Genomic DNA, 57671 nt, shown 5'->3' with positions numbered 1-57671 from the left:
CACGGCGACTTCTACCTCGACGACCCGATCGCGTCGTTCGCGTGGCCGCTGATCATCCAGGCCGGTGGGCTCGCCACGATCGAGAGCGGGCGCCTGCGGCTGACCCCAAAGGGCCGTACCGCCCTGCGTCGGCCGACGGCCGAGGCCATCTCCCCACTGTGGCGGCGCTGGCTCACCCACGCGGTGATCGACGAGTTCAGCCGAATCGAACAGATCAAGGGTCAGCGCGCACACAACGTCCTCACCTCCGCCCGGACCCGCCGGCAGACCGTCGCTGCGGCTTTGGCAAGCTGCCCACCTGGAGAGTGGATCGGGATGGATTCACTGTTCACGGCAATGCGACGGAAAGGCATGAGCCCCAACGTCGCACGCAGCGAGCGCGCGCTGTGGAAGCTCTATCTCGTCGACCCGCAGTACGGCAGTCTGGGCTACGACGGTTACCACCGGTGAGAGATCCTCGAGGGCCGCTACACGATGGCGGTGCTGTTCGAGTACGCCGGCACGCTGGGCCTGCTCGACCTCGACCACCTCCACCCCACCGGCGCACGGTCGGACTTCCACGCCAACTGGGGCGGTGACGACCTGGACGCGCTGAGCAGGTATGACGGACTGCAGGCGATCCGGCTCACCGCCCTGAGCTGCCCGGCACGCTGCGGACCGTCATCGACGACGTCACCCGCCGAGCCACCCAGCTCACCGACCACGGCCACGCCCGGGTGATCGAATGCACCGATGCCGCACCCGCTGCGCTCATCACCCGCGACCGCGCACTCACCTCGCGGTCCCCGTCGAACACGAACCGAAGTTCCGCAGGGCCCTACACAAACTCGGCTACGCCCTGCGCGGGCCGAACACCCCCTGACCGAGGGCGTCAACGCCGCGACGAACTGGACCGCGCGCGGCCAAATCCGCTGGTAGTCAGATCCAGTCGATGTGGACGGAGTCGATGTGGTCGAAGTGGAATCCGAACTGCTCGCTGTACGTGTCGAAGCCCTTGTTCTCTGGGTAGCAGAGGGTGGCGTGCCGTTCGAGCAGTGCAACGACCCGGGCGTGATCATCGCCCACCAGAGCGGCGGCGAGTTCGCGGGATTCGTCGCAGCTGAACGGTGTATCGGAGTTCGCAAAATCTAGGGTGCGGACCCGGTAGTCGTATCCCTCGTCGGCACCGTTGCGGACCGTGACCCCGCCCTTGACCCGGATGATCGCCCTCTTCGGTGTTCCGTCCGGGCGCAATACGCCGGCGCGCTTCATGATGTCCTGGGCCTTGATGTTCTCGAGTTTCTTGCCGGCATCGGCACGCAACTCCTTTGTTTCCCCGGACCGGTATCGGGAGACGGCGGAGCGGGACCGCCCGATCCTGGCGGCAACGGCATCGATGCCACCGAGGCGTTCGATCGCCGCACGCCGTTGCGCACGCTCGACGACGTCGGCGTGCGGGATGCGGCCAATTTGAGCCCACCGGCGCAACGTGCCGTCCGACGGCGGTGTGCGGTCGGCATCGATCGCCGCCTGGCGCAGGCCCTCATTGCCGAGCTCCGCGCACAGTTGCTGGACGGAGACCTTGCTGGTCAGTCCTGCCAGTCCCCCATGCTCGACATGCTTCGACTTCTCCACACCTCTGGTCGCCGCAGTCGCGACCGAGACCACGAGACCGTCGAAAGCGACCACCTCCTGCGGCAACTTCGTGGTACGCGGCTTCGGAAGATGCTGAGCCATCAGTCGTCCTCATCCTCTTCTTCGGCTACAGCCGCCTTGATCACCAGATTCACCTCATGCACACCGGTGGCCGTGGCCAGGCCCGGACAGCAGCGAGTCTGTGAGGAGTGTGTCCTAATCCACCGACATCTTTCCGGACCTGTCCCTGCGATAGAAACCTTCTCCCCCGACCGTCAACTGGGTAGAGCCCGCCAATTCCGATTCGGGTATTGCCCCGCCTCGTGCCTCCAGTTACAATCGAACATATAATCGAATTACCTTGGGGGAGGTTGATTGTGGGGGCAATGCTTCTCGAGGAATTGCGCGCATTCACGGCGCGACTGCAATGCGCCGAAGCGGCGAGTGGGGATCCGGGATTGGGCATCGACCTGCTCGATGCGATCGAGACATTGAAATCGGTCGGGTGTGCGGTGCAGGCGGTGATCACCGACGATGTCGCGACGAGTATCCGTGCGGACCGCAGGGCTCGGAAACTTCCGCAATCCGAGTGGGGTCGCGGTATCGCATCACAGATTGCGTTGGCGCGCAGGGAGTCTCCAAACCGCGGCGGGCGACATCTGGGGTTCGCGCAGGCGCTGGTGCACGAGATGCCGCATACGTTGGCCATGCTGCAGACCGGGCGGCTGAACGAGTGGCGCGCCACCCTACTCGTGCGGGAAACAGCGTGCCTGTCCGCGAACGATCGGGCTGTCGTGGATCGCCGGTTGTGTTCGGACCCAGCCACACTCGACGGAGTCGGCGACCGCGGCCTGATCGCACGGGCCAAAGCCCTGGCGGTCGAACTCGACGCCGCCTCGGTCGTCCGGCGGCATCGCAAGGCCGTGTCCGAGCGACGGGTCACGACCCGTCCGGCCCCGGATTCGATGGCCTATCTGAGTGTGCTGATGCCGGTGGAGCAGGCGGTCTGCTTGCAGGCCACGCTGGGTCGGGATGCGGACAATCTCATCGCGACCGGCGAGAGTGGTGGCCGCACCCGCAGTCAGCTGATGGCGGACCTGTTGTTCGACCGCGGTACCGGGGCCTCGGTGGTGGCGTCAGGGGTGCCGGTGGCGGTGAACCTGGTGCTCTCGGACGAGACGCTGCTGGCAGGCGGTCACGAGGCGGCGCAGCTTCAGGGGTTCGGGCCGGTGCCGGCAGGGATCGCGCGACAGCTGGTGGCGGACGCCCTCGACCGTGACACCGAGGCGTCGTTGCAGCGCGTGTATTCGTGCCCGCAGTCGGGGTCGTTGACGGCGATGGAATCGCAATCTCGAACATTCCCGAAAAGCCTGCGAAAGCTGATCGATCTGCGGGATCAGACGTGCCGCACCCCGTGGTGTGATGCGCCGATCCGACATCACGATCACATCCGCTCACGGCGGAGGTCTGGTGAGACCAGTGTGCGCAACGGGTCCGGGCTCTGTGAGGCCTGTAACTACGCGAAAGAAGGCGACGGTTGGACGGCCCGCCCGATATGCCGCCCCGGCCGCACCCACCTCGTCGACCTCGGCACCCCGACCGGGCACCACTACCGCTCGGCGGCACCACCACTCCCGACCGCCGGGACTTGCCGAATCAGCTTCGTGAACGCTTCACAAGTGCCACGCTTGAGACCATGGACAGCATCAATTCGATGAGTGATCGGTAATGGCCCGGCCGGTACGCGTCGTCGTGCTCGGCGCCGGTTCGTGGGGAACGACGGTGGCCGGTCTCGCCGCCCGCAACACACCGACGCTGCTGTGGGCGCGGAATTCGGATACCGCGGACGAGATCAATACCGAGCATCGCAACTCCCGCTATCTCGGCGAGCGGGCGCTCCCCGACTCCATGCGCTCGACGGCCGACCTGGTGGAAGCGGCGCACGAAGCCGACGTTCTCGTGGTCGGGGTGCCGTCGCATGCGGTCCGCAGCACGCTTACTCAGATCGCCAACGAGGTGCGGGCGTGGGTGCCGGTGCTGTCGCTGGCGAAGGGGCTGGAGCCGGGAACACGGTTGCGGCCCACCGAGGTGATCGCCGAGTGCCTGCCGGGGCATCCGGTCGGGCTTCTCGCCGGTCCCAATATTGCGCGGGAGATCGTCGACGGACTTGCGGCGGCGTCGGTCGTCGCCACCCAGGACGTCCGGGTGGCGACCGCGTTGCAGCCGTTGTTCGCGTCGGCGGTGTTCCGCGTGTACCGGAACACCGATGTGCTGGGCTGCGAACTCGGTGGTGTGCTGAAGAACATCGTGGCCATTGCGTCGGGGATGGCCGACGGGCTGGACGTCGGCGACAACACGCGCGCGATGGTCCTCGCACGCGGGCTGGCCGAGATGACCCGGCTGGGTGAGGCGATGGGTGCGAACCCGCGGACGTTCGCCGGGCTCACCGGCGTCGGAGACCTGATCGCCACGTGTATGGCCCCGACTTCCCGCAACCGGCGGGTGGGCGAATTCATTGCCCGCGGCATGACCGTCGAAGAGGCCGTCGCCAAGCTGGGGCAGGTGGCCGAGGGCGTCAAGACTGCGCCCACCGTGATGGAGTTGGCCCGCGACTACAACGTGGACATGCCCATCGCCGCGGAGGTCGAGGCGGTCGTCGCGGGGCGGCAGACGCCGGAGGGCGCCTACCGTGGCCTGCGGAAAGTCGCTGCGGGCGGTGAGGACGAGGTGGCGTGATCGCTCAACTGCAACCGGAAGTAGCAGTATCTAGACGTTCCTAAGAAGTCAGCGATGAGTTCACCGACCCCGATTGGTCCCGGAGACTCGCCGGCGCGCGCCTATCCGCTGTCGCCCGCACAGATGGGGATGTGGCTCGCGCAGCGCGTCGACCCTGCGGTTCCCGTGTCGGTCGCCCAGTACGTCGATATCCGCGGCGCGTTGAACCGTGGCGCTCTCGCGTCGGCGTGTGCTCGCGCCGCCGCCGAGTTCGAGTCGTTCTTCCTGCAGATCACGGAGGTCGACGGGCAACCGCAGCAGTGGGTGGATCCGAGTCTCGAGGCGACCGTCGGCTACGTCGACTTCCGGGACGCTCCGGAACCCGAAACGTCGGCGCATGCGTGGATGCGCGCCGAGTCCGCCGATCCGATCGACGTCCGGCGCGACCGTCTGACGGTCTCGTTCGTTCTTCACGTCGGACGCGACCATTACTTCTGGTATTCGCGCGCCCACCACGTCGCGCTGGACGGTTTCGGGTCCATCACCATGGTCTATCGGATCGCCGCGCTCTACACGGCCGCGGTGCACGGACTGCCGCCGCCCGCGAGCAGAACACTCGGCCTGCGACGCATTCACGACCTCGAGATCGACTACCGTGACTCGACCCGCCGCGACGCCGACCGGGCGTACTGGACCTCCACGATGCGTGGCGTCACCCGCCCGAGCACCCTCGCGCGCGACTCCGCGCCTGCGGCCGCCGGTTCCCGGGACGTCAGCGGAACGTTGTCCACCGAACTGGTCGATCGGCTGGAGAAATGCGCGGCCGCGCACGGGGTCAATCCTGCGACACTCACGGTCTGCGCGGTCGCCGGCTACCTGGCGCGCATGACCGGCCAGGACGACGTCACGCTCAGCCTGCCGGTGTCGGCTCGCACGACGGCGGCGCTGCGCCGGTCCGGCGGGATGGTGTCCAATATTGTGCCGCTGCGGATCCCGGGTGCGGGGACGGCCACCGTCGGTGATCTGGTGGCCCGCACGCGTCTCGTGATGTCGGGTGCCCTGCGGCATCAGCGGTACCGGCACGAGGATATCCGCGCCGATGTGGGAGACGCGCTGTCCGGGCCGCGACTGTTCGGCCCCGCCGTGAACATCATGCTGTTTCCGGAGGAACTCGAACTCGGTTCCCTGCGGAGTCACTTGCATGTGCTGTCTTCGGGTCCGATCGAGGACCTGCTGGTGAACCTGTACCGCTCCGGACCCCACGGACGCGTGCACCTGGACTTCAAGGCGAATCCGCGCCTGTATTCGCAGGAAGAGCTGGACGGTCACCACACGAGATTCCTGCGGTACTTCCAGCGCTTCCTCGACGCCGAGACCGCGCACCCGATCGGTACTCTCCCCGTCCTCACGGAGAACGAAACGGCGGCGCTGGTCCCCTGCCCCGGACCGCCGGACAGTGTGCCGGTCACTCTCGCCGACGTGTTCCGCGCTGCTGCCGCCCGGGACCCGGACGCGACGGCCGTCGTCTGCGCCGGCCGGAAGGTCACCTACCGGGAGCTCGACGAGCGGTCGGATCGGATCGCGGCGACGCTGGCACGGTTCGGCGTCGGGCTCGGCGACGTCGTGGCGCTGGCGTTCCCCCGGTCCTTCGACTATCTCTGCGCGGTCTGGGCCGTCGCGAAGACGGGAGCTGGATTCCTGCCGGTGGACCCGACGTACCCGGCGCCGCGTATTCGGCACATGCTCGACGACTCCCGCGCGACGATCGGGTTGACCTCCGCGGAGTTCGCCTCGACGTTGCCGGACGGCACCGAATGGCTGCTGCTCGGCGAGGGTGCCCGCTCCGGAGGACCCGGTTTCCGCACGCCGGCAACACGACTCGACGACGCCGCGTATCTCATCTACACGTCCGGATCGACCGGCACCCCCAAGGGGGTGGTGGTCACGCACCGCGGGATCGCGAATCTGGTCTCCACGCAGCGTATCCGACTCGACCTCGACCGGTCGGCGAGGGTTCTGCACGTCGCGTCGCCGAGTTTCGACGCCTCGGTCTTCGAGATGCTGATGGCCTTCGGTTCCGGTGCCGCACTGGTCGTCGCTCCGCCCGCGGCATCCGGCGGATCCCCTCTGGCGCAGCTGATGACCACCGAAACAGTCACCCACGCGGTGCTCACCCCGTCGGTGCTGGCATCGATGGAGCCCGCCGACGTCGAAGGTCTGCGCACCCTGGTCGTCGCCGGGGAGGCGTGCCCACCGGAACTGGTGTCGCGGTGGGCGTCCCGATGCCGGATGATCGACGCCTACGGCCCGGCGGAGACGACCGTCATGGCGACCGTCAGCGACCCGCTCCACGGCTCCGCACCGGTCACCATCGGCCGGCCGATCGACGGCACCAGGGTGGTGGTCCTCGACCACCGGCTCCGCCCGGTCCCGGTCGGCGTGGCGGGTGAACTGTACGTCGCGGGGGCCGCCCTTGCCCGCGGGTATCACCGCAAGGCCCGGCAGACATCGGAACGGTTCGTCGCCGATCCGTACGGACCGCCGGGCACCCGCATGTACCGCACCGGCGACACGGTCCGCTGGACCCGCGACCACGAACTCGAGTACCTCGGCCGCAGCGACGAGCAGGTGAACCTCCGGGGCCTGCGCGTCGAGCCCGGGGAGATCGACGCCACGCTCCGCCGGCATCCGGCGGTTCGGTTCGCCGTCACCGTGATTCGCTCACAGGCCACCGGTGATCGGCTCGTGTCGTACGTGAGCGCCGACACTGCGACGGAGCGGGAGTTGCTGTCGTTCCTCACCGCCGAACTGCCCCCGCATCTCGTGTCTGCCGAGGTCGTCGTGCTCCCCCACCTTCCGCTGACCCCGTCCGGCAAGCTGGACCGCGCGGCACTCCCCGAGCCGCACGCCCGGCCGTCGATCAGGGTTGCTCCCGAGGGCGACCGGGAACGGACGCTCCATGCCCTCTACGCCGACGTCCTCGGGACGTCCGATTTCGGTGTGGACGAGTCGTTCTTCGCGCTCGGCGGCGACAGCATCATGGCGATCCAACTGTCCTCCCGCGCAAGGAGCGCCGGAATCTCGTTCACCCCCCGCGACGTGTTCGAGCAGCGGACCATCTCCCGGCTCAGCGTCGTCGCCCGCGACGACCGAAGCGGACCGACCCTCGAGGAGCTTCCCGGCGGCGGGATCGGCGAGATGCCGCTCACCCCGGCGGCCCGGTTCCTCCTCGACCGCGTCGGGGTGGTCGACCGGTATGCCCAGGCCGTGGTGGTGGAATTGCCACGGGGTGTGGACGCGCAGAAACTGCACACGGTGATCGGCGCCGTCGTCGATCGGCACGACGCGCTGCGGGCGCGCCTCGGACGCCACACCGACGGGACGGCGTTCCTCACGGTGAGCCCGGCCGGCACACCGCTGCCGGACGACACGATCACGCGGGTCGCGCTCCCCGTCGACACCGACCCCGCGCAGCGGACGCGGGACGAGCACGAGACCGCGGTCCGGCGGCTGAATCCAGTTGCGGGCGTGATGATGCAGTGCATCTGGCTCGATCCCGGAGCGGCTGATACCACCCGTCGTGGGCGGCTGCTCTTCGTCGCGCATCACCTGGTGATCGACGGAGTCTCGTGGCGAATCCTGATCGGCGACCTCGCCGACGTGTGGGCGCAACTCGAATCGGGAGCGTCGCCCGGCCTTCCCCCTGTCGGCACGTCGCTGCGCCGGTGGTCGCACGGACTGGCCGAGGAGGCGCAGCGCCCCGGCCGCAGGTCCGAACTGCCCTTCTGGCGCGCCATGACCGCGGCGGAGGATCCGCCGCTCGGCACCCGGCCACTCGACCCACGACGTGACGTGAATTCGACGGTGGACCGGATCCACACGAGAACCTCCGCAATGCACTCGGTCCTCATCGACCTTCCGGCCGCCTTCCGCTGTGAGGTCAACGACGCCCTGCTCACCGCCCTCGCCCTCGCGCTCGCGCAGTGGCAACGTCGCCGCGGTCGACCGGCCACGGCGCCGACGATCCGGCTCGAGGGCCACGGCCGCGAGGAGGCGGTACTGCCCGGCGCCGATCTGTCCCGCACCGTCGGGTGGTTCACCAGTATTTTTCCGATCCGCCTCGATCTGGAGGGCCTCGACCTGGACGACGCCGGCACCGCCGTCACGGTGGTGAAGGAACAGTTGCGGGCGGTGCCCGACAAGGGCGTCGGCTACGGCCTGCTGCGGCGTCCGGGGGACGAGACCGGCCAGATCGCGTTCAATTATCTCGGACGACTCGACAACGCTGAGTCCGAACGTGATTGGCGGCCGGTGCGGGACGGCACCGCCGTGTTCTCCTCGGCCGAACCGTCGATGCCGGTCACCGCGCTGATCGACATCACCGCGTTCAGCAGTCAGGGCGTCCTCGACGCCACGTTCGCGTTCCCGACGGGTGCGATTGCGGCCGAGGACGTACGGGCTCTGGCCGATCTGTGGGAGCAGGCGCTGACGGCCCTCGCCGCGGTGGCGCGTTCTCGGCACAGAAGTGGGCTCACTCCGTCAGATCTGCCGCTGGTCGCGGTGGGCCGCGAGGACATCGAGGAATGGGAACGCGACCGTCCGGGCCTGCTCGACGTGTGGCCGCTGACGCCGTTGCAGTCGGGGCTGCTGTTCCACGCGGCGCTCGCAGGTGCGGAGGGCGATCCGTACGCGATGCAGGTGGTCCTGAGCCTGTCCGGGCACCTCGACCGGGACCGGCTCCGAAACGCGTGCAGCGCCGTCCTCGCGGGGCACGCGAATCTGCGCACCGCGTTCGTGCGCGACGGTCGCGGCGTCCCGGTGCAACTCGTACTCGGCGACGTTCCGCCGCGGTGGCGGCACGTCGACGTCACCGACCGCGACGCCGAGGAGATCCTGCTCGACGACCGCACCACCCGATTCGACCTGTCGACCCCACCGCTGGTTCGCTTCACGCTGCTGTCGCAGGGGCCGGACCGTGCCGAATTGGCGATCACCGCCCACCACATCGTGCTGGACGGCTGGTCCATGCCGCTGTTGGTGCGTGAACTCTTCACCGCCTACCGACGCGGTGACTCCCGCACCGAGCGGCCGGATTCGAGCCCGTATCGCGATTTCCTGGAGTGGCTCGCGGCGAGGGACACCGACGCCTCGGCGCGGGCGTGGGCCGCTGCGCTCGACGGCATCACCGAGCGGGCCGCCCCGGCGGACGACGCCCCCACCCCGTCCGAGTCGGTGCTGGAGATGAGCGAGGAGGACACCCGGACGCTGACGGCCCGCGCGAGCGAACTCGGAGTCACGCTGAGCACCATCGTGAAGGCGGCCTGGGGGATCGTCCTCGGGCAGGCGACCGGACGCGACGACGTCGTGATCGGGGAGGCCGTCTCCGGCAGGCCCCCGGAACTCGCCGGCGTGGAGAGCGCGGTGGGATTGTTCGTCAACACCGTCCCCGTGCGGATCCCACTCGATCCCGGCGTCGACGTGGCCACCCTGCTCACCCGGCTGCAGGCCGAGCACGTTCGCCTCCTCGAACACCACTGGCTGGGCCTCGCAGACATTCAGCGGGCGGCCGGGGTGACGCCCCTGTTCGACACGCTGGTCGCGTTCGAGTCGTACCCCGTGGATCGCACCGCGCTGCCGGAACCTCTGGACGGTCTGATCCTGGACGGCGTTCGCGCACACGATGCCTCGCACTACGCCGTGACGCTCGCGGTGACCGCGGCCCCGACCCTGCGGCTGACGGCGAAATGCAGGTCACACCGATACGACGGCGAGGCCCTGCTCGCGCGGGTCGGCCGCGTGCTCGACGGCATCTGCCGGGATCCGCACGTCGGAATCGGCGACCTCGATCTTCTCGGTGCGGCGGAGCGGGAGCGGGTGCTGCGCACCTGGAACGCGACGGACGCACCGGTGCCCTCGGCCACCCTGGTGGACCTGTTCGACGCGCAGGTCCAGCGTTCGCCCGGTGCCGTGGCGGTGGTGTTCGGCGCGGATCGGTTGACGTACAAGGAGTTCGACGCACGGGTGAACCGGCTGGCCCGGTATCTCGCGGCGAGGGGCGTGGGACCGGAAAGCGTCGTCGGGGTGGCGGTTCCCCGTTCGATTCGGCTGCTCGTCGCGCTGCACGCGGTGCTGAAGGCCGGCGGCGCGTACCTGCCCGTGGACCTCGAGCATCCGCTCGGACGCACCACCCTCGTACTCGACTCGGCAGCACTGGTCCTCACGTCCGGTACCGGGAACGGCACGGTGCCGGACGGAGTCGCAGTCGTGGATCTCGACCGGCTGGACGTCGCGGGATACGACCCCCGCCCGGTCGAGGATGCCGAGAGACGCGCACCGCTGCGCCCGGCGAACGCGGCGTACGTGATCTACACGTCCGGTTCCACGGGACGACCCAAGGGCGTGACGGTGACCCACGCGATGATGGTCAACCAGTTCCGGTGGGCGCAGACGCTGACGCCGCTCGACGGTACCGATGCGGTGCTGCACAAGACGCCGCTCACGTTCGACATCTCCGCATGGGAACTGTTCTGGCCCTTACACACCGGCGCACGGGTGGTGATCGCCGAGCCCGGCGGACACCAGGACCCCGGCTATCTCGCGCGGACCGTAGCGCAGCAATCGATCACGACGCTCCACGTCGTTCCGTCGATGCTCGAGGCCTTCCTCGAGCACTGCGGGTCGCAGGTGCCCCCGACTGTGCGTCGCGTGTATTCGGCGGGCGAGTCGCTGCCCGCTGCCACGGCAGCACGGTTCGCGGAACGCAGTGCCGCTGCGCTCTACAACTGGTACGGCCCGTGCGAGGCGGCGGCCGCCACGTCCGAGTCGGTCGACGGCAACGAGATCGGCGCGACGGTCTCCCTCGGCGGCCCCGTCCACAACGTACGTACGTATGTGCTCGACCGCCGGCTGCGACCGGTGCCGGTCGGGACGAGCGGCGAGTTGTACCTTGCCGGTGCGTACCTGGCGCGCGGTTACGCCGGACGCCCCGACCTGACCGCCGAACGTTTCGTCGCCGAACCGTTCGGTGGAACGGGCGGACGGATGTATCGCACCGGCGACGTGGTGCGGTGGAACGAGGCGGGCAGGCTCGAGTACCTCGGGCGCAGCGACTTCCAGATCAAACTCCGCGGCCAGCGCATCGAACCCGGCGAGATCGAAACCGCGTTGACGTCCGACCCGGCGGTGACCCGAGCGGCGGTCACCGTGCATCGCGACCGGGACGCCGGAGACCGGCTGATCGCGTACGTCGTAACCGCGGACGGTGCACCGCCGGACGAGCGGCGGATCACCGGCCGTCTCGCCGGACTGCTCCCGGCCTACATGATCCCCTCCGCCGTCGTCCCGCTTCCCGAACTGCCCGTCACGTCCAGCGGAAAGCTGGATCGCGCCGCCCTGCCGGAACCGGCGCCCGCGAGGCCTGCGTCCGATCCGCCCGCCACCCCCACCGAGGACGTGATCGCGTTCGTGTTCGCGGAGGTGACCGGCACCGCGTCCGTGGGACGGGGCGACAACTTCTTCGCCGCCGGAGGAAACTCGCTGACCGCGGCGCAGGCCGCCGCCCGCGTCGGAGCGGCGCTGGGAACCACCGTCGACCTCCGCGCACTGTTCGACCACCCCACGGTCGCGCAACTGTCGGCGTATCTCGCGGACCGCGCACACGAGACCGCGCAGGCGCCCCTGGTCGCCCGTGCCCCGGCCGCCCACGTGCCGCTGTCCCTCGCCCAGCAGCGCCTGTGGTTCCTGAACCGGCTCGACGGACGCTCGGCCACCGACAGCATTCCCGTCGTGCTCCGCCTCACCGGCTCCGTCGACGAAACGGCCTTGTGTGCGGCCGTGCACGATGTGATCGACCGCCACGAACCCCTGCGCACCGTCTATCCCGAGCACGACGGGATCCCGTGCCAGCATGTTCTCCCCGCGACCGCCGTGCCGCCGTGCACGGTGCGGAAGACGGCGGACCCCGCCGGCCGGGTGGGGGAAATGCTGGCGGCGGGATTCGACCTCACCGCCGACCCCCCGGTACGCGCCGAACTTCTCGCGGTCGGCACCGGCGAGTGGGTGCTCGCCCTCGTCGTCCACCACATCAGTGCCGACGGGTTCTCACTGGGACTGCTCGCCCGGGACGTGATGACGGCGTACCGCGCGCGGGCGCAGGGTGGCACACCGACGTGGACGCCACTGCCGGTCCGCTACGCCGACTACGCCCTCTGGCAGCGTGAATTGCGGGACCGGCAACCGGGTCTGGCGTACTGGACACAGACCCTGTCCGGGATGCCCGAACTGCTCACCCTGCCGTTCGACCGTCCCCGCCCGCCGGTTGCGACGCACCGCGGCGCCGATGTCGCGTTCACCCTCGACGCGCAGACGCACCGGCGGATTCGTGCCCTCGCGCGCACCCACGACGCCACCCCGTTCATGGTGATGCACGCGGCGCTGGCCGTTCTCGCGGCCAGGCTCGGCGGTGCGGACGTCGTGATCGGCACTCCGATCGCGGGGCGCGGGCCGCGCGCACTCGACGACCTCGTCGGGATGTTCGTCAACACGCTGGTGTTGCGGACGAACCTCGCACTCCACGACTCGTTCGCCGGCGCCCTCGCCTGCGTGCGGGACGTCGACCTCGCCGCCTACTCGCACTCGGACGTCTCGTTCGAGGAGATCGTGGAGGCGGTTGCGCCGGAGCGGTCGCGTGGTCGCAATCCGCTGTTCCAGTTGGCGCTCGCCTATCACAACACCGCACCGGTCGTGGTCGATCTGCCGGAGGTGTCCGCGTCCGTGGTCGAGATCGACACGCGCACGGCGAAATTCGACCTCCAGCTCACCGTCACCGAATCGCTGGACGATCAGGGCGGCCCCGGACCCCTCTCCTGCGTCTTCACCTACGCCACCGATCTGTTCGACGAGGCCACCGTTTCCGAATTCGCGGACAGGTTCCGGCGGGTGCTCCACACCGCACTCGCCCATCCGACAGTCGTGATCGGCGACATCGACATCCGGGGCGGCGAGGAGAAACAGGCACGGCACGAAGGCCCGGCGTCATTGCCGCAACGGACACTTCCCGACCTGCTCTCCGCGGCCGTCGCATCCAATCCGGACGGTCCGGCGCTGACGGCAGACGGCCGAACCATGACGTACCGCGAACTGGATGCCGCGTCGAATCGTCTCGCCCGCGCGCTGATGCGGCGCGGGGCCGGACCCGAGACGATCGTCGCTCTCACGCTGCCGCGCTCGGCGCTGTCCGTCGTCTCGGTGTGGGCCGTCGCGAAGACCGGTGCCGCGTTCGTGCCCGTGGACCCGCGCTACCCCGCCGCGCGGATCGAGTACCTGCTGGGCGACTCCGGGGCCGCGCTCGGGCTGACCACCGTCACGGACCGCGAGGCCCTGCCGGACGGGACGGACTGGCTGCTGCTCGACTCCCCTCACTTCCGAACGGAGTGTCGCGGCTGCTCGCCGGCCGCGATCGCGGACTCCGAACGTTCTCGGCCGCTGGAGGTGCGACATCCGGCGTACGTGATCTACACGTCCGGTTCGACGGGAAAACCCAAGGGTGTGACGGTGACTCACACGGGTCTCGCCGATTTCACGGCGGAACAGCGGGACCGCTACGCGGTGACGGCGGCCTCGCGCACGCTGCACGCGTCGTCCCCCGGATTCGACGGCGCGGTGCTGGAGATCCTGCTCGCTCTCGGTGCGGGCGCGTGCATGGTGCTCACACCTCCGACGGTGCAGGGCGACGATCCGCTCACAGAAGTGCTGGCCGGGGAGCGGGTCAGCCACGTGTTCACCACTCCGACGGTCCTGGCGACGGTCGATCCCCACGACCTGCACGACCTGCGGGTGGTCGTGGTGGGCGGCGAACCCTGCCCGCCGGAACTCGTGAAAGTCTGGTCGCCACAGAAACATGTGTCGCTGTTCAACGGATACGGTCCGACCGAGACGACGGTGATGACGACGATCAGCGACCCGTTGGTGGCCGATCAGCCGGTCACCATCGGCCACCCGGTCCGCGGCGCCGCGGTGGTCCTGCTGGATGCGCGCCTGCACCCGGTTCCGACGGGGGTGGCCGGCGAACTCTACCTCTGCGGTCCGGGCGTCGCGCGCGGCTACCATCGCAGGCCCGCGCTCACCGCCGCACGGTTCGTCGCCTGCCCGTTCGGCGTTGCCGGGGAACGGATGTACCGGACCGGCGACGTCGGCCGGTGGCGCCGGGACGGGTCGATCGAGTACCTGTACCGCAATGATGCGCAGGTCGAATTGCGGGGTGTGCGGATCGAACTCGGCGAGATCGACGCGACCCTCCTCACCCACCCGGGCGTGCGGTTCGCGGCGACGGATGTGCGCGAACTGCGCGACGGTGTCGACGCACTCGTGTCGTACGTGCTCCCGGAGCGGGGCGAGACGGTCGATCCGGATCAGCTGATCCGCTGTGCGTCGACGCGCCTGCCCGCACCGCTGGTACCCGCGATCGTCGTCGTGGTGGACGCCGTGCCGCTCACCGTCAACGGGAAACTGGACCGCTCGGCGCTGCCCGACCCCGTTCCGGCGGCAACCGACTTCGAGGCCCCACACACACCTGCCGAACGGGTGGTGGCGGCAGTGTTCGCCGAGATCCTCGGGCTCGACCTCGTGGGGCGCGACGAGAATTTCTTCGCCCTCGGCGGCACGTCGCTGTCCGCGACGCGCGCGGTGTCCCGGATCGGTGCCGCGCTGGAGACGTCGGTGCCGGTGCGCGCGGTGTTCGACACCCCGACCGTCTCCGCACTCGCGGCGGCCGTCACCGAGCAGACCGACGGCGCGACGCACGTGCCCCTGACCGTGCGCCCGCGCCCGCCCCGCGTGCCGCTGTCGCCTGCGCAGCAACGACTGTGGTTCCTCGCCCGCCTCGCACCCGGCTCCCCCGACTACAACATCCCGATGGTGCTGCGGCTCGACGGAACACTCGACATCGCCGCCCTCACCGCGGCCGTGGCGGATGTGGTCGGCAGGCACGAACCGCTGCGCACCCTGTACCCGGACAGTGACGGCGTCGCGTACCAGCAGGTGATCCCGGTTGCGCGGGCCACCCCGTCCCTCCGGCCGATACCCGTGGCCCGGGGCGACGTCGCCGCACGAGTCGCGACGTTCGCGTCGCGGGGTTTCACGCTGGGCGCCGAACCGCCGATCCGCGCCCGGCTGTTCGCCGTCGCCGCCGACGAGTGGGTGCTCGCCGTCATGGTCCATCACATCAGCGCGGACGGGTTCTCGGTGCCGCTGCTCGTCCGCGACCTGATGACCGCCTACGAGGCGCGGGTCGCGGGCGACGCGCCGCGGTGGGCCCCACTGCCCGTCCAGTACACGGACTACACCCTGTGGCAGCACGAACTGCTGGGCGAGAGCGACGATCCGCAGTCCGTCGCGGCGCGGGAACTGTCGTACTGGAAGGACACGTTGTCCGGTGCACCGGAACAGTTGTCGCTGCCCACCGACCGGCCGCATCCGGCCATCGCGTCGCACCGCGGCGGCACCGTCGACTTCGCGCTCGACGACGCCCTCTATCGCGCCGTCGAGCACACCGCGTCGACGTGCGCCGTCACCCCGTTCATGGTGGTGCACACCGTGTTCGCCGTGCTGCTCGCGAAGCTGAGCGGGTCCACGGACATCGTGATCGGCACCCCCGTCGCCGGACGCGGAGATCAGGCGCTCGACGAACTGGTGGGCATGTTCGTCAACAACCTGGTCCTGCGCACGGAGGTGAGTCCGGCGGAAAGCTTCGCGGACCTGCTCGGCCGGGTACGGGAAGACGACCTCGACGCGTTCGCGCACTCCACCGTCCCGTTCGAGACCGTGGTCGAGGCGCTCGATCCCACCCGGTCACGCGCCCGCAATCCCCTGTTCCAGGTGGCCCTGGCGTTCCAGAACCTCGACCACACCCCGCTCACCCTGCCCGGGCTGCGGGTGTCGGCGACGACTCCCCCTCCCGGGTCGGCCCGATTCGACCTGCAACTCACCGTGACCGCCGATCCCGGCCCGTCGACGGAACGCACCCGGCGCACGGCCGTGTTCACCTACGCCACCGATCTGTTCGACCATCACACGGTCGTGGATCTCGGGGAACGTTTCCTCCGGACGTTGAGCGAGGCTGTCGCGCACCCGCATCGGGCTGTCGGCGACCTCGCCCTCGTCGATCCGGACCCGGATGTCCCCGTCGCAGTGCCGTCCTCCGGTGAGACCCTCGTCGATCTGTTCGAGCGGCACGTCGCCACGTCGCCGGACGCGGATGCCGTCGTCGCCGGCGACCGCGTCCTCACCTACTGTGAACTCGACCGGCAGATCAATCGGCTGGCCCGCCACCTCATCGCCGCGCGTGTCGGCCCGGAGTCTCTGGTGGGTGTGGCGATTCGCCGCTCCGCCGACCTCCTCGTCGCAATGTACGCGGTCGCGAAAACCGGCGCGGCGTACGTGCCGATCGACCCCGACCAGCCCGCGCAGCGCAACGCCCAGATCATCCGGGCGTCGAACGCGCGGGTCGTCCTCACCACCGAACGCGATCGGTTCGACCTCGCCGACGTCCTGCCCGCGGACACACGGCTCGTCGTCGTCGACCGGGTGGACCTGTCCGGGGTCGATCCGTCGCCGATTTCCGACCGCGACCGCACCGCTCCCCTGAGAGCACAGAACCCCGCGTACGTGATCCACACGTCGGGATCGACGGGCACCCCCAAGGGGGTCGTCGTGACCCATGCGGCTGTGGTGAGCTTCCTGACCTGGCGGCAGGACACCGACCCGCTCGGCGCCGGCGACACGGTGATACTCAAGCTGCAGTATACATTCGACGCCTCAGTCCGCGAATTCTGGTGGCCGCTGATCGCCGGTGCACGGCTGGTGATCGCCCGACCGGAGGGCCACCGCGACCCCCGGCATCTCGCCGAGCTGATCGGACGGCACCGGGTGACCGCCGGATACTTCCTTCCGCTGATGCTGGCCGAGATCCTCGCGATCCCCGACGCGGATCTCACGTCACTGCGGCAGGTGTCCTGCGGCGGCGAGGTTCTGCCTGCGGACACCGCGCACAGTTTCCACACCCGGTGCCCGGGCACCGTGCTCTACAACGAGTACGGCCCTACCGAAACGGCCGTCGCCGTGACCCGCACGGTCGTCGGTCCTGTCGCTGCGACCGTCCCGATCGGTGTGCCGCAGAACGGTGTCGGTGCGCTCGTGCTGGATTCGCGGCTGCACCCGGTGCCTGTCGGCGTCCCGGGTGAGCTCTATCTGTCGGGCGCGCAGTTGGCCCGCGGGTATCTCGGGCAGCCGGGAACGACGGCCTCCCGGTTCCCGGCCAATCCGTGGGGGCCGCCCGGTCAGCGGATGTACCGGACCGGCGACGTGGTCCGTCGCCTGCGCGACGGCACGATCGACTACCTCGGCCGGCGGGACCTCCAGGTGAAGATCCGGGGTCAGCGCGTCGAACTCGAGGAGATCGAGACGGCACTGCGCCGCAACACCGCCGTCGCGCAGTCCGCGGCGGCCGTCTACGAATCCCCTGCCACGGGATCCCGGCTGGTCGGCTACGTCGTGCCGCGTCCGGGTGCGGACGTGGACACCCGTGCCGTGTCGGCGGAACTGGCGCAGCGACTGCCCCGGTACATGGTGCCCAACCAGATCGTGGTGCTGGAGGCACTGCCGTCGACACCCCACGGCAAACTGGATCGGCGCGCGCTCCCCGATCCGGGTGTGCCACGGGCGCAGCGGTTCCGTCCCCCGACGACCCGCACCGAGAAATTGGTCACCGCGGTGTTCGCGGACGTGCTGGGCACCGGACTGGTGGGGCTGGACGACAATTTCTTCGAGCTGGGCGGCAACTCGTTGTCCGCGACGAGGGCGGCGTCGCGGCTGCACACATCGACGAACGTCGAGGTCCGCCTCGACTGGTTCTTCACCGACGCGACCGCGGAGAGCATCGCCGCGCGGATCTCGTCGAGTTTCGCCGCGGCCTCCGACGTCTCCGCGGCGCTCGAGGTGCTGCTGCCGCTGCGGGCGGACGGCGAGCGGGAGCCGCTGTTCTGCATCCACCCGGCCGTCGGGTTGGCCTGGTGCTATTCGGGATTGACCGTGCATCTGCGCCCCGGCCGCGCGGTCTGGGGTGTGCAATCCCCCGCCGTGACCGAAGGCGGCGACCGGTTCACGACGATCACGGACCGCGCGGCACGCTACGTGCAGGAGATCCGCCGCGTGCAGCCGCGGGGGCCGTACCACCTGCTCGGGTACTCCGTGGGCGGCGTGATCGCGCACGCAATGGCGGTCGAGTTGCGGTCGTGCGGCGAGGACGTGCGTGTGCTGGCGATGATCGACAGCTACGCGTCGGCGGAGCGCGGCGCCCCGGTACCGACACTGCCGGAATTGCTCGCGGAGTTCGGGGGCGACGCAGCGGAACAGCTGGGTCCGGAACAGTTGGCCCGGTTGTACGAGGACTACGTCGACGTCATCGACGCCGCCGCCGACTTCGCGCCCGGGCACTTCGACGGCAGCCTGCTGTTCTTCGCCGCGGCCGGGGACGGCTCCCAACCCGTGGCCGCGTGCGCGACGTGGCGGCCGTGGATCGGCGGGGAGGTGATCGCCCACACCGTCGACCGCCCGCACGCGCAGATGACCGGCCCGGAGGCGCTGGCCGTCATCGGACCGATCCTGGCCGGCTACCTCGACGGCGCCTCAGCCGCCGACGGGGCGGAGAATCCACCAGCCACCCAGCGCGAGACAGCTCAGCGTGACGAGTAGGGACAATCCCACCCACACGATGCCGGGAACGTGGGTGAGCCGCGCCAACTGATCCGCGTCCGACTCCGGGGCCGCGCCGCGGGCGCGTTGACGCTGCAGTTCCAGGACCGGCCGCGGGGCGGCGACGAGCATGAACAGCGTGATCAGATAGGCCGCGGCCACCTGCTGGTCCTGCGTGCCGAACCATACGAGCCCGAACAGCAGCGCCCCGACCACTGTGAGGGAGAACAATCCGTACAGGTTCCGGACGAGTATCAGCATGGCCGCGAGAGCCACGACACCGATCCACAGCACCGCGACCGCGTGCTGGGTGCCCAGCACCCAGGCCGCGCCGAGCCCCAGAACGGCGGGACCCACGTAGCCGGCGAACGTCATGAGGACCACGCCGAGCCCGGTCGGTTTCCCGGACGAGATGGCCACACCCGACGTGTCCGAGTGCAACCGCACCCCCTTCAACGTGCGGCCGAACAGCAGGGCGACCACCAGGTGCGCACCCTCGTGCACGATGGTCACGACATTGCGGGTGATTCGCCAGGCGTGCGGTTCGAGGACGAGGATCACCGCCACCACCGCCGTGACCTGAACGATCCAGGGAGCCGGCGCGGGGCTGACGGCGCTCATGCGCTCCCACAACGAGTGAATTCCATTCATCGGCGCCGAGTGTACGGCGACCGGCTGATCACTCCCTGCGAGCCAGCTGGGGAATCAATCCGCCCGCGAGCACGTCGTCGATCTGACGTGGCGAGAGCCGATGACGCACCGGGATCTCCACGTCACGGGTCGCGTCGAGCAGGGTCAGACGGGGGCCGGAACGTATGGCCTCCCGCACTCCGTCGAGGACCAGCACGTCGTCCTGCCGGATCGTGTCGTAATCGTCCGGATTTTCGAACTCGAGCGCGAGCACACCGAAGTTGGCGAGGTTCTGCCAGTGGATACGGGCGAACGAGGTGGCGATCACCGCATGCAATCCGAGGTACCGCGGGGTGATCGCGGCATGCTCACGGGAGGACCCCTGCCCGTAGTTGTCGCCGCCGACGATGAAATGCCCGGTGGTCTTCGCCGTCTCCTCCGCGCGCGCCGGATAGGTCTCGTCGACCTGGGTGAACGTGAACCGGGACAACTTGGGAATGTTGGAGCGGAACGGCAGGGCCCGTGCCCCGGCCGGAGAGATCTCGTCGGTGGAGATGTTGTCACCGACCTTCAGGAGTACCGGAGCCTCGATGCGCTCGGGCAGGGGTGGAAACTCGGGCAGGGACGAGATGTTGGGTCCCTTCACGAGTTCGACGTGCCGAGCCTCTTCCTCCGGCAGCGGAGCCACCAGCATGGCCGTGTTGACGGTAGCGTGGTCCGGAAGTGTGATCTCCGGGTAGGGCATGCCCTCTTTCTCCGCCCAGTCCCGCGGGTCGGTGATCACCCCGGTGAGAGCCGACGCGGCCGCGGTCTCCGGTGAACACAGCCACACGGAATCCTCGCGGGTGCCCGAACGCCCCGGGAAATTGCGGGGCATCGTCCGGAGAGAATTTCGCCCGGTCGCCGGCGCCTGGCCCATGCCGATACAGCCCATGCACCCGGATTGGTGAATTCGCGCGCCTGCTACGACGAGTTCGAGCGTGGCGCCCATCTTGGTCAGATCGGCCAGGATCTCGCGCGAACTCGGATTGACGTCGAAGCTCACGCTCGGATCGGTCTGCCTACCCGACACCATGGCCGCAGCGATCGCGAAGTCGCGCAGTCCCGGATTGGCGGACGACCCGATCACCACCTGGCTGACGTCCTCACCGGCGACCTCCCGGACGGGCACCACGTTTCCCGGCGAAGACGGTTTCGCGATCAGCGGCACGATCGTCGACAGGTCGAGGTGTTCGTGTACGTCGTACTCCGCGCCTGCATCGGCGAGCAGTTCCACGAAGTCGTCCTCCCTGCTCTCGGAGCGGAGGAAATCGCGGACGGCGTCGTCCGCCGGAAAGATGGACGTCGTGGCGCCCAGTTCGGCGCCCATGTTCGCGATGACGTGACGATCCATCGCCGTCAACGTCGCAAGCCCCTCCCCGTGGTATTCGATGATCCTGTTCAGCCCACCCTTCACCCCGTGGCGGCGGAGCATCTCGAGGATGACGTCTTTCGCCGAACTCCAGTCGGGGAGCCTGCCGGTCAACTCCACACCCCAGATCTGAGGCATCCGCAGGTGCAGGGGCTGACCCGCGATCGCCATGGCGACCTCGAGCCCACCGACGCCGATCGCGAGCATGCCCAGCGATCCGGCTGCCGGGGTGTGCGAGTCGGAACCGATCATCGTCTTGCCGGGAACACCGAAGCGCTGCATATGGGTCGGATGCGAGACGCCGTTGCCCGGCTTCGAGAACCACAGCCCGTACCGCAGGGCGGCGATGCGGAGGAACTCGTGGTCCTCGGCGTTCTTCTCGTCGGCCTGCAGCAGATTGTGGTCGACGTACTGCGCGCTCAACTCGGTCTTGATGCGATCGAGGTGGAGCGCCTCGAGTTCCTGCATCACCAGGGTTCCGGTGGCGTCCTGGGTGAGGGTCTGGTCGATCCGGATCGAGATCTCCTCTCCCGGTTCCATCCGGCCGTCGAGGAGGTGTGCACCGATGACCTTGCGGGCGACAGTGTCCGACATCGCTGATCCCTTCGTCGTCCCTCCAGCATGCGCCGGAGCCACGGCGAGGGCCAGCGCCCGAACCACACGTCCGGGACTCGACAGGACAATCTTCGGTTCTCTATGAAATTTCGTAGAGAAACCTAGATTCCGCTAGTCGCTCTGCGCCCGCAGGTACTTCCCGAAGTGCGGGACGGTGAATCCGATCGACCCGCGCTCGGCCGAATAGATCAGGCCCTTCTTGATCAGCCCGTCCCGCGCGGGTGACAGCGACGCCGGTTTGCGGCCCAGTTCGGACGCGATCGCCGCCGTCGCGACCGGGCCGTCGTCCCCGGAGAGATCGGCCATCGCGCGCATGTACTCCCGCTCGGCCGGCGTCGCGCGCTCGTATCGCGAACCGAAGAACCCGACCGCCAGTTCCTCCTCCGCGGTCGGCGCCGCCACCCGCACGTCCTCCTCCGTGATCGGCGTCGCCGCGGCCACGTCCCACGTCGCCTTGCCGTACGCCTGAACGAAATAGGGGTAACCGTCGGCCGCCGCGTACAACGCGTCGAGCGCCTCGTCGGTGAACTTCACGTCCTCGCGCTCGGCGGGCGCGATCAGCGCCCGGTCCGCGGACACCCGGTCCAGCCGGTCGATGCGGTGGTAGCTGAACAACCGCTCCGAGTAACTCTTGGACGCCGACAGCACCGCGGGCAGGTGCGGCAGTCCGGCGCCGACCACGATCAGCGGGGCCGCGTCCTGGCTGAGTTCGTGGCAGGCCCCGCACACCGCGGAGACGTCCGCGGCGCCGAGGTCCTGCATCTCGTCGATGAACAGTGCGATCCCGACGCCGACGTCGCGGGCCAGGGACGACGCGTCGAGCAGCAGTTCCACCAGGTCGATCTCGATGTCCCCGGAATCGGCGCGACCCTTCACCGCGGGCGCGTCGATCCCCGGCTGCCACCGCTCGCGCATGCCCTTGTCGGCTGTCGCACGCAGGGCGAACGACTTCAGGACCCCGAGGAACTCCTCCACCCGGTCGGGGTCGCGGTGCGAGCCCGCGATCTCCCGAATCGCCATGTGCAATGCCGAGGACAGCGGCCGCCGCAGATCCTGATCGGGGCGGGCCTCGATCTTGCCGGTCCCCCACCGCCGGGAGATGGCCGCCGACCGCAGGTGGTTCAGCAGGACCGTCTTCCCGACCCCGCGCAGACCCGTCAGCATCACACTGCGCTCCGGGCGGCCGCGCGCGATCCGCTCGAGCACCACGTCGAACGCGTCGAGCTGCCGGGTTCGGCCCGCGAGCTCCGGCGGGCGTTGCCCCGCGCCGGGTGCGTAGGGGTTACGGACAGGGTCCATGGCCACGAAGGTAACAACCTCTGTTGCCGAATCTGCGCTCATCTAGCGCGTGTCCTAGATCCCGCTATGAAGTCGTAGCCGGGGTGGTGACTTCCGCACCCTGCGGTGCCTATCGACGATCGCGTGTTCCCCCGAGGCTGGATGCAGCCGCAGGAACAGGGAGAACACCATGATCGAATTGGACGCCAGAGCCGAGTTGGAACGACTCGCGCCGTACGCAGCGGCGGGCGACGAAGACGCCGTCGAAGAGGTTCTCCGCATTGCGCACCCGCTCGTGCACCGCTACTGCACCACCCGGCTCGAGTCGGTGGATCATCCGCACACGAGCGCCGACGACGTCACCCAGGACGTGTGCCTCGCGTTGATGAGCGCCCTGCGGACGTACCGGAACCAGGGAAAGTCGTTGCTGTCGTTCATCTTCGGCATCGCCGCACACAAGGTGTCCGACGCGCGGCGACGCGCCACCCGGTTGTCCGTACCGCCGACCGCGCGCGCCGCCGCGGCACATCACGTGGTGGACGTCGAGGACGGCCCCGAGCATCACGTCCTGCGCGACGAACTGCGCGGCGAGATGGGACTGCTCGTCGAGACCCTCCCGGTCCGGCACCAGCAGATCCTCTTCATGCGCGTCATCGTGGGAATGTCGGCCGAACAGACCGCACGAGTCCTGGACACCACACCGGGCGCCGTCCGCGTCGCGCAGCACCGGGCGCTGAGCCACCTGCGGGCGCGGATCGGGCACGGGCCTGCCCGCTGAGGTTCCCGCCCGGTCGTTGCCATCCGGCGGGCCGAGTGGTCCGATGGAGTCATGAGCGCAGCCGACACCGTCCTGCTCGCGATCGGAACGAAGAAGGGCCTGTGGCTCGCCACCAGCCGCGACCGCACCACCTGGTCGATGTCGGGCCCGCATTTCCTGATGAACGAGATTCCGAGCATCGGAATCGACACCCGTAGTGGACGCACCCGCATCCTGGTCGGGGTCCGGTCCGAACACTGGGGTCCGACCGTCGCGCATTCCGACGATCTGGGTGCCAGGTGGACCGAACCGGACCACGGCGCCATCCGCTTCGGCGACGGTGACGGCGCCGCACTCGAGCGGGTATGGCAGATCCGGCCCGACACGGACGACCGTCCCGGCGTCGTGTGGGCGGGGTGTGAGCCCATCTCGGTGTGGCGGTCGGTCGACGGCGGCGAGCATTTCGACCTCGAACGCGGGCTGTGGGACCATCCGCACCGGCCCGAATGGGGAGCCGGATACGGTGGTGCCGCAGCACATTCCGTCGTCCCGCATCCGCAGGACGAGAACACCGTGCACGTCGCGATGAGCACCGGAGGCGTGTACCGCACCACGGACGGGGGTGCGTCCTGGGAGCCGCGCAACACCGGGATCACCGCCTACTTCCTCCCGGACCCCAACCCCGAGTTCGGCCAGTGCGTCCACAAGATCGCCCGCGACGGCGTCGTCCCCGACCGGTTGTACGCCCAGAACCATCACGGGGTCTACCGATCCGACGACAGCGGCGACACCTGGAAGTCGATCGCGGACGGGCTGCCGACGGACTTCGGGTTCGTGATGCTCACCCATCCCCGCCGCGAGGGAACAGTGTGGGTGGTTCCGATCAAGGCGGACGGTGAACGCATCCCGCCCGACGGCCGGCCGGCCGTCTACCGGAGCGACGACGCCGGGAACAGCTGGACGCGCCTCGACAGCGGGTTGCCGGACCGCGACTACAACGTGGTGCTCCGCGACGCCGCCGCCGTGGACACCGCCGACCCGGTCGGGGTGTATTTCGGCACGCGTGGCGGCGAGGTCTACGGGAGCGCCGACGAGGGTGCAACCTTCCGCACGGTCGCTGCGCACCTGCCCGACGTCCTGTGTGTGCGGGCCGCGGTGATCGAATCATGAGCGAGGGCGTCACCGTTCGGGTTCCGCGGGCTCTGGCGTCGATCGTCGGCGGAGAGCGTTCCGTGCACGTGCCCCTCGACTCCGCGTCGACGGTCTCGCACGTGCTCGACGTCCTGGCGGGAGAGTTCCCGATTCTCGGCCGCCGGATTCGGGACGAGACCGGCGCCCTGCGGCGGTACGTCAACGTCTACGTCGACGGCGAGGACGTCCGGCTCCTCGGCGGCGTCGGCACCGCGGTGACCCCCGGGCAGGAATTGCAGATCCTGCAGTCCGTCGCCGGTGGTTGAGCACGCTAGTCGGCCAGGTGCATCGCCACCGCCCGGGTGGGGGCTCCGTCGCCGGCCTCGAGGGAGATCGGCAGGAGGCTGACGAGCGGGTCGGGGAAGTCGATCCGGTCGAGCCGGCACAGGTTCTCGCCGATCACTCCGCCGGCGTCGGCGATCAGATGGTGAACCGGATATCCGGCATCGGTGTGCTCGTCGGCCGGTGTCTCGTCGACGCTCGGGGCGTCGAGGCAGAACGTCCGCACTCCCCGCTCCAGCAGCAGTGCGCACAGCGCGGGGTCGAGGAACGGATGCGTGTAATAGGCGTCCGCTCCGTAGAACCGAGACCACCCGGTATGGAACACGGCGATGTCGCCGGGCCGGACGTCGTCCGCGCGGGATCCGATCACGTCCGGGGTGATCCGCTGCCGGGCACCGAGCCCGCGCACGTCGAACACGACGCCGCGGCCGACGAACAACTCCGGCGCCAGCCGGTCGATGGTCGCCGCCCCCGCCTTCAGGTGCGCCGGGGCGTCGACGTGCGTCCCGGACTGCGAACCGATCCGGACGTCCAGCACGTTGTAGCCGTCGCGCTCGAGGGTGCAGTGCCGGATCAGGGTCGGCACCGGGTCGCCGGGATACACCTGCATCCCCGGCCCGATGGTGTGGGACAGGTCCACGACTTTCCGCACGTGTGGCATCGCTCGATTGTCCGGCCTCGGCGTCACCCCTGCCGCGATATGCTCGATGGCGAGCGAAGAGGTGGTGGCATGACCGATTTCGACCCGCTCGCCACCCAGCGTGAGTCGGTGTCTGCGACCTTCACGGCCGAGCTGTCCGCGGTCGGGCTGGAGGACGCCAAGGAGATCGGGCACGGTGGGTTCGGGGTGGTATATCGGTGCGCGCAACCGGAACTCGACCGCACGGTGGCAGTGAAGGTTCTCACCTCCGCGCTCGACGCCGAGAACCTCGAACGCTTCCTGCGGGAGCAACGCGCCATGGGCAGGCTGAGCGGCCACCCGCACATCGTCAACATCATGCAGGTCGGGACCACCGACACCGGCAGGCCCTACATCGTGATGCAGTACCACCCCCACGATTCGCTGGACGCGCAGATCCGCCGGCGCGGGCCCATCCCGTGGAGCGACGCCGTGCGCATCGGGGTGAAACTCGCCGGCGCCCTCGAAACGGCGCACCGGGTCGGCATCCTGCACCGCGACGTCAAACCGGGAAACATCCTGCTCACGGAGTACGGCGAACCCCAACTCACCGATTTCGGGATCGCCCGCATGTCGGGGGCGTTCGAGACGACGGCGGGCACCGTCACCGGATCCCCCGCGTTCACCGCGCCGGAGGTGCTGTCGGGGCGGACCCCGACCGCCGCGTCCGACGTGTACAGCCTCGGCGCGACCCTGTTCAGCGCGATCACCGGGCACGCCGCGTTCGAACGGCACAACGGCGAGGAGGTGATCGCGCAGTTCCTGCGCATCACCACCCAGCCCGTCCCGGACCTGCGCAGCGAGGGATTCCCCGAGGACCTGAGCGCCGTGATCCAGCGGGCGATGGCCGGGAAACCGGACGGTCGCCCCGCGTCCGCCGCCGCCTTCGGAGACGAACTGCGGGAGGTCGAGCGCCACCACGGTCTGGCCGTGGACGAGATGGCGATGCCCGTCGACCCCGGCGTCCATCACGGCGAGGACGCCTCGCACGGCACGGTCTCGACCGTGTCCGGTCCGTTCCGGACCTCCACGACGGGACGGGCGAAGTATGCGTCGACGCCGCCGCCCGCGCCGGCCACCCGGTTCCGGCCGCCCGCCGCGACCCGGCAACTCGTGGAGCGCGGCCGCCTGATCGACCTGCTGCGGGCCGGCCGCCGTCGCCTGCTGACCGTGATCCACGGTCCCACCGGATTCGGCAAGAGCACCCTCGCCGCCCAGTGGCGGAACGTCCTCGCCGACGAAGGGGTCGCGGTCGCGTGGCTGACCGTCGACAGCGACGACGACAACGTGGTCTGGTTCGTCGCGCACCTCATCGAGGCGATCCGCCGCGTGCGCCCCAACCTGGCGAAGGAACTCGGCCAGGTCCTCGAGGAGCACGACGACGAGGCCGAACGGTACGTGCTCACCTCGCTCGTCAACCAGATCCACGAGAGCGGCGAACGCATCGCCCTGATCATCGACGACTGGCAGCGGGTGTCGGAACCCGCGACGATCGCCGCACTGGAGTTCCTCCTCGACAACGGGTGCCACCACCTGCAGGTCGTGGTGACGAGCCGGACCCGGGCCGGTTTGCCGATGAGCCGGATGCGGGTCAAGGACGAACTCGTCGAAATCGATTATTCGGAACTGCGTTTCGACGATTCCGAGGCACAGTCGTTCCTCGTCGACCTCGGCGGCCTGCCCCTCGACACCGAGGACGTCACCGAACTGCGCGACTCGACGGACGGCTGGGTGGCGGCGCTGCAACTGGCGTCGCTGTCGCTGCGCGGGCGCGCCGATCCGTCGGAGCTGATCGCCGGACTGTCCGGGCGCCACCACGCGATCGGCGAATTCCTCGCCGAGAACGTCCTCGACACCCTCGAACCCGAGATGCTCGACTTCCTGCTGGCCACCTCGATCACCGAACGCACGTGCGGCAGTCTCGCGGGCACGCTCGCAGGCACCGCCCGTGGGCAGGCGTTACTCGAGGCGGCCGAGGACCGGGACCTGTTCCTGCGCCACATCGACGACGAGCGAATGTGGTTCCGCTACCACACGCTGTTCGCGGAGTTCCTGCGCCGCAGGCTCGAACGCGACCAGCCCGACCGCATCCGGGAACTGCACCGCGCCGCGTCCCGCTGGTTCTGCGACCACAGCCTGCTCCGCGAGGCCGTCGAGCACGCCCTCGCCGGCGGCGAGGAGCAACGTGCCGTGGAACTCGTCGAGGCCGACGGGTTGTTGCTGCTCGAGCAGTCGCAGTCGGCGACGTTGTCCGCGGTGGTCGACATGCTGCCGCCGGGTCTCGTCGCCGCGAGCGCCCGGCTGCAGGTCACGACGGCGTGGGCGAACGCGATGGCGAACCGGACCACGACCGCCGAACGCGCCCTCGAACGCGCCGAACGGGCGCTCGCGGACAGCGACGCGAGCGCAGGTGACACGGCGGATCTGCGGGCGGAGGCGGGCGTCGTGCGTGCCGTGGCGGAACTGCGCAACGACCGCACCGAACGGATCGACGAACTCGTCGGCGACTGCCTCGCCCGCCCGGAGTCGCTGCACCCGTGGGTGGTGTGCGCCGCGTTCAACGTCACCACGTTCGCCGCCGTGTACCGCTTCGACTTCGCGGAGGTGCGCAGGATCCAGGAGGTCGCGCGGCCCTTCTACGAGCGGAACAAGGGACCGCACAACGTCGTTCACGGCCAGAGCTATCTGGGTGTCGCCTCGTGCGAGCAACTCGACATCGACGATGCCGTCGACCGTTTCCGGCGCGCCCGCCGCGCAGGCCGGAAACTGGGCGGCCCGCGCGCACCGTCCGCCCGGCTCGCGGGGTCGCTGCTCGGTGAGGTGCTCTACGAACGCGGGGACGTCGAGGAGGCCGAGCGTCTCCTCGACGACGGGTACACCCTGGCCATCGAGACCGGCGGGGTGGACTTCAAGGTCGCCCGCTTCGTCACCGGAGCGCACGTCAAGGCGCTGCGCGGCGACCGGGAGGAAGCGACGAAACGCCTCCACGCCGGACTCGAGGTGGCCGGGACCTTCTCCCTCGCCCGCCTGCGGGCCCGCGTCGAGAACGAACGCCGGCGACTCGGCATCGCCCCGCATCCGACCCTCGGCGCACCGGACCCGGTCCGCTACGAGAACCGGCGGCGCCCGGTGGCGGGCATCGACGAGATCGTCGCGCAGGTCGAGGAGGCCACCGCGGTTCGGATGCTGCTCGCCACCGGGGCCCGCGAGAACATCGAGACGGCGTGCGTGTGGACGCAGGAGTGGACCGACCGGCTGGCAGGCACCGGCCGCAACCGCGGCCACCTGCTGGCCGAGCGCCTCCGGGTGGCGTGCCTCGCCGCGGCGGGCCGCGAAGACGAGGCGAAGCAGGCACTCGCGTCCATCGCCGCGATCTGCGCGGCGCGCGGACTCCACCGGGTACTTCCCGACGGCGGGCCCCTCGTCGTCGCACTGATTGCGGATCTGCGGGCCGATCAACTGGCCGGCGACTGGCCCCCCGACCGGCCGACGGTGCCCTCCGACTTCCTGGAGGAACTGCAGAACTCGACGTCTCCGTACACGATGTGACCGCCGGTCAGGCCGGGGTGGGCGCCTCCTCCCGGATCAGCCCCGCGGCGCGCAGGTCCTGCCAGAATTCGGCCGGGATCGGGTGTTCGAGCCAGGCCGCGTTCTGCCGCAACTGGTCGCAGTTCCTGGCGCCCAGCAGGAGTTCCCGCACCGCGGGATGCGCGGCCGCGAACTGAATCGACGCGGCCGCCAACGGAACCCCGTGGCGCGCGCAGAACTTCTCGAAGTCGCGTACCCGGCCGAGCACCTCTTCCGGCGCCTGCTGGTAGTTGAACTTGGCGCCGGCGACCGCGCCGGTGGCCAGGACGCCCGAGTTGAACACACCGCCGAGCACGATCGCGACGTCGCGTTCCGCCGCGAGCGGCAGCAGGTCGGTCACCGGATCCTGCTCGAGCAGTGTGTATCTGCCCGCGAGGAGGACGCAGTCGAGGTCGACGCGTTCGAGGGCGTCGACGCAGACGTCGGCCTCGTTGACCCCGATACCGATCGCCTGGACCACACCCTCGTCCCGCAACCGGATCAGCGCGGGAAACGCACCCTCGACGGCCTCCGCGAACCGCGCGGGCTGGGCGTCGCCGTGCGTGTACCGGTCGACGTCGTGCACGTACAGGATGTCGAACCTGTCCTGGCACATGCGCTGCAGGCTGTCCTCCACCTGCCGCAGGACCGCGTCGTACGAGTAGTCGAAGTCGGCCCGGAACGGCGGTGTGTCCACCCAGATTCCGGTGTCGAACGACCCACGCGGCGCGGGGGTCAGCGTGCGCCCGACCTTCGTGGACAACACGTAGTCCTCGCGGTCCTTCGTCAGCAGCGCGTGGCCGACCCGGTGCTCGGACAGGCCGTGCCCGTACATGGGTGCGGTGTCGAACGACCGCACACCCATGTTCCACGCCTCGGCGATCTGCGCCTGGGCGTCCGCCTCGGGGATCGGCCGGAAGATGTTGCCGATGGGCGCACCGCCGTAGCCGAGGAGGGTGACGTCGAAGCCGGCGCGCCCGAACGTCCGAGTGTCGTTCACCTTCATGAATTCTCACCTCCGTTGCCGAGGAACAGGGTGCCCGGGTCGCGCAACACGGCGTCGATCTCCCGGAGGCACACCACCTTGATCGCCGAGACGACGAGCTCCGAATAGAACTGGTCGTGGAACCACTTGTCGCCGCTGTACGCCACGACGAGCCCGCCCTCGCCCACCGCGCTACCACCCCATTTGGTCCACCCCTGCTGGTAGAGGTACGGGTGCAACTGCTGCACGGCGTGCGACGGCAGTCCGGTGGTCCAGCTGATCCGCGCTTTCGACTCGGCGATCGCGTCGTACGGCCCGCGCCAGTCCTTCTTCTCACCCCAGCTGCGGCGGTAGACGACGGGCAACTCCGCATCGGCGGACGGGGCGACGCCCGGCCGGAGCACGACGAGGTGCCCCGGGCTTCCGTGGGAGAGGTTCTCGATCGACGGGAGGGCGAGTTCGACGGCCTCACTGGCGACGTCTGCGGTCAGTCCGGAAAAAGTGGTCATCCGGTCATCCTTCCCCACGGATCAGATCGACGGCCTTCTCGGCGATCATCACCGTGGGAGCCTGCGTGTTGGAACTGACGATCCGCGGCATGACGGACGAGTCGACCACCCGCAGACCCTCGATGCCCCTCACCTTCAGTTCCGGGGAGACCACGGCGTCGTCCCCGACGCCCATCGCGCACGTGCCGACCGGGTGGTACGAGGTGCGGCCGTACGCGCGGACGAACTTCACGTAATCGTCCTTCGTGTTCACCGACAGTCCCCCGGCCAGGTGCTCCGCCTTGATGTGCCGGGCCATCGACGACTGCGCCATGATCTCCCGGCTCTGCCGCAGCCCCTCGATGCTCGACTCGAGGTCGAAGTCGGTGGCGAGGAAGTGCGGGTCGATCAGCGGCTGGGCGGTGGGATCGTTCGACCGGATCTTCACCGACCCGCGGCTCTCCGGCCGCAGCGCGTACGAGTTCAGGGTGCAGCCGTATCCCGGGCGGACCGCCGCGACGCCGGCCTCGACGCCGGCGGCGGGCAGGAAGTGGAACTGCAGGTCCGGGATCGATTCCTGCGCGTGCCCGAAGCTGAATCCACCGGCCTCGACGACCGTCGACGCCAGCGGACCCCGCCGGAAGGCGGCGTACTCGAGCCCCGCCTTGGCCGTGGCCGGACGCATCAGGTTCAGGCGGTCCAGGCTCTGGTACTCGCGGAGTTCGTAGATGACGTCGAGATCGCAGTGATCGTGCAGGTTCCGGCCGACCCCGGGAAGGGCATGGGCCACCTCGACATTCGCGTCCCGCAGATCGTCCGGGTGCCCGATCCCGGACAGCTGCAGGATCTTCGGCGATCCGAACGCGCCGGCGGCGACGAGCACCTCGCGGGACGCGCGGAACGTCTCCACGCCGTGCGGGGTGAGCACCTCGATCCCGGTGGCGCGTCCGCCGTCGAGCAGTACCCGCGACACGACGACGTTCTCCCGCACCGTGAGGTTGGGGCGCTTCCTGGCGGGTCCGAGGTAGGCGACAGCGGCGCTGCACCGGCGGGCGTTCTTCGTGGTCGTCTGGTAGAGGCCGACACCGTACTGGTGCTCGCCGTTGAAGTCACCGTTGAACGGCAAGCCGAATTCCTGCCCCGCCTGGACGAACGACTTCGACAGCGGATGCGGGTTGATCGGGTCGGACACACCGAGCGGCCCGTCGGTCCCGTGGTACGGCGCCGACAGTCGTTCGTTGTCCTCGGACCGGAGGAAGTACTTCTGGATCTCGTCGAACGACCATCCGGCGCAACCGTATTTCAGTGCCCACTCGTCGTAGTCCTCGTGCGCGCCGCGCGTGAACACCTGGGCGTTGATCGAGCCGCCCCCGCCGATCACCTTGCCCTGCGCGAGCGGGATGACGCGACCGTTGCAGTGCTCCTGGGGAACACTCGAGAATCCCCAGTCGTATTTGCTCGCGGTGAGTTTCGCGAATCCCGCGGGCACGTGGATGAACGGATGCCGGTCGTTGCCGCCGGCCTCGAGCAGGAGAACCCGAACCGTCGGATCCTCGGTCAGCCGCCCGGCGAGCACACAGCCCGCCGTGCCACCGCCCGCGATGACGTAGTCGTAGGTGCCGGCACTCATCGGTTGCCTCCGGTCCAGTTCGGGAACACACGCGTGCGTGGTCCGGTGCGGATCTGAATGGTCTTGACATCGGTGAACTCGTCGAAGCCGGCCTGGCCCATCTCGCGGCCGAACCCGCTCTGCTTCATGCCGCCGGCAGGCAGTTGCGGGGCGCCGTCGATGGTGGTGTTCACCCACACCCGGCCGCTGCGCATCTCGCGGGCCACCCGCAGTGCCTTGTCGATGTTCTTGGTCCAGATCGACCCGGCCAGTCCGTACTCCGTGGCGTTCGCGAGCCGGATGGCGTCGTCGACGTCGCTGAAGCGGGTGACGGTGAGGACGGGACCGAAGATCTCCTCCTGGAAGGCGGCGGACTCTTCGGCGACGCCGTCGAGGATGGTCGGGGCGACGAAATGCCCGCTCCCCCAGCTCTCTCCACCCAGCCGGGTGCCGCCGGTGAGGACGGTCGCGCCGTCCCGCCGCGCCGCGTCGATGTGGCCGAGGACGTTCGCGAGGTGGCCCGCGTCGATCATCGGACCCAGTTCGCTCGCCTCGTCGAGCGGCCCGCCCACCGTGATGCGGCCGGCGGCCTCGACGAGGCGCGCGACGAACGCGTCGGCGATCGAGTCCTGGATCAGGAGCCGGGCGCCCGACACGCAGCATTCGCCCTGGTTGAAGAACACCCCGAACAGGACGCCGTCGAGTGCGTCGTCGAGGTCGGCGTCGTCGAACACGACGCTGGCGGCCTTCCCGCCCAGTTCCATCGACAGCCGCTTGACGCTGCCCGCGGACGCCTCCACGATGCGCTTGCCCGTCTCGGTGCTCCCGGTGAACGACAGGATGTCGACGAACGGGCTCTCCGCGAGGGGTGCGCCGACCACCGAACCGGCACCGGTGACCACGTTCACCACGCCGTCGGGAACGCCGGCCTCGGTGAGCAACCGGGCCAGTTCGAGTGCGGTGCCGGACGTGAACTCCGCGGGCTTGATCACGGCGGTGCAGCCGGCGCCGAGCGCGAACGGCAGCTTCTGCGCGAGCAGGAGCAGCGGGAAGTTCCAGGGAATGATCATGCCGACCACACCGGCCGGCTCGCGGACCACCATGGCGGTGCAGTCGTCGCCCAGCGCCGTGTGTGCCTCGCCGTGCATCGTCATGGCCAGGGCCGCCGCGTATTCGAACAACTCGATACTCGCCGCGACGTCACCACGGGCGAGGGTGATCGGTTTGCCGGTCTCCTCGGCGTCGATGCGGGCGAGGTGTTCCTCGTGTTCGCGCATCAGCCCAGCGCAGCGCAGGAGCGCGCGGCCGCGGTCCATCGCGGTCCAGTGCGGCCATTCACCCTCGTCGAACGCCGTGCGGGCGACGGCGACGGCGTCCAGCGCGTCGGCGCGCGTGCCCGCGGTGTACGTCGCGAGTACGCGGCCGTCGGCCGGGCTGATCCGCTCGAACGTGGTGTCCGACTGGGGCACCGCCCGGCCACCGACGAAGTGCCCGTAGGTGCGGAGGTGTGTTGCTTCGACTGTCGACATCTGGAGCCGTTCCTTGTCAGTGTTCGTGGATGAGGACGCCGCGCAGGTTGAGCCCTGCGTGCAGGTCCGCGTAGGCGTCGTTCACCTGGTCCAGGGCGTATCGCCTGGTGATCAGTTCGTCGAGCTTCAATCGCCCCGACTTGTAGTAGTCGAGGAGCGCCGGGATGTCCCGGGTGGGATTGCAGTTGCCGAACAGGACCCCGCGCAGGTGCTTGGCGTAGACCACCAGTTCGAGCGGGCTGATCGGGATTCCCGGTGCGTTCTGGCCGATCGACACGACCGCGACGGTGCCCTCCTTGCGGACGGCGCCGAACGCGTCGGCGATCAGCTGACCGTCCACCACCCCGACGGTGACGACGGCGCTGTCGGCGCCCTGGCCGTTGGTGACCGAGCGGACGAACGGCATGGCCTCGTCGATCGACGCGTACGCGTGGGTGGCGCCGAGTTCGAGGGCGCGTTCGCGTTTGAACGCCACCGGGTCGACGGCCACGACGTGCGCGGCCCCCGCGTGGTGGGCGCCCTGCACCGCGTTGATCCCCACCCCGCCGACCCCGACGATCATGGCGGTGTCCCTCGGACGGACACCCGCGCCGTTCACGGCGGAGCCCCAGCCGGTCGCGACCCCGCACGACACGAGGCAGGCCACGTCGAACGGGATGTCCGCGTCGATCTTCACGGCCTGCGCCTGGGAGGTCACGAGGTAATTCGCGAACGTGCCGAGGCGCTGCATGGCACCGATCGGCCGCCCCGACTGCGTGGCGAACCGCGCCGTTCCGTCGAGCATGAAACCAGCCTCCATACCGGCCCCCGTATCGCAGATATATTGCATCCCCTGCGCGCACCAGGCGCAAGTTCCGCAGGCGGGGAGGTAGGCGGTGGCCACGTGATCGCCGACGGCGAGCCGGGTGACCCCGGGACCGACGGCGTCGATCACCCCGGCACCCTCGTGACCGCCGACCAGCGGCAGCGTGTTGGGGATGTCGCCGGTGACGAGGTGATCGTCCGAGTGGCACAGCCCGGACGCCATCACCTTGATCCGCACCTCCCCGGGACCGGGCTCGGCGAGGACGAGATCGTCGACCTCCCACTTGCCGCCCACTTCGTGAATCACCGCACCGCGTGCCGTCGTACTCATCGTTCTCCTTCGAATCTCACACTGACACAAAGTCTTATTTGATGATCGAGAGCCGGCTGCGGTCGAGCGTCACGGCGACGGCGACGATGACGACCACGCCGTACACGATCTGCTGGAAGCTGGGATCGATGCCGGCCACCGAACCGCCCACCCGGAGGACGGTGACCACCAGGGCGCCGACGAGCACCCGCCATGCGCCACCGATTCCACCGGTGATGGCGCAACCGCCGACCAGCACGGCCGCGATCGCGGGAAGCAGCAGCGAATCCGCGAGTTGCGGTGCGGCGCTCTGCTGCTGGGCCGACAACACGATACCAGCGGCTCCCGCGAAGAAACCGGACAGGGCGAACGCTCCGACCCGGACCACCCGGGTCCGGACGCCGCTCATCATCGCCGCGATCTCCCCCAGCCCGACGAGGTGGAAGACGTTGCCCCGCGGCGAGAACCGCATCGCGCAGAACACCGCGGCGACCGAGGCCACGCCCGCCCACACCGCCATCGGCAGTCCGAGCACCGTCCACGAACTGAGCCAGAAGATCGCGTCGTAGCCTTCGCTGATGTAGATGGTGGTCGACCCCGAGGCGACGAGCGCGACGGCACCCCAGAATCCCAGCGCACCGAGCGAGACGACGAACGACGGGACCTGCCCCAACACGATCAGCAGACCGGTCAGCGCACCGATCAGGGTGAGCGCCACGAGGGTGACGACGACCGCGATCGGGCCGAGCGACCCGATCGCCGTCGCCAGGATCACCGTGGCGAGCGACGCGAGCGCCGCCACCGACAGGTCGATGCCGCCGGTGAGGATGACGAACATCTGGCCCAGCCCCAGCAGCAGGATCGGGACCGCCTGCGCCGAGACCACGGCGAGGGCGTTCACGGACAGGAAGTTCGGTTCGGCGAGAGCGACGAGGAGGACGAGCGCGACCAGCACGACCGACGGTCCCGCCAGGCGCAGCCGGTCCCGCGTCGTCCGGGACACCGCGGCCGCCGCACCCCCGGGCGCGCGCGTGTCGGCGGAAGTCCTCTCGGTGAAAGTTTCTGTTGCCACGGCGATCACATCATTTTCTCGAGGAGTTGGAGTTTGCTGGGCGGGTTTCCGGGCGGCGAGTCGAACTCGGCGGTGATCTCGCCGTCGCGCATCACGAGCACGCGGTGGCCGAGGCCGATCGCCTCGTCCAGGGTGTCGGCGAGCACCAGAATCGCCACTCCCCGCTCGGACAGGTCGCGGAACAGGGCGTACAGGTCTTCCTTAGCACCGATGTCGAGCCCGCGGGTGGGGTGGTCGAGCACCAGCACCTTCAGTCCGTCGCCCAGGATCCACTTGGCGACCACGGCCTTCTGCTGGTTGCCGCCCGACAGTCGCGCGATGTCGGCGTCGGGGTCGGCGGGCCGGATGCCGAGTCTGTCGATCCAGGTGCGCGCCGTCTCCTGCACCCGGGCGCCGGAGGAGATGCGGCCGCCGCCCGCCTTCACCGGATGCACCGTCGCGATGTTCTGTGCGACGGTCGCCCCGGCGATCATGCCCTCGACGCGACGCTCGGCCGGAACGTACGCGACACCGGAGCGCACGGCGTCCGCGGGTGATCCCGGCGCCGAACGCTGCCCGTCGATCTCGACGGTTCCGGAGTCGACGGGGACGGCGCCGAACACGGCGCGGGCCACCTCCTCGCGGCCGGAGTCGACCACCCCCACCACCGACACGATCTCGCCGGCGTGGACGTCGAGCGAGACGTCCGTCGCCTTGCCGCCACACGTGAGATTGCGGACCGACAGCGTCGGTGTGCCGGTCCGGGGGACGGCGCGCTTGCGCTCCGACGAGTAGATCTCCTCGGCCGCACCCTTCCCGATCATCAGCTGGTACAGCTCGGATTCGGTTGCCGCCGAAGCGATCCTCTCGCCGACCACCTTGCCGTCGCGCAGCACGTACACGCGGTCGGAGAAGCGGAGAACCTCGTCGAGGCGGTGCGAGACGAAGATGACGGAGCCGCGTTCCTTGAGGGCGGCGACCCGGCGGTGGAGCACCTCGACGTCCTCGGGTTCGAGCACCGACGTCGGCTCGTCGAGGATGAGCAGCGGCGGGTGTTCGGACTGCCTGGACGCGACGGCGCGCGCCACCTCCACCATCTGGCGCTGCGCGAAACCGAGCGTCTCGGTGAGTACACCCGGGTCGACGGTCGACTCCACCACCGACAGCATCTCCTGGGCACGGGCCCGGATCCGGCGCCGGCGCAGGAATCCGCCACGGGCGGTGTCGCCTTCGTGCCCGAGGATCAGGTTCTGGCCGACGGTGAGGTTCGGCAGCAGCGACTGTTCCTGGTGCACCACCCCGATTCCGTGGTCGGCCGCGTCGGCCGGGCTCGACAAGCTCACGTCGCGCCCGCCGAGCACCATCCGGCCGCCGTCCTGCCGGTGTACTCCCGCGAGAATCTTGAGCAGCGTGGACTTTCCGGCGCCGTTCTCGCCGATCAGTCCCACCACCTCGTTCGGGGCGATGGACAGGCTCACGTCGTCGAGGACGGTGTTGGGTCCGAATTTCTTCGTGACGTTGCGGAGTTCCAGGAGCGATGTCATTTCACGACCCTCAATCGACTGCGGGCGGGCCACCCGGTGGCGATCACCGCGACCACGATGATGAGTCCCTGCGCGCCCTGCTGGATGTACGGGCTGGCGCCCGAGAGAAGCAGTCCGTTGCCGAGGACCACGAGGAGCAGCACGCCCACCAGGGAGTGCAGCGGCCCACCGCGCCCGCCGGACAGCAGAGTGCCGCCGACGACCACCGCGGACAGGGTGAGGAACAGGCTTCCCGATCCGACGCTCACGTCGCCGACGCCGAGCCGGATCGTGGCCAGCACTCCCCCGAGCCCGGAGAGGACTCCGGCCACCGCGAACAGGATGATCTTGGTGCGCCCGACCGGGACGCCCGCCAGGCGGCTGGTGGCCTCGTCGCCGCCGATCGCGTAGGTGTGCATACCGAGCCGGGTCTTCGTGCACAGCAGCACCGTCACGGCGACGGCCGCGAGCGCGAACACCACGACGACGGGAAGACCGAGCCAGTGGCCGCCCGCCCAGGCGGCGAGCGACGGGTCGGCGAGTTGGGGGGTGGCGGTGCCGAAGAGCACGGTGGCGACACCGAGCCCGACGAACCAGGTTCCCAGTGTGACGAGGAAGGACGGCACCCGGGCGAAAACGTGCAGGACGCCGTTGGCCACCCCGAACAGCAGACCGACGCCCAGCGCGATCAGGACCGCGAGGAGTCCGAGGTCGTTGCCGTTGACGCTGTTCGCGGCGAGCAGGACGAACGTCAGCCCGCTGGCCGCCATCACGCCCTCGATGGACAGGTCCACGCCGCCTACCAGGACCACCAGCGTGGCGCCCATCGCGAGGATCACGGGAATGGCGGCCTGCTCCACGATCGCCATCGCATTGCTCGCCGTCGCGAACCCGGGAGCCAGTGCGGCGAACACGGCGCACAGTCCGAGCAGGGCGGTGAGCGGGCCTGCGGTGGACAGCAACCGGCGCACGCGGGGTCGTGTGGCGCGCACGGGCAGGGCGGGATCGGGAGTCGTCACCTCCCCCGTCATTTCGGTCGTCGACATCGTCACTCCTTCGGAAGGTTGTGTGGTTCGTGAATGGTGAGGGGGTTACCGCGCCACCGGACCGGTGATGCGGGAGAAGGGATCCTGCACGGACCGCACGATCTCCTCGTCACTCGGCACGGTGCGGAACCGGTCGACGTTGCTCGCGGTGATCAGCGACTGGTCGACGTAGAATTCCCGGTTCTCGCGGGGCAGCGACGCGACGTCGATGTCCCCGGTCATGGCCTGGTAGCAGATGGCGAGTCCCATCGCGCCGTTGAAGTAGGGGTCGGTCGTGTAGGTGGAGAGCAGTTCGCCGTCGGCGATCGCGCCCAGCCCTTCCGGGGTGGCGTCCGCGGCGCTGGCGATCTTGATCTCGCCCGCCCGGCCCGCTTCACGCACCGCCTGCAGTGCGCCGAGGGCCATGGAATCGGTTGCGGCCCAGATGCCGTTTACCTGGTCGCCGTACTTGTTGAGCAGGGTCTGCGTGGTGGTGTACGCCTTGTTGCGGTCGAAGTCGGCGGGCTGGTCGTCGAGCAGCGTGATGCCGGACTGCCCGTTCATGGCCTGCTGGAAGCCCTGGAACCGGGTCTGGCTGATCTCGTTGGCGAGCAGGCCCTGCAGCGCGATCACGCCGCCGGTGCCGCCGAGCGAGTCGACGAGCGCCTTGCCGGTGTCGGCGCCCTGCTGGACACCGTCGTAGGCGACGTAGGACGCCCACCCGTTGCCGACGTCCCAGGGGTGCAGGTCCGAGGGCTTGCTCCACTGGGTGACCGCGCACCCGCCGCTGTTCTGCACGGCACGCACGATCGCCGGGGTGTCGGCGCTCGTGTTCGGATTGATGTTGAGCAGGACGGTCTTTCCCGCGGCGAGCACCGACTGCAACTGCGACAGCGCGTTCTGCGAATCGCCGCCGTAGACGATCACCTTCAGTTCGATCCCCAGCGATTCGGCGTACGCGCGGCTGCCCTGCACCCACGCGGCCTCGTACGGGTTGGTCAGCGACCGGACCTCGGAGACCATCACCATGTCGCCGCGGTCGACGGTGGCGCCGTCCCGCTCGGTCCGTTCCGATCCCGTCGAGCAGGCGACGGCGGAACTCGCCATGACGGAGACGGCCGCGGCAACGCCGACGGCCCGGACTGCCGCCCTGACCGATCGGTTCGCCGGTGTCATCGTTCGTCCGATCCGGTGCCCGCGGCACCCTTCAGCACGGCCCGGCTGATGATGAGCCGCTGCATTTCGCTGGTGCCTTCGTAGATCTTCGTGATGCGGGCGTCGCGGTACAGGCGCTCCACCTCGTACCCGCGGATGAAGCCGTTGCCGCCGAACACCTGCACGGCGGCGTCGGCGTGACGCACGCATCCCTCGGACGCGTACAGCTTGGCCATCGAGCAGAGCGTCTCGGCGTCCGCCGCGCCGGTGTCGAGGGCCCGCGCCGCCTCGACCGACAGCGCGGTGCCGGCCCGCAGTTCGGTGGCGACCGTGGCGAGGGAGAACGAGATGCCCTGGTTGGCGGAGATCGGCTTGCCGAACTGGCTGCGGTCGAGGGACTGCCGGGTGGCGGCGTCCAGTGCGGCGCGGCTGATGCCGAGGCTCAGTCCCGAGATCCCGAGACGGCCCTTGGCCAGCACCTTCATCATGTAACCGAACGCCTGGCCCTCCTCACCGAGGAGCGCGTCGGACGACAGCCGGACGGAGTCGAACACCAGCCCGCCGACCTGGGACGCCCGCTGCCCCATCTTGTGCTCGTGGTAGGCGCGGCTGACGCCGGGCCGGTCGACGTCCACCAGGAACACCGAGATGCCGCCGCGTTTCCCCAGTTCGGGATCGGTCACGGCGAGCACGACCGCGAAGTCCGCGACGGGGGCGTTGTGGATGTAGATCTTCTCGCCGCTGAGCACCCAGCCGTCGCCGCTGCGCACCGCCCGCGTGGTGATCGACCCGAGGTCGGATCCGGAACCCGGCTCGGTGAGCGCGTAGGCGCAGCGCTTCTCGGCGGAGAGCATCGGGCGCAGGTACTGCTCCCGCTGCTCGGGGGTGCCGTAGTTGCCGAGCAGGCTGCCGAGGATCTCGACGAGCCCGCACTGGTCGGCCACCGACGCATACCCGTAGGACAGCGACTCCATGACGAACAGGTAGTCGAGGGCGGTGCCGCCGAATCCGCCGAACTTCTCGGGCACGGTGATGCCGAAGAGCCCGATCTTGCCCATCTCGGCGTAGATCTCTTCGGGGAATCGTTCGGTCTCGTCCAGTTCGCCGGCGACCGGCCGGATCCGTTCGTCGACGAACTCCGCGACGAGCGTGCGTTCGTCGGTTCCGAGCACGGACGACGGAATGACACTGTTTCCGGTGGGCATGTGTTTTGTCTCCTCAGATGTGTACGGCGACGGGGGCGAACAGCTCCGCGTCCATCAGGCGTGGGTTGTTGACGATCGGGCGGAATCCCATGTGCGGAAGGATGTCCCGATCGATGTCGATTCCGGGAGCGATCTCGGCGAGTTCGAGGCCGTCCCGGGTGAGCACGAAGACGGCGCGTTCGGTGACGTACACCGCCTCGCGTCCCTCACGGACGGCGAGAGCGCCGGAGTAGGTGACCTGGTCGACGCGGTCGACGAACTTCGGCACCGACCCTTCCCGCCGGATCACCAGTTCTCCCCCGACGATCTCGATGTCCAGTCCGCGCGCGGTGAACGTTCCGCAGAACACGGCGCGCGGCGAGTTCTGGGAGATGTCGATGAAACCGCCCGGTCCGACGATGCCGCCGCCGATCTTGCTGACGTTGACGGCGCCGGTGGCGTCGACCTCGGCCATGCCCAGGCAGCTGACGTCGAGCATTCCGCCCGAGAACAGATCGAACTGGGTGGTCGACGAATGCACGACCTTCGGTCCGCGCGCGGCCCCGAACAGGTCGCCGGAGACGGGAATGCCGTCGATCAGCCCCTGCTCGATGGCAAGAGTGATGTCGTCCAGCCGATCCTGCTCGGCGAGCGCGTCCACGACCAGGGCGGACACCCCGAAGCCGACGTTCAGGACGTCGCCGTCCCGGACCTCGGAGGCGGCCCGCCGGGCGATCAGCATGCGGATCGGGTCGTGGTTCGTGGCGCCGAAGCCGGCATTCGCCGCGTCGCCCGACAGCTGCGGGTCGAATTCGCCTGCGTACGTCTGCCATTGGGCTGGCGCGTGGACCACGTCGTCCACCAGGACCGCCGGGATGTGCACGAGCCGCGGATCGATCGGCCGGTCCAGCAGGTTCTTCACCTGGACGATGACCCGGCCGCCGCAGGCCTTCGCCGCCTGGGCGACGGCCAGCGCGTCGAGCTGCGCGGCCTCCCCCGAGCACGTGACGTTGCCGGACGGGTCGATGGAATCGCCGCGGACGATGGCCACGTCGACGGGAAACGGCTTGTAGCGCAAGTACTCACGACCGTCCAGCGTGAGGAGTTCGACGAGGTCCTCGGTGGCGGACGGCGTGAACTTGCCGCCACCGTGCCGCGGGTCGACGAACGTGTCGAGACCGGTGGCGGTAACGAGGCCGGGCCGGCGCGCGCCGATCTCCCGTAGCAGCTGACTGATCGCGCCGCCGGGCCAGGCGTACGCCTCGATCTCGTCGTTGCGGACGAGTTCGATCATCGTCGGCGACCACGTCCAGTGCCCGCCGATGACCCGCTTGATCATGCCCTTGTGCGCGAGGTGGTTGGTTCCGCGGCGCACCCGGTCACCGATGCCGAGGGCGTGCACGATCGTGAGGTCCCTGGGCGATCCGGTCGCGAGAAAGCACTCTTCGAGCGCCTTCAGCACGGTGTCCGGTTCAAGGATTCCGCCGCCCGAACCGGTGAGGGCGATCGTCGATCCCGGCGCGATGCCGCTCACGGCTCGTGTCGCGGTGGTCGGTGTCCAGCGCCTCGCCGCGGCACCCGTTCCCGGCTGTGTCATATCCGCTCCTGTAAATGCTTACATCTGGCCAATCGGTCCATGAACGCCATGCACCCCGTGTATTGACACACTATAGTGTGAGCTGAACAACATCAAGAAAGCGATTACAGAAAGTTTCCGAGATCTGTCCGGCGACCGGAAACAACACGATTCACCGACGATTGTCGCGTCGGCCTGCTTCACCGCACCGGCGCAGCACTGTGCGCCGGGGTGACATGGATGATCGGCGGTTCGGCCGCCGATCCGGCTCAGCTCGGGACGGGGCCGGTCGACTCGCGAATGACGACGTTCGCGGAGATCAGCGGCGGAGACGTGGTGGTCTCGTTGTTCAGGGCGGCACGCATCAGCGACCACGCCTGGTCGCCCAGGTCGATCTTGGGGCTCACGACCGTGGTCAGGCGCGGCGCCAGGTGGCGCGCCATGTCGATGTCGTCGAAACCGGTAACCGAAATATCCTCGGGGACACGAAGTCCCCGCTCCCGCAGTTTCGAGATGACACCGAGCGCGGTCAGGTCGTTGAAGCACACGAGAGCGGTCGGCTCGTGCGTGAGCGCTTCCTCCACCACGTCGTAGCCACCCTCGATGGTCCCGTCGGACGGCACCGCCGTCGCCTCGATCCCGAGCACCTTCGCCATTTCGATGGCCCGCCACCGCTCACGGTTCTGCCAGGCCAGGTCCGAGCCCTTGACGTAGACGATCCGCCGGTGGCCCAGCGTCGCGAGGTGCCCGCACAGCTCCATCATCGGGGTGAAGTTGTCGACCGCGACCATGGGGAGATCGACCCCCAGTTCCACCCGGTTGACGAGCAGAACGGGAGTCGATTGCCTGGCGAGCTCCTTCAGCCCGCTCGTCGGGATCCTCGACGAGAGCAGCACGAGACCGTCGACCTGGCCGAGCAGGTCGAGGGCGGTGGCGAGTTCGTCGGCCGCGTCACCGGAGTAGTCGGCGACGAGCATGCGGTATCCGTCGGCGGTGGCGCCGTGGTGCATCTGCTTGACGACGTCGAAGAAGTACGCGTTGGCCAGGTCGGGCAGGATCACGCCCATGTTTCTCAGCGACCCGAGGACGAGTCCGCGGGCGGCGCTACTGGGCCGGTAGGACAGCTCCTCGGCGACCTTGTGGACCCGGGCCGCGAGGTCCGGGGTCACCGACGAGCTGCCGCTCATGACGCGGGAGACGGTGGCGATCGAGACGCCGGCGGCCTTCGCTACGGTGTTGATCGTGACGCGACGGCTCGCGGGCACTCGGGTCTGATCAGCCATCGTTGCCTCTGCATCTCTCGTCGCCATTGCCACCGCCCACCCAGCACAGGGTGGAAACGCTTACAGCGTAGCGCGAAGGAAGCCACGGATCACGCGGACGCTCACACCCCGTGCAACAACGCGCGCGTTCCGAGCAGTTTCCGCGACGTCAGCAGCACCTTGACGTGCCTGCTGCCGTTCGATTCGAGCTCCTCGACCGCGCGGCCGAAGTCGTCCAGCGCGAACGTCGCGGTGTGCAGCGGCGACGCGTCCACCTGCCCCGACTCGAGCAGTTCGGCCGCGTCGACGAAGTCCTGCCGCACGTAGTTCCGGCACGCCACGACGGACAGTTCGCGGGCGTAGAGCGCGCTGTAATCGAGCGTTAGTTCGTGCCCGGGTTTCGCGGACGCGATCGCCACGTACCGGCCGCCCGGAGCGAGGACCCGCAACGCAAGCCGAGCGGATTCCTGGGAGCACACCGTGTCGTAGACGAGGTCGACCGATTCCGTCCGGTCCCGGAGCCAGCCCTCGAGCGCGTCGCCCGAATCCGTCGTGAAATCGCTCATCCCGCACGCCAGGGCCGGCCGCTCCCGTTCGGTGTAGCGATCGACACCGAACACCCGGACACCCCGGCTCCGGGCCACCAGCGTGGACGCGAGACCGATCGCCCCGGTCCCGACGACCAGCGCCGTGTCCCCCGCCGACACGCCGCCGCGGCGGACGACGTGCACGCCGACGGCGAGCGGTTCGACGAGGGCCCCGAAACGGTCCAGCACGGCGTCGCTCACGGGCACGCACTGCGTCTCGGGAACGACGAATTCCTCACTGAAACACCCGCGCGGATCGGACAGCCCGAATACCCGGATACTGGGGCAGTTGTTGATCCTGCCGTCGCGGCAGGCGCGGCAGCGCCCGCACCCCGTGGTCGGGTAGACCATCACCGGCTGCCCGACGGTGAGGCTCGTGCCCGGGCCCACCCGCGACACGCGTCCGGCGCATTCGTGGCCCAGCACCGTGGGGTACGCGGCGACGGCGTTGCGGCCTCGCAGATGCGACAGGTCCCCGCCGCAGATCCCGGCCGAGTCGAGAGCGACGAGCACCTCTCCCTCGCCGGGTTCCGCGACGTCACCGCGGTCGAGACGATACTCGTTCGGACCGTCGACCCGAATACTCAAGACTGACATGCACTTTCCCTTTCCTCGGAGACGATTTCCGGTGTCGCGCCGGCTGCGACGGACCGGTAGGCGGCGTCGATCACCGACTGCACGCGCAGGCCGGACCGGGCATCGGACAGCGGCGCCGCCCCTGCCGCCCAACTGGTGAAGACGTCCTCGTACAACGACCGGAACCACGCCGTCATCGACAGCGGGTCGGGTCCGGACGCGTCGACGGACCCGTCGACGAGCGTGCGCGCACCGTCGTCGATCAGGACCAGCGAATCACCGGCCAGCCGAAGCTGTCCCGCGTCGCCGAAGAGGTGGATCGTCTCGGCGCCGCCCGGCCAGGACGCCGTGCTCGCCGTCACCGACGCCGCATTCGAGCCGTGGTCGATCAGCAGGTGGATCGTGTCCTCGGCCTCGAGACGCCCACGGCTGGTGGAGGCAGCGGCCACGACACTGCGCGCCGGTCCGGTCAGCGACAGGTAGAGGTCGAGGGTGTGGATGGCCTGGGTGATCAGCACTCCGCCGCCGTCGCGCTCCCAGGTGCCGCGCCCGGCCTCCGCGTAGTAGGAGTCCGGCCGCCACAGCGGAACGGTGACGGTCGCCGAACGGAGCGTGCCGATCGTGCCGTCCGCCAGCAGTTGCCGCGCGCGGCGCGCCGCCTCCTTGTAGCGGTGCTGCAGCGTGACCGCGGCCCGGACACCGGTCCGCTCCGCCATGTCCACGATCGCCTGCGCATCGGACAACGAGGCCGCCAGCGGTTTGTCGATCACCAGGTCCAGGCCGCGTTCGGCCAGCGCCGACGCGACCGCGAGGTGACTCGACGGCGGCGTGACCACCACCGCGGTGTCGGCGTCCAGGGCCGCTGCCGCGTCGAGACTCGGGAGGATCCGCGCCTCCGGTGCCAGCCGGCGGGCGGCGGCCGCCCTCGTCCCGTCGCGCGTCACCACACCGACGACGTCGGCGCCGACCGCCCGCAGGGCCGTGAGGTGCGCGGCGCTCGCGAGACCGGCGCCGACCACCACGACACGCCGGGTCACGACGCCGCCTCGACGGGGGTGCGCGCACCCACGCTCCGGCCGAGAGTCTCGGGGAGCAGGGCGATGCCGATCAGACCCACCACGCTCAGGCCCATGAGGTAACTCGCGACGAGCCAGGGTGTTCCGCCGGCGACGGCGACGAGAGCGGTGGCGACCAGCGGGATCGTGCCGCCGACCACCGCGGCGGGGATCTCCCGGGAGATCGCGATACCGCTCCAGCGGATCTTGGTGGGGAACAGTTCGGAGAGCATCGCGCCACCCGGTCCGGACGTCGTGCCCTGGACGAGGCAGATACCGAGGATCAGCGCCAGCCCGACCATCCACGGCGACCGGGTGTCCAGCATCATGAACATCGGGAACGGGAAGACGATCCCGAAGACCGCGCCGGACAACAGGACCGGCTTGCGGCCGATCCGGTCGGCCAGCCGGCCGAAGCCGAGGATGACCGGGATGGCGCAGAACTCGGCGACGATCAACCCGATCAGGGCCTGGGTGGAATCCACCCCGAGGGTCTTGGTCACGAATGACAGCGCGAAGACCTGCATGACGTAGGCCCACGGAATCACGAAGCTGAACAGGGCCAGTCCGCACAGGATCTGCCGCCAGTGGTTGCGGACCGCGTCGACCAGCGGTGCACCGTCCACCTCACCGTGCTGGGCGGCCTCCTCGAACACCGCCGTCTCGTTCACCTTCAGGCGCAGGTACCCGGCGACGAGAACGATGCCCGCGCTGGCCAGGAACGGAAGACGCCACCCCCAGGACAGGAAGAGGTCGTCGGGCATCAGCGTGAGCAACGCGAAGATCGCGGTGGCGCCGCCGGTTCCGACATAGATCGCGGCCCCCGGATACGCGCTGGAGAGGGCTCGCCGGGAACTGTCGGTGGATTCGGAGACCATCGTGATCGCCCCGGCGAACTCGGCGCCCGCGCCTGCACCCTGGAACAGGCGGAGGACGATCAGGAGGATCGGCGCCCAGATGCCGATCGCGTCCGCGGTGGGCAGTGCGCCGATCAGCGTCGTCGAGGCACCCATCACGAGCAGGGTCATGAGGAGCATCGGCTTGCGGCCGATCCGGTCGCCGAAGTGGGCGAACACCAGCCCACCGATCGGGCGGGCGCCGAGCCCGACGGCGAACGTCCCGAAGGCGGCCATCGTGCCGGCGAGGGATCCCGCCCCGGGGAAGTAGAGGGGCCCGAAGACGAGGGCGGCCGCGAGACCGTACAGCGTGAAGTCGTACCACTCGATCACGGTTCCCGCCGCGCTCGCCTTGATCACCCGGCGGCGTTGCTGCCCTGCCGACCCGTGCGGCGCCGCGGTCGACCGCTCGGTGCCGAGTTCGGTCATGCCCATCGAGAACTCCTGACTGTGAAGAGGAACTGCCGGAACCCGACTACTATGACCCACGTCACCGGATTTGTAAACGCTTTCCCGACCACGCGACAGAATTCCCTTTTGCACAGTTCACAGCTGTATATTCGATGTTTCCCAGCTACGTACAGCTAGATACCGCTTTCAGGCGGCACCCATGTCCGCCGACAGCCAGCGCTCGGGGCGGAGGTAGATGGCGACCTGTTCGCCGAGTTCGGCCCTGGCGAAGTCGAGGTAGGCGTCGACCTTGTCCGGCGCAAGGTAGCGCTCGGTGATCTCCCGCAACTGGGCATCGGTTCCCGGAACCGTTCGCGTCACCGCGCCCTCGACGGAGACGTACCGGACGGGACGGTGGGGTCGACTCGCTCGACCATCATCGTGAATCGCCCGGCCGCCTCGATCAGGCGCGCCTTCTCCGAACCGGCGCCGGTCAGTACCCACAGCTCACCTCCCGGGGCGTACTGATACCAGATCGGGACCGTCAGGGGTCCGCGGCTCTCACCGGCGGAGACCGACAGCGCCGCAATGTGCGGCTCGGACAGGAACTGTTCGCGCTCGGACACAGACAATGGCATGACCTCGACGATAGGAGCCCCCACCGACACATTCCGGCGGTCCACGGCGGCACGCGGGTCGATCGAATGGAACCTGACGGTCCGAAACGGTTAGATGGGACCTGAGGTTCCGGACAGTGCAGCGTCGTACGTCGGAGTGAACGGAGACACAGATGCCAGGCCCAGTCGCGAGATTGGCACCCCAAGCAGTCCTCACTCCGCCCAGCCCTGCCTCCCTGTTCCTGGTGCTCGTCGCCGGCCCCTCCGACGAAGACCGCGCGACGGTGTGCGAGGTGATCTCCGGCATCGACGGCCCGCTCAAGGCCGTGGGATTCCGCGAACTCGCCGGCTCCCTGTCCTGCGTGGTCGGTGTCGGCGCGGAGTTCTGGGACCGCGTGAGCGCGTCGTCGAAGCCGGCCCACCTGCACCCGTTCGTCCCACTGTCCGGACCGGCGCACAGCGCGCCCTCCACACCCGGCGACGTCCTGTTCCACATCAAGGCCGCGCGCAAGGACCTGTGCTTCGAACTGGGCCGCCGGATCGTCTCCGCGCTGGGGTCCGCCGCCACCGTCGTCGACGAGGTGCACGGCTTCCGCTACTTCGATTCCCGCGATCTCCTCGGATTCGTCGACGGCACCGAGAATCCCACCGAAGACGACGCGTCCGACGCTGCGCTGATCGGCGACGAGGACCCCGACTTCCGGGGCGGCAGCTACGTGATCGTGCAGAAATACCTGCACGACATGGATGGGTGGAGCACGCTGAGCACCGAGGAACAGGAACGGGTCATCGGGCGCACCAAGCTCGACAACATCGAACTCGACGACGACGTCCAGCCGAGCAACTCGCACGTCACCCTCAACAGCATCGTCGACGACGACGGCGTCGAGCACGAGATCCTCCGGGACAACATGGCATTCGGCAGTCTCGGCGAGGCCGAGTACGGCACCTACTTCATCGGGTATGCCAAGGATCCCGCCGTCACCGAGCTGATGCTGCGGAGAATGTTTCTCGGCGAGCCACCCGGAAACTACGACCGCATCCTCGACTTCTCCACGGCGGCCACCGGCACGTTGTTCTTCGTGCCGAGCCGGGACGTGCTCGAATCGCTCGGCGACGCACCGGCCGTCGCGGAGCCGGCACCCGAAGACCCGGTCGAGCCCGCCGCGGCCGACCCGTACGAACTGTCCCTGAAAATCGGTGGTCTCAAAGGAGTATCGCAATGAGTGATTCGAGCAATCTGCACCGCAACCTGGCACCCGTCACCGAGGCGGCCTGGCAGCAGATCGGCGAAGAGGCCACCCGCACGTTCAAGCGCCACGTCGCGGGCAGGCGCGTGGTCGATGTCGCGGGACCGTTCGGATACTCCTATTCGGCCCACAACCTCGGCCGGGTCAACCCGATCAAGGCGTCCGACAGCAGGATCCGCGCCCAGCAGCGGCAGGTCGACCCGCTCGTCGAACTCCGGTTCCCGTTCACCCTGAGCCGCGCCGAGGTCGACGACGTCGCCCGCGGTTCCCTCGACTCCGACTGGCAGCCCGTCAAGGACGCCGCGAAGGCGGTCGCGTTCGCGGAAGACCAATCGATCTTCCAGGGATTCGACGAGGCGGGCATCCGCGGACTCGGACCGTCCAGCGACAACCCGGTTCTCAGTCTGCCGGAGGATCCGCTGCTGATCCCCGACGCCGTCGCCTCCGCGCTGTCGGCGCTGCGACTCGCCGGAGTCGAGGGACCGTACTCGGTGGTCCTCGACGCCGACGCGTACACCGCGGTCAGCGAGACCCGCGACGAGGGGCATCCGGTGTTCCACCACCTGCGCGACCTGGTCACCGGCGACATCATCTGGGCCCCCGCCATCAGCGGCGGGTACGTGTTGTCCACGCGCGGTGGCGACAACCAGCTGACCCTCGGCACGGATCTGTCGATCGGCTACGACAGCCACACCGCCGACGACGTCACGCTCTACCTCGAGGAAACGTTCACGTTCGCCTCGCTCACCGCGGAGGCGGCAGTCGTTCTCGCACGCTGACGCACACTGCCCGCTGACGCAGACTGGGGCCGTCAGCCACCGAACAGCAGGTACAGCCCGCCGAACGTGTACGTGACCATGGTGAGCAGAAGTGCCAGCTGCCCGGTCAGCTGATGGCCCCGCGGCAGGAGCCGCACCGATTTGTCGTGTGCCGCAATCACTCCCAGTACGTGCCCGGCGAGGACGAACAGCACCTTGATCGACGCCGAGGCCGCGGGGTGTTCGGACAGCACGTACCAGACCTCGGCGTCGCCGAGCCCCAGCGGGTTCCATCCCCGCCCCAGCGGGTCGGCCAGCAGGATCACCGTCGCCTGCCCCTTCTCCACCAGATACGTCAGGTAGTGCGCGAAGACGTAGCCGATGATGATCGGGATCAGCGAATGCGACAGCAGCCCCGGGAGAGCGGCGCGCTGCTCGGGCCGCAGTCCCCCCGCGGCCCGCGAAGCCACCCAGAACGACACGCCGACGAAGCCGACGAAGAACAGGAGCCCGGCCGTCCGCGCGAGGGTGGCGCCGATCGGGGAACCGATCCCGTCCATCAGACGCGACCACCAGGGGAACGCGGAGAAACTGTCGAAGGCCGTGGACCCCAGCAGGGTTGCCATCAACGCGACCGAGCCGGCCCGCACGGGCATCGACCCCAGGTGGTCCAGCGGGTTGCGCAGCACGATCCGTCCATCGCTCCGATCGCGGCTCAGCGGAGACAACCGGGACGCCAGCGTGCTGTACACCTCGAACGGGTCGCCCCGCTCGCACCAGCGCTCGCCGCACACGAACGCCCCGGCGGCCGTGACCACGACGTACACCAGCAGCCAGGTGCGCACCGCGGCCACGGAACCCGGGTCGCCGGAGGCGAGTTCGAGCCAGACGAAGGCGAACAATCCCGCGACGGCGGGCCAGTATCCCCACGAGTTGCGGTACCGCGCATCATTTTCCGCCGGTGAGCGGCCGGTCGCCGCGCACACCGACCGGTGCACGGTGCGGACCGGGGACAGCACCCGCCAGACCGGCCCGAACACCAGCGACGCCGCGACCAGCCCCACCCAGAGCAGCACGTAGAACACGCCCGGCAATGCGTTCTCCGACGATTCCGAGGGCCCGAAGAAGGCCGCGAGGGCCACCCACACCGCGAACACCAGACCGACAGCGGCCAGCACGGTCCGCGTCGCCGGAGCGTCGGCGAACCGGGTCACCCAGCCGGGCAGCCTGCGCCCCGGGTTGTCCGGATCCAGCTTCGGGGTGCGCCACGCGAACGCGAGCACCACGAAGGAGACGGTGAGCGCCCAACTCGCCCCGACCAGCGCATACGTGAACGGGATGGGAAGGTCGGTGGATCCGCCGAGACCGTGCGCGAGAACAGCGGTCATGGACGCACGAGCAGGGTGGCCACCGTCTTACCCGTGTCGTGCAACTCCACCGCCACCTGGCCCGGAACGTCGACGGAGAACTGGGTTTCCTGTGTTCCGGGGTGAATCTCGAACGAGTGCTCCGGGACGGCGTGCACGTGCAACTCGTCGTCGGCGTCGCTGTCGATCCGCACCGTGACGGTCTCCCCCACCGTGGCCTCGATGCGTTCGTTGCCCGGTGTGACCGTGCCGTTCTCGATGACGACGTCGATCACGACGCCGTCCTCCGTGGCCGGTGTGTCGTCGTCGCCTCCGCAGCCCGACACCAGGGCGGCGACGACAGCGGGTACGACGACAATTCCGGCCAACCGCCTGATCACCTAGATCTCCTCTTCGTTCTCGCTCGGGCCGTGCTTCGCGTTCTCGGCATTCTCGGCGGCTTCCGCCTTGCGGTCCCGGACCGCCAGGTAGATGACCAGCCCGGCCACCAGGAACGCGGGGACGAACGCCGGAATCGCCAGCAGCACCGAATGATCGGCGAGGTAGACGACATCCGGATCGTGCACCGGGTTCATGTCACCGTCACGTCCTCGCGGGTGCCGGTGGCCGCCTGCCCCTGCGTGTACTTGCTGATCCGGCCCGCTCCCCAGGCCAGCGCGGTGATCAGCGCCAGGGTGCACACGAGCACCACCAGCGATGCGGCGCCGAACAGCCAGGACGGGTGGTCGAAATTCCGCTCCCGCTGCAGGATGGTGATCTCCGGGACGAAGTCGCGGGTCGAGGACGCGACGGCGGGCAGTTCCTCCGCGCCGATGCCCGGGTCGCTGGGCAGGTAGATCGGGACGGCCGTCATGGTGCGCCCGTCCTGCACCCGCAGCAACGTCTTCCACGTTCCGTGGACCGGGACCGGTTCGTGCGTCCGGTAGGTGCCGGGTCCGGTGCGTTCGAGCCGGTCGACCGTGAAACCGTTGCCCAGTCCGGGACCGCCCTGCCAGGACAGGATGGACACCCATTCGGGATTCTCGCCGGCGAGGTCGGGCGGGTCGATGCGCACCTCCGCGTCGACCATGCGGCCGCCGTCCGGAGCGGCCTCCGTGAGAGCGATCGTCGCGGTGGCCTTGTCCGGGACCGTGGCGACGAGGCCGTTGGCCGTGGCGCCGGCGATCACCACGACGGTGGCGACGACGATGGTGCGGCTGATCGCGGGGCGCGGTAGACCCTCGGAGCGGAGCACCCGCCCGAGCAGCGCGCCGCAGGCTCCGGCCGCGATGCCGACGGGCACGGCCATGGCCAGCGCCTCCGGCCACATGCTGGTGGGCCAGGGGTAGATGTACACGGCGTCGATCCACAGCGACTCGAGCCACAGCCCGACCGTCGCGACGAGGAGTCCGCCGACGGCCCCGAACGCCACCCGATTCTTGATCAGCGGTGTCAGCGCGAGCAATTCGATCACCACGGCGGCGCCGAGGCACAGTTCGAACACGTTGGTGGGGGCACCGAGAAGCGGTCCGACGATCAGCGCCGTGATCGCGCGCACGACGCCTGCCACCGCCACGGCCACGATCGCCGCGAACGGTCCGAGAACGATGCGCGCCGCCACCAGGGTGAAGGCGGCCGCTCCGGCGATCATCATCGGTTGCAGGACCAGACGGAACTGCTCGACGCCGAAGTCGTATTCGATCTGGAAGACGGACAGGCCGATGAGCAGGCCGCCGAACGTGCCGCACCGCAGGAACCAGATGAGCCTGCTGTCCGGCTTCACCTCCCCGGGCGTCGCCATCCGGCCCTCGTAGTCCAAGAGCAGGACGCCGATCAGCGACAGTCCCGCACCGCCGATCAGCATGAGGTGCGTCGGGCCCCACAGCGTGACGTCCTGGCCGAAGATGCGGTGCCAGACGTCGTCGAGCGGGAATCCGATGAGGGCGTACAGACCCGCTCCGGCCACGAGGACGCCACCGACCGGGACGTACCAGGTGCGGGTGATCTTGATCGCCGCCGGACCGGGTTTCTCGTCGCGCGGCAGGATCATCGCCAGCATTCCGGTGATGAACAGCAGGAACAGCCCGACGAGGATGAAGTAGTGCGCGGGGTTCGCGAGCGGCCCGTCGTCGCGGCCCCGCCCGATGTGCAGGCTGACGTCCCAGATGAAACCGAAGAATGCCGTCAGGATGGTCCCGACGAACGTCACCAGGGGCAGGGCCACCCACGGGGGCCGGTCGAGTGCGCGCGACGCCGCGTCGGCGATCGTCTGCAGCCACGTGATCTTGCGTGTGCGATGCAGGTACGCGATCCACAGCAGACCCACGGTGATGATCGCCGTCGCCACCGTGATTCCGATGATCTGGTCGAATGCCGCACCGCCACCCTCTCCGCCCGTTTGGGCAAGAATGAGTGAACTCGGAGTAACAGTAACTTGGCTCACGTGGTGATTATGTGCGCCTCGTGCCGAAAATGCCAGACCCTCGACCGGGAAACGGCGGTCCGTATACGAATCTATTCAGATCTGCGACCGGACGTAGATATGGCTAGATTCCTCTAGCGACGCCTCGGCCAGCGACAACTGCCACCGGCCGCACGCGCAGCCGAGATAGGTGACCACGCCCGTGCTCGTTCGATGCCGGGAGACTTCCTGCCAGTCGTGTTCGTGATGTTCGCTCATGCACCCAGCGTGATGTAATGGCATTGTGCATCTCAACCCTTACGGGGAGTATGCGGTCACCCTCGCCGCCGACCTCGCGAATCACCCGCCCGATTCGACCGGCGAACTCGTCGACCGATGCGTCGACGCCGGCATCGTCGTCGACTTCCCCGTCACCGACGCCGACCTCACCGACGTGCTCGCCATGCTCGACCGGTGGTCGGCGATCGCCGACGCCACGAGCGACGAAGCCCGGGCCGAACAGGTCAACCTCCTGCTCACGAAAGCGTCCGCGTACCCGCGGCTGACCAACCACGCCGGCGACGGCTGGCACCTCCACTACCGCGACGACCAGCAGTCCCTCGCGGGCGTCCTCGAGGCACTGTTCTCCGTCGGCACCGCGCTGCACCTCGTCGGCCGCGGCATGCACCGACTCGGCCGCTGCGCGCTCGAGGAGTGCACCGCCATCTACGCCGACACCTCGCGCAACGGCCGTCAGCGGTACTGCTCACCCAGGTGCGCGAACCGGGACGCCGTACGACGCCACCGAGCGCGCTGACTCTCAGCCGAGCGGGTGGCGGCTACCGACTCGGCGACAGGAACGCCGTCGACCCGGACAGATCCCCGGGACGGTGGGTGCGGGACTGCACGAGCCCGCGGCGTTCGAGGATCGGCCGGACCCCTTCGCCGAAGTTGTACGCCTCCTCCAGGTGCGGGTAGCCGGAGAGGACGAAGTGGTCGAGTCCGAGCGCCGCGTACTCGGCGATGCGGTCGGCGACCTCCTCGTGCGAGCCGACCAGCGCGGTGCCCGCACCGCCGCGGACAAGTCCGACCCCGGACCACAGGTTGGGGGCCACCTCGAGAGCGCGCGCCCCACCGTCCTTCGAATAGGCGCTGCCGCCGCCGTGAAGTTCCCGCATGCGCCGCTGGCCCTCGGAACCCGACCGGGCCAGGCTCTGCTGCGCCTGCTCGACCGTCGCCGGGTCGAGGGCGGACAGCAGGCGGTCGGCCTCGGCCCACGCCTCCTCGGACGTGTCGCGACTGATCACGTGCAGTCGGATGCCGTAGTCGAGGGTGCGGCCCTGGACGTCGGCGAGGTCGCGGATCCAGGCGATCTTCCCGGCGACGGCACTCGGCGGCTCGCCCCACGTGAGGTAGGTGTCGGCGAACTGGGACGCCACGGTGCCCGCCGCCGGCGACGACCCGCCGAAGAAGATCGGCGGCACCGGGTCGGGAATACGCTGCAACTGGGCGTTCTCCACCCGGATGTATTCACCCGCGTAGTCGACCGGCCCGGTTCCCGCCCACAGCTTTCGGATGACGTCGAGGAATTCGCCGCAACGGGCGTAGCGCTGGGTCTTGTCCAGGTAGTCGCCGTAGGTGCGCTGTTCGTGGTCCTCACCGCCGGTGACGACGTTGAGCAGCAGCCGTCCCTGCGACTGCCACTGGAACGTCGCCGCCATCTGCGCGGCAAGCGTGGGGCTGAGCAGTCCGGGACGCAGCGCGACGAGGAACTTCAGCGTCTCGGTGGTCTCCAGCATCATGGCCGTGGTGAGCCAGGCGTCCTCGCACCACGCGCCGGTGGGCGTCAGAACCGATTCGAAACCGTTCGACTCCGCCGCCGCGCCGATCTGGTTGAGGTATCGCAGCGTCGCGGGACGGTCCCCTGCCATGGAACTCCCGTGACCACCCGCCATCAGGTTGCGGGAATCACCGTAGGTGGGAAGGAACCAGTGGAAATGCAGAGACACGCGCGATCCTCTTGTCGACGACAGATGGGCAGCGCAGGCCAGTTCATCAACGACGGAGCCGGGCCGCGAGGGTTTCGATCACCGTGATTCGGAGTAGTGCCCGACCGCAGCCGGCAAGGTTACGGTCGCCGCGCTATGACTACGCTGTCCGACGCCCCGTACACATCCTCGAACGAATCCGACCTCGAACGGCGAAAGCGGCTCCGCACCGTCGTCGCCGCCAGCCTGCTGGGGACGACGGTCGAGTGGTACGACTTCTTCCTCTACGCGACGGCCGCCAGCCTCGTCTTCAACCAGCTGTTCTTCCCTGACCAGAGTTCGTTCGTCGGCACCATGCTGGCGTTCGCCACGTTCGCGGTCGGTTTCGTGGTCCGGCCCATCGGCGGAGTCGTCTTCGGCCACATCGGCGACCGCATCGGGCGCAAGAAGACGCTCGCACTCACCATGTTCATCATGGGCATCGCCACCGCCCTGATGGGTGTGCTGCCGACGGCCGCGCAGGTCGGGGTGATCGCGCCGGTACTGCTGCTCCTGCTGCGCATCCTGCAGGGGTTCGCGCTGGGCGGCGAGTGGGCGGGCGCGGTGCTCCTCGCCGTCGAACACAGCCCCCCGAAGAAGCGCGGCATCTTCGGCAGCATCCCCCAGATCGGTCTGGCGCTGGGCCTGGCCCTGGGCACCGGCGTCTTCGCCGCACTGCAAGTAATCTTCGACGACGCTCAGTTCCTCACGTACGGATGGCGAATTGCCTTCCTGCTGAGCCTGATCCTCGTCTTCGTCGGATTCGTGGTCCGCCTGAAGGTCGAGGAGACTCCCGCGTTCCAGGAGGTTCACGACCTCTCGAAGCGCTCCTCCGCTCCGCTGAAGGATGTGTTCCGCGGCCGGGTGCGCCGGGGCACCGTCCTCGGTCTGCTCTCGCGGTGGGGCGAGGGCGCCGCGTTCAACACGTGGGGCGTCTTCGCGATCACCTACGCCACCAAGGATCTGGAGTTCGCCAAGATTCCCGTTCTCCTCGTCGTCACCGTCGCCGCGACGGTCATGGCCGTGCTCCTGCCGTTCTCCGGACTGCTGGTCGACCGGTACGGCGCCAAGCGGATCTACCTCGTCGGGATCGGGGCCTACGGACTCGCGGTCTTCCCCGCGTTCGCCCTATTCGGGACGGAGAACGTCGTCCTGTTCGGCGTCGCGATGGTGCTGGTGTTCGGCGTCGTCCACGCGCTCTTCTACGGGGCGCAGGGCACGCTGTACGCGAGCCTGTATCCCACCGAGATTCGCTACACCGGACTGTCCGTCGTGTACCAGTTCTCCGGGATCTACGCGTCGGGCATCACCCCGATGATCCTCACCGCCCTGATCGCGGCCGCCGGCGGTACTCCCTGGCTGGCCTGCGGATACCTCGTCGCGACCTCGGTCGTGAGCGTCGTGGCGACCGCCCTGATCCGGAAGCAGGACCTCTACCTCTGAGACCGCCCCACTTCCGAACGGGTGCTGACGGCCACGTTCGATACACTGGTGTATCCGATACGCTAGTGTATCGACGGTTGCTGTCGACCCGATCGGAGGAAACATGCCGACCTCACCGGCGCGCTCCTCCGACCCTGCCACCGACACACCCAGGAAGGTGACGAAACGGCGCGGCCAAACTCGGCGGCGTCTGCTCGACGCCGCCGTCGAGGTGTTCGCCGAAAACGGGTTCGGACGGTCGACGGTCGAGCAGATCTGCGAACGCGGCGGCTACACGCGCGGCGCCTTCTACTCCAACTTCGCGTCGCTGGACGAGATGTTCTTCGCCATGTGGGAG

40 protein-coding genes and 1 pseudogene (1 of these 41 running past the window's edge) are annotated in these 57671 nt (G+C 69.1%); 14 read left to right on the top strand and 27 right to left on the bottom strand.

Annotated features, from left to right (window positions below; translation table 11 throughout):
• Both ACFTZB_RS01620 and ACFTZB_RS01615 read left to right on the top strand, forming a co-directional pair.
• Positions 1-450: the 3' portion of a hypothetical protein gene (locus tag ACFTZB_RS01620; RefSeq protein ID WP_378429798.1), read on the top strand. The gene continues 186 nt to the left of window position 1, outside the view; 450 of the gene's 636 nt are visible here — the last part of the coding sequence; its start codon lies beyond the left edge, outside the window; the stop codon is at positions 448-450.
• Between the two features lie 24 nt (positions 451-474).
• Positions 475-720, top strand: a complete 246-nt coding sequence (locus ACFTZB_RS01615) for a hypothetical protein (protein WP_378429797.1) — start codon at positions 475-477, stop codon at positions 718-720.
• Positions 721-918: 198 nt separating this feature from the next.
• Here the strand turns inward: ACFTZB_RS01615 and ACFTZB_RS01610 are convergent, their stop codons facing one another.
• On the bottom strand, positions 919-1716 hold the full coding sequence (locus tag ACFTZB_RS01610; protein ID WP_378429796.1) for a hypothetical protein: 798 nt from the start codon (positions 1714-1716) through the stop codon (positions 919-921).
• Positions 1717-2000: 284 nt separating this feature from the next.
• Here ACFTZB_RS01610 and ACFTZB_RS01605 point away from each other — a divergent pair, with 284 nt between their 5' ends.
• From ACFTZB_RS01605 to ACFTZB_RS01595, 3 genes are read left to right on the top strand one after another with little or no spacing between them, the layout of a single operon-like run.
• Positions 2001-3332: an HNH endonuclease gene (locus tag ACFTZB_RS01605; RefSeq protein WP_378429816.1), complete on the top strand. Its 1332-nt coding sequence runs from the start codon at positions 2001-2003 to the stop codon at positions 3330-3332.
• Positions 3333-3342: 10 nt separating this feature from the next.
• Positions 3343-4350, top strand: coding sequence for an NAD(P)H-dependent glycerol-3-phosphate dehydrogenase (locus ACFTZB_RS01600; protein WP_378429795.1), 1008 nt, complete (start codon positions 3343-3345; stop codon positions 4348-4350).
• Between the two features lie 54 nt (positions 4351-4404).
• Positions 4405-19077: an amino acid adenylation domain-containing protein gene (locus ACFTZB_RS01595; protein ID WP_378429794.1), complete on the top strand. Its 14673-nt coding sequence runs from the start codon at positions 4405-4407 to the stop codon at positions 19075-19077.
• Here the strand turns inward: ACFTZB_RS01595 and ACFTZB_RS01590 are convergent.
• The 3 genes from ACFTZB_RS01590 to ACFTZB_RS01580 all read right to left on the bottom strand — a co-directional run bounded on the left by ACFTZB_RS01590 (position 19012) and on the right by ACFTZB_RS01580 (position 23032).
• Entirely contained in the window at positions 19012-19728 is a 717-nt protein-coding gene (locus ACFTZB_RS01590) for a M50 family metallopeptidase (protein WP_378429793.1), read from the bottom strand. The genes ACFTZB_RS01595 and ACFTZB_RS01590 overlap by 66 nt on opposite strands.
• Before the next feature lie 28 nt (positions 19729-19756).
• A complete protein-coding gene (locus tag ACFTZB_RS01585) occupies positions 19757-21712 on the bottom strand; it encodes an aconitate hydratase (RefSeq protein WP_378429792.1) in 1956 nt (651 codons plus the stop codon).
• A 132-nt stretch (positions 21713-21844) separates the two neighbouring features.
• On the bottom strand, positions 21845-23032 hold the full coding sequence (locus ACFTZB_RS01580; protein WP_378429791.1) for an AAA family ATPase: 1188 nt from the start codon (positions 23030-23032) through the stop codon (positions 21845-21847).
• Positions 23033-23201: 169 nt separating this feature from the next.
• On the opposite strand from ACFTZB_RS01580, the gene ACFTZB_RS01575 reads away from it, so the two are divergent.
• The 3 genes from ACFTZB_RS01575 to ACFTZB_RS01565 are packed head-to-tail and all read left to right on the top strand — an operon-like array spanning position 23202 to position 25225.
• On the top strand, positions 23202-23789 hold the full coding sequence (locus ACFTZB_RS01575) for a sigma-70 family RNA polymerase sigma factor (RefSeq protein WP_378429790.1): 588 nt from the start codon (positions 23202-23204) through the stop codon (positions 23787-23789).
• A gap of 51 nt (positions 23790-23840) precedes the next feature.
• Positions 23841-24938, top strand: a complete 1098-nt coding sequence (locus ACFTZB_RS01570; protein WP_378429789.1) for a WD40/YVTN/BNR-like repeat-containing protein — start codon at positions 23841-23843, stop codon at positions 24936-24938.
• A complete protein-coding gene (locus ACFTZB_RS01565) occupies positions 24935-25225 on the top strand; it encodes a MoaD/ThiS family protein (RefSeq protein ID WP_378429788.1) in 291 nt (96 codons plus the stop codon). The genes ACFTZB_RS01570 and ACFTZB_RS01565 overlap by 4 nt, the downstream gene beginning before the upstream one ends.
• A 5-nt stretch (positions 25226-25230) precedes the next feature.
• On the opposite strand, the gene ACFTZB_RS01560 is transcribed toward ACFTZB_RS01565, so the two are convergent.
• On the bottom strand, positions 25231-25902 hold the full coding sequence (locus tag ACFTZB_RS01560; protein WP_378429787.1) for a cyclase family protein: 672 nt from the start codon (positions 25900-25902) through the stop codon (positions 25231-25233).
• A gap of 69 nt (positions 25903-25971) precedes the next feature.
• Here ACFTZB_RS01560 and ACFTZB_RS01555 point away from each other — a divergent pair, with 69 nt between their 5' ends.
• A complete protein-coding gene (locus ACFTZB_RS01555) occupies positions 25972-29469 on the top strand; it encodes a protein kinase (protein WP_378429786.1) in 3498 nt (1165 codons plus the stop codon).
• 7 nt (positions 29470-29476) lie between these two features.
• On the opposite strand, the gene ACFTZB_RS01550 is transcribed toward ACFTZB_RS01555, so the two are convergent.
• From ACFTZB_RS01550 to ACFTZB_RS01475, 16 genes and pseudogenes are all read right to left on the bottom strand, one after another.
• Positions 29477-30493 carry an aldo/keto reductase gene (locus ACFTZB_RS01550; RefSeq protein WP_378429785.1) on the bottom strand — a complete coding sequence of 339 codons (1017 nt, stop codon included), beginning with the start codon at positions 30491-30493 and terminating at the stop codon, positions 29477-29479.
• On the bottom strand, positions 30490-30981 hold the full coding sequence (locus ACFTZB_RS01545) for a hypothetical protein (RefSeq protein WP_378429784.1): 492 nt from the start codon (positions 30979-30981) through the stop codon (positions 30490-30492). Before ACFTZB_RS01545 ends, ACFTZB_RS01550 begins: the two co-directional genes overlap by 4 nt.
• 4 nt (positions 30982-30985) lie before the next feature.
• Positions 30986-32590 carry a GMC family oxidoreductase gene (locus ACFTZB_RS01540; RefSeq protein WP_378429783.1) on the bottom strand — a complete coding sequence of 535 codons (1605 nt, stop codon included), beginning with the start codon at positions 32588-32590 and terminating at the stop codon, positions 30986-30988.
• Positions 32587-34098, bottom strand: coding sequence for an aldehyde dehydrogenase family protein (locus tag ACFTZB_RS01535; RefSeq protein WP_378429782.1), 1512 nt, complete (start codon positions 34096-34098; stop codon positions 32587-32589). Before ACFTZB_RS01535 ends, ACFTZB_RS01540 begins: the two co-directional genes overlap by 4 nt.
• 16 nt (positions 34099-34114) lie before the next feature.
• A complete protein-coding gene (locus ACFTZB_RS01530) occupies positions 34115-35233 on the bottom strand; it encodes a Zn-dependent alcohol dehydrogenase (protein WP_378429781.1) in 1119 nt (372 codons plus the stop codon).
• Between the two features lie 34 nt (positions 35234-35267).
• The gene (locus tag ACFTZB_RS01525) at positions 35268-36284 is read right to left on the bottom strand and encodes an ABC transporter permease (RefSeq protein WP_378429780.1); all 1017 of its coding nucleotides are present in this window, start codon (positions 36282-36284) and stop codon (positions 35268-35270) included.
• A 5-nt stretch (positions 36285-36289) separates the two neighbouring features.
• The gene (locus tag ACFTZB_RS01520; protein ID WP_378429779.1) at positions 36290-37807 is read right to left on the bottom strand and encodes a sugar ABC transporter ATP-binding protein; all 1518 of its coding nucleotides are present in this window, start codon (positions 37805-37807) and stop codon (positions 36290-36292) included.
• A complete protein-coding gene (locus ACFTZB_RS01515; protein WP_378429778.1) occupies positions 37804-38832 on the bottom strand; it encodes an ABC transporter permease in 1029 nt (342 codons plus the stop codon). The genes ACFTZB_RS01520 and ACFTZB_RS01515 overlap by 4 nt, the downstream gene beginning before the upstream one ends.
• A gap of 45 nt (positions 38833-38877) precedes the next feature.
• Positions 38878-39987 (bottom strand): sugar ABC transporter substrate-binding protein, encoded by a 1110-nt coding sequence (locus tag ACFTZB_RS01510; protein ID WP_378429777.1) that lies wholly within the window; start codon positions 39985-39987, stop codon positions 38878-38880.
• Positions 39984-41171 carry an acyl-CoA dehydrogenase family protein gene (locus ACFTZB_RS01505; protein ID WP_378429776.1) on the bottom strand — a complete coding sequence of 396 codons (1188 nt, stop codon included), beginning with the start codon at positions 41169-41171 and terminating at the stop codon, positions 39984-39986. The genes ACFTZB_RS01510 and ACFTZB_RS01505 overlap by 4 nt, the downstream gene beginning before the upstream one ends.
• Positions 41172-41184: 13 nt before the next feature.
• A complete protein-coding gene (locus ACFTZB_RS01500; RefSeq protein ID WP_378429775.1) occupies positions 41185-42747 on the bottom strand; it encodes a CoA-transferase in 1563 nt (520 codons plus the stop codon).
• 248 nt (positions 42748-42995) lie between these two features.
• On the bottom strand, positions 42996-44009 hold the full coding sequence (locus ACFTZB_RS01495; RefSeq protein ID WP_378429774.1) for a LacI family DNA-binding transcriptional regulator: 1014 nt from the start codon (positions 44007-44009) through the stop codon (positions 42996-42998).
• A 101-nt stretch (positions 44010-44110) separates the two neighbouring features.
• On the bottom strand, positions 44111-45163 hold the full coding sequence (locus tag ACFTZB_RS01490) for an alcohol dehydrogenase catalytic domain-containing protein (RefSeq protein ID WP_378429815.1): 1053 nt from the start codon (positions 45161-45163) through the stop codon (positions 44111-44113).
• Positions 45160-46188 carry a Gfo/Idh/MocA family protein gene (locus ACFTZB_RS01485; RefSeq protein ID WP_378429773.1) on the bottom strand — a complete coding sequence of 343 codons (1029 nt, stop codon included), beginning with the start codon at positions 46186-46188 and terminating at the stop codon, positions 45160-45162. The genes ACFTZB_RS01490 and ACFTZB_RS01485 overlap by 4 nt, the downstream gene beginning before the upstream one ends.
• Positions 46185-47537 (bottom strand): MFS transporter, encoded by a 1353-nt coding sequence (locus ACFTZB_RS01480; RefSeq protein WP_378429772.1) that lies wholly within the window; start codon positions 47535-47537, stop codon positions 46185-46187. Before ACFTZB_RS01480 ends, ACFTZB_RS01485 begins: the two co-directional genes overlap by 4 nt.
• 162 nt (positions 47538-47699) lie before the next feature.
• Positions 47700-48130 (bottom strand): annotated as a pseudogene (locus ACFTZB_RS01475) (pyridoxamine 5'-phosphate oxidase family protein).
• 152 nt (positions 48131-48282) lie between these two features.
• Here ACFTZB_RS01475 and ACFTZB_RS01470 point away from each other — a divergent pair.
• The gene (locus ACFTZB_RS01470; RefSeq protein ID WP_378429771.1) at positions 48283-49335 is read left to right on the top strand and encodes a Dyp-type peroxidase; all 1053 of its coding nucleotides are present in this window, start codon (positions 48283-48285) and stop codon (positions 49333-49335) included.
• Entirely contained in the window at positions 49332-50138 is an 807-nt protein-coding gene (locus ACFTZB_RS01465; RefSeq protein WP_378429770.1) for a family 1 encapsulin nanocompartment shell protein, read from the top strand. The genes ACFTZB_RS01470 and ACFTZB_RS01465 overlap by 4 nt, the downstream gene beginning before the upstream one ends.
• Positions 50139-50170: 32 nt before the next feature.
• Here the strand turns inward: ACFTZB_RS01465 and ACFTZB_RS01460 are convergent, their stop codons facing one another.
• The 5 genes from ACFTZB_RS01460 to ACFTZB_RS01440 form a co-directional block, all read right to left on the bottom strand.
• Positions 50171-51505 (bottom strand): hypothetical protein, encoded by a 1335-nt coding sequence (locus tag ACFTZB_RS01460; RefSeq protein WP_378429769.1) that lies wholly within the window; start codon positions 51503-51505, stop codon positions 50171-50173.
• Positions 51502-51864, bottom strand: a complete 363-nt coding sequence (locus ACFTZB_RS01455) for a hypothetical protein (RefSeq protein WP_378429768.1) — start codon at positions 51862-51864, stop codon at positions 51502-51504. The genes ACFTZB_RS01460 and ACFTZB_RS01455 overlap by 4 nt, the downstream gene beginning before the upstream one ends.
• Positions 51865-52059, bottom strand: coding sequence for a hypothetical protein (locus ACFTZB_RS01450; RefSeq protein ID WP_378429767.1), 195 nt, complete (start codon positions 52057-52059; stop codon positions 51865-51867).
• Positions 52056-53906 carry a hypothetical protein gene (locus ACFTZB_RS01445; protein WP_378429766.1) on the bottom strand — a complete coding sequence of 617 codons (1851 nt, stop codon included), beginning with the start codon at positions 53904-53906 and terminating at the stop codon, positions 52056-52058. Before ACFTZB_RS01445 ends, ACFTZB_RS01450 begins: the two co-directional genes overlap by 4 nt.
• Before the next feature lie 75 nt (positions 53907-53981).
• The gene (locus ACFTZB_RS01440) at positions 53982-54143 is read right to left on the bottom strand and encodes a hypothetical protein (RefSeq protein WP_378429765.1); all 162 of its coding nucleotides are present in this window, start codon (positions 54141-54143) and stop codon (positions 53982-53984) included.
• Between the two features lie 25 nt (positions 54144-54168).
• Here ACFTZB_RS01440 and ACFTZB_RS01435 point away from each other — a divergent pair, with 25 nt between their 5' ends.
• The gene (locus ACFTZB_RS01435) at positions 54169-54681 is read left to right on the top strand and encodes a CGNR zinc finger domain-containing protein (RefSeq protein ID WP_378429764.1); all 513 of its coding nucleotides are present in this window, start codon (positions 54169-54171) and stop codon (positions 54679-54681) included.
• A 22-nt stretch (positions 54682-54703) separates the two neighbouring features.
• On the opposite strand, the gene ACFTZB_RS01430 is transcribed toward ACFTZB_RS01435, so the two are convergent.
• The gene (locus ACFTZB_RS01430; protein ID WP_378429763.1) at positions 54704-55873 is read right to left on the bottom strand and encodes an LLM class flavin-dependent oxidoreductase; all 1170 of its coding nucleotides are present in this window, start codon (positions 55871-55873) and stop codon (positions 54704-54706) included.
• Between the two features lie 135 nt (positions 55874-56008).
• Between ACFTZB_RS01430 and ACFTZB_RS01425 the strand changes: the two genes are divergently transcribed.
• A complete protein-coding gene (locus tag ACFTZB_RS01425) occupies positions 56009-57334 on the top strand; it encodes an MFS transporter (protein WP_378429762.1) in 1326 nt (441 codons plus the stop codon).
• 103 nt (positions 57335-57437) lie between these two features.
• A partial coding sequence (locus tag ACFTZB_RS01420; protein WP_378429761.1) for a TetR/AcrR family transcriptional regulator occupies positions 57438-57671 on the top strand: 234 nt, incomplete at its 3' end.

Source organism: Rhodococcus sp. NPDC057014 (assembly GCF_042673295.1).
Lineage (GTDB): Bacteria > Actinomycetota > Actinomycetes > Mycobacteriales > Mycobacteriaceae > Rhodococcus_F.
Note: the sequence above shows the minus strand (reverse complement) of the source record. Positions and strands in the feature narration are given on the sequence as shown.

What these genes read in the sequence shown, in the direction of transcription:
- ACFTZB_RS01615 (WP_378429797.1), top strand. Translation starts at nt 475, where the DNA reads ATGGCGGTGCTGTTCGAGTACGCCGGCACGCTGGGCCTGCTCGACCTC.
- ACFTZB_RS01610 (WP_378429796.1), bottom strand. Translation starts at nt 1,716, where the DNA reads ATGGCTCAGCATCTTCCGAAGCCGCGTACCACGAAGTTGCCGCAGGAG.
- ACFTZB_RS01605 (WP_378429816.1), top strand. Translation starts at nt 2,001, where the DNA reads ATGCTTCTCGAGGAATTGCGCGCATTCACGGCGCGACTGCAATGCGCC.
- ACFTZB_RS01600 (WP_378429795.1), top strand. Translation starts at nt 3,343, where the DNA reads ATGGCCCGGCCGGTACGCGTCGTCGTGCTCGGCGCCGGTTCGTGGGGA.
- ACFTZB_RS01595 (WP_378429794.1), top strand. Translation starts at nt 4,405, where the DNA reads ATGAGTTCACCGACCCCGATTGGTCCCGGAGACTCGCCGGCGCGCGCC.
- ACFTZB_RS01590 (WP_378429793.1), bottom strand. Translation starts at nt 19,728, where the DNA reads ATGAATGGAATTCACTCGTTGTGGGAGCGCATGAGCGCCGTCAGCCCC.
- ACFTZB_RS01585 (WP_378429792.1), bottom strand. Translation starts at nt 21,712, where the DNA reads ATGTCGGACACTGTCGCCCGCAAGGTCATCGGTGCACACCTCCTCGAC.
- ACFTZB_RS01580 (WP_378429791.1), bottom strand. Translation starts at nt 23,032, where the DNA reads ATGGACCCTGTCCGTAACCCCTACGCACCCGGCGCGGGGCAACGCCCG.
- ACFTZB_RS01575 (WP_378429790.1), top strand. Translation starts at nt 23,202, where the DNA reads ATGATCGAATTGGACGCCAGAGCCGAGTTGGAACGACTCGCGCCGTAC.
- ACFTZB_RS01570 (WP_378429789.1), top strand. Translation starts at nt 23,841, where the DNA reads ATGAGCGCAGCCGACACCGTCCTGCTCGCGATCGGAACGAAGAAGGGC.
- ACFTZB_RS01565 (WP_378429788.1), top strand. Translation starts at nt 24,935, where the DNA reads ATGAGCGAGGGCGTCACCGTTCGGGTTCCGCGGGCTCTGGCGTCGATC.
- ACFTZB_RS01560 (WP_378429787.1), bottom strand. Translation starts at nt 25,902, where the DNA reads ATGCCACACGTGCGGAAAGTCGTGGACCTGTCCCACACCATCGGGCCG.
- ACFTZB_RS01555 (WP_378429786.1), top strand. Translation starts at nt 25,972, where the DNA reads ATGACCGATTTCGACCCGCTCGCCACCCAGCGTGAGTCGGTGTCTGCG.
- ACFTZB_RS01550 (WP_378429785.1), bottom strand. Translation starts at nt 30,493, where the DNA reads ATGAAGGTGAACGACACTCGGACGTTCGGGCGCGCCGGCTTCGACGTC.
- ACFTZB_RS01545 (WP_378429784.1), bottom strand. Translation starts at nt 30,981, where the DNA reads ATGACCACTTTTTCCGGACTGACCGCAGACGTCGCCAGTGAGGCCGTC.
- ACFTZB_RS01540 (WP_378429783.1), bottom strand. Translation starts at nt 32,590, where the DNA reads ATGAGTGCCGGCACCTACGACTACGTCATCGCGGGCGGTGGCACGGCG.
- ACFTZB_RS01535 (WP_378429782.1), bottom strand. Translation starts at nt 34,098, where the DNA reads ATGTCGACAGTCGAAGCAACACACCTCCGCACCTACGGGCACTTCGTC.
- ACFTZB_RS01530 (WP_378429781.1), bottom strand. Translation starts at nt 35,233, where the DNA reads ATGAGTACGACGGCACGCGGTGCGGTGATTCACGAAGTGGGCGGCAAG.
- ACFTZB_RS01520 (WP_378429779.1), bottom strand. Translation starts at nt 37,807, where the DNA reads ATGACATCGCTCCTGGAACTCCGCAACGTCACGAAGAAATTCGGACCC.
- ACFTZB_RS01515 (WP_378429778.1), bottom strand. Translation starts at nt 38,832, where the DNA reads ATGTCGACGACCGAAATGACGGGGGAGGTGACGACTCCCGATCCCGCC.
- ACFTZB_RS01510 (WP_378429777.1), bottom strand. Translation starts at nt 39,987, where the DNA reads ATGACACCGGCGAACCGATCGGTCAGGGCGGCAGTCCGGGCCGTCGGC.
- ACFTZB_RS01505 (WP_378429776.1), bottom strand. Translation starts at nt 41,171, where the DNA reads ATGCCCACCGGAAACAGTGTCATTCCGTCGTCCGTGCTCGGAACCGAC.
- ACFTZB_RS01500 (WP_378429775.1), bottom strand. Translation starts at nt 42,747, where the DNA reads ATGACACAGCCGGGAACGGGTGCCGCGGCGAGGCGCTGGACACCGACC.
- ACFTZB_RS01495 (WP_378429774.1), bottom strand. Translation starts at nt 44,009, where the DNA reads ATGGCTGATCAGACCCGAGTGCCCGCGAGCCGTCGCGTCACGATCAAC.
- ACFTZB_RS01480 (WP_378429772.1), bottom strand. Translation starts at nt 47,537, where the DNA reads ATGGGCATGACCGAACTCGGCACCGAGCGGTCGACCGCGGCGCCGCAC.
- ACFTZB_RS01470 (WP_378429771.1), top strand. Translation starts at nt 48,283, where the DNA reads ATGCCAGGCCCAGTCGCGAGATTGGCACCCCAAGCAGTCCTCACTCCG.
- ACFTZB_RS01465 (WP_378429770.1), top strand. Translation starts at nt 49,332, where the DNA reads ATGAGTGATTCGAGCAATCTGCACCGCAACCTGGCACCCGTCACCGAG.
- ACFTZB_RS01460 (WP_378429769.1), bottom strand. Translation starts at nt 51,505, where the DNA reads ATGACCGCTGTTCTCGCGCACGGTCTCGGCGGATCCACCGACCTTCCC.
- ACFTZB_RS01450 (WP_378429767.1), bottom strand. Translation starts at nt 52,059, where the DNA reads ATGAACCCGGTGCACGATCCGGATGTCGTCTACCTCGCCGATCATTCG.
- ACFTZB_RS01440 (WP_378429765.1), bottom strand. Translation starts at nt 54,143, where the DNA reads ATGAGCGAACATCACGAACACGACTGGCAGGAAGTCTCCCGGCATCGA.
- ACFTZB_RS01425 (WP_378429762.1), top strand. Translation starts at nt 56,009, where the DNA reads ATGACTACGCTGTCCGACGCCCCGTACACATCCTCGAACGAATCCGAC.